The organism is Kribbella sp. NPDC020701 (assembly GCF_055562215.1).
On the sequence record NZ_JBVHFT010000016.1, the window covers coordinates 112103 to 168343 of the forward strand.

General features: G+C 68.4%; 58 protein-coding genes (1 of these 58 running past the window's edge). 34 read left to right on the forward strand and 24 right to left on the reverse strand.

Annotation, left to right across the window (positions count from 1 at the left end; all coding sequences use genetic code 11):
- Positions 1–14: 14 nt before the first annotated feature.
- Positions 15–281, reverse strand: coding sequence for a hypothetical protein (locus ACZ3HV_RS32790; protein ID WP_465690008.1), 267 nt, complete (start codon positions 279–281; stop codon positions 15–17).
- 77 nt (positions 282–358) lie between these two features.
- Positions 359–847 carry an FBP domain-containing protein gene (locus ACZ3HV_RS32795; RefSeq protein WP_360369831.1) on the reverse strand — a complete coding sequence of 163 codons (489 nt, stop codon included), beginning with the start codon at positions 845–847 and terminating at the stop codon, positions 359–361.
- A gap of 242 nt (positions 848–1089) precedes the next feature.
- On the opposite strand from ACZ3HV_RS32795, the gene ACZ3HV_RS32800 reads away from it, so the two are divergent.
- Both ACZ3HV_RS32800 and ACZ3HV_RS32805 read left to right on the forward strand, forming a co-directional pair.
- Complete coding sequence (locus tag ACZ3HV_RS32800; RefSeq protein WP_465690010.1) at positions 1090–1641, forward strand: YceI family protein; 552 nt, start codon at positions 1090–1092, stop codon at positions 1639–1641.
- 370 nt (positions 1642–2011) lie between these two features.
- Positions 2012–2515: a hypothetical protein gene (locus ACZ3HV_RS32805; protein WP_465690012.1), complete on the forward strand. Its 504-nt coding sequence runs from the start codon at positions 2012–2014 to the stop codon at positions 2513–2515.
- A gap of 378 nt (positions 2516–2893) precedes the next feature.
- Here ACZ3HV_RS32805 and ACZ3HV_RS32810 read toward each other — a convergent pair whose 3' ends face one another.
- Positions 2894–3451: a hypothetical protein gene (locus ACZ3HV_RS32810; protein WP_465690013.1), complete on the reverse strand. Its 558-nt coding sequence runs from the start codon at positions 3449–3451 to the stop codon at positions 2894–2896.
- Between the two features lie 253 nt (positions 3452–3704).
- On the opposite strand from ACZ3HV_RS32810, the gene ACZ3HV_RS32815 reads away from it, so the two are divergent.
- From ACZ3HV_RS32815 to ACZ3HV_RS32830, 4 genes are read left to right on the forward strand one after another with little or no spacing between them, the layout of a single operon-like run.
- Positions 3705–4400 (forward strand): hypothetical protein, encoded by a 696-nt coding sequence (locus ACZ3HV_RS32815; RefSeq protein ID WP_465690014.1) that lies wholly within the window; start codon positions 3705–3707, stop codon positions 4398–4400.
- A gap of 14 nt (positions 4401–4414) precedes the next feature.
- Positions 4415–5614, forward strand: a complete 1200-nt coding sequence (locus ACZ3HV_RS32820) for a sensor histidine kinase (protein ID WP_465690016.1) — start codon at positions 4415–4417, stop codon at positions 5612–5614.
- On the forward strand, positions 5589–6254 hold the full coding sequence (locus tag ACZ3HV_RS32825; protein ID WP_465690018.1) for a response regulator: 666 nt from the start codon (positions 5589–5591) through the stop codon (positions 6252–6254). Before ACZ3HV_RS32820 ends, ACZ3HV_RS32825 begins: the two co-directional genes overlap by 26 nt.
- 34 nt (positions 6255–6288) lie before the next feature.
- Positions 6289–6663 (forward strand): MmcQ/YjbR family DNA-binding protein, encoded by a 375-nt coding sequence (locus ACZ3HV_RS32830; protein WP_465690020.1) that lies wholly within the window; start codon positions 6289–6291, stop codon positions 6661–6663.
- On the opposite strand, the gene ACZ3HV_RS32835 is transcribed toward ACZ3HV_RS32830, so the two are convergent.
- Positions 6636–7304, reverse strand: coding sequence for a maleylpyruvate isomerase N-terminal domain-containing protein (locus tag ACZ3HV_RS32835; protein ID WP_465690022.1), 669 nt, complete (start codon positions 7302–7304; stop codon positions 6636–6638). The two genes, ACZ3HV_RS32830 and ACZ3HV_RS32835, sit on opposite strands and share 28 nt — an antisense overlap.
- A gap of 28 nt (positions 7305–7332) precedes the next feature.
- On the opposite strand from ACZ3HV_RS32835, the gene ACZ3HV_RS32840 reads away from it, so the two are divergent.
- Together ACZ3HV_RS32840 and pgm are read left to right on the forward strand one after the other, a co-directional pair.
- Positions 7333–8808: a fused MFS/spermidine synthase gene (locus ACZ3HV_RS32840; protein ID WP_465690024.1), complete on the forward strand. Its 1476-nt coding sequence runs from the start codon at positions 7333–7335 to the stop codon at positions 8806–8808.
- 52 nt (positions 8809–8860) lie between these two features.
- The gene (gene pgm, locus ACZ3HV_RS32845) at positions 8861–10483 is read left to right on the forward strand and encodes a phosphoglucomutase (alpha-D-glucose-1,6-bisphosphate-dependent) (RefSeq protein ID WP_465690025.1); all 1623 of its coding nucleotides are present in this window, start codon (positions 8861–8863) and stop codon (positions 10481–10483) included.
- Here the strand turns inward: pgm and ACZ3HV_RS32850 are convergent.
- Entirely contained in the window at positions 10480–10866 is a 387-nt protein-coding gene (locus ACZ3HV_RS32850) for a DUF3037 domain-containing protein (protein WP_360369862.1), read from the reverse strand. The two genes, pgm and ACZ3HV_RS32850, sit on opposite strands and share 4 nt — an antisense overlap.
- Positions 10863–11600, reverse strand: coding sequence for a HipA family kinase (locus ACZ3HV_RS32855; RefSeq protein WP_465690028.1), 738 nt, complete (start codon positions 11598–11600; stop codon positions 10863–10865). The genes ACZ3HV_RS32850 and ACZ3HV_RS32855 overlap by 4 nt, the downstream gene beginning before the upstream one ends.
- Positions 11601–11648: 48 nt before the next feature.
- Between ACZ3HV_RS32855 and ACZ3HV_RS32860 the strand changes: the two genes are divergently transcribed.
- Positions 11649–12698 (forward strand): carboxylate-amine ligase, encoded by a 1050-nt coding sequence (locus tag ACZ3HV_RS32860; RefSeq protein ID WP_465690029.1) that lies wholly within the window; start codon positions 11649–11651, stop codon positions 12696–12698.
- On the opposite strand, the gene ACZ3HV_RS32865 is transcribed toward ACZ3HV_RS32860, so the two are convergent.
- The 5 genes from ACZ3HV_RS32865 to ACZ3HV_RS32885 form a co-directional block, all read right to left on the reverse strand.
- Complete coding sequence (locus ACZ3HV_RS32865; RefSeq protein WP_465690031.1) at positions 12695–14473, reverse strand: glycerophosphodiester phosphodiesterase family protein; 1779 nt, start codon at positions 14471–14473, stop codon at positions 12695–12697. The two genes, ACZ3HV_RS32860 and ACZ3HV_RS32865, sit on opposite strands and share 4 nt — an antisense overlap.
- A gap of 123 nt (positions 14474–14596) precedes the next feature.
- On the reverse strand, positions 14597–15316 hold the full coding sequence (locus tag ACZ3HV_RS32870) for a hypothetical protein (RefSeq protein WP_465690033.1): 720 nt from the start codon (positions 15314–15316) through the stop codon (positions 14597–14599).
- Positions 15317–15362: 46 nt separating this feature from the next.
- The gene (locus ACZ3HV_RS32875) at positions 15363–18020 is read right to left on the reverse strand and encodes an ABC transporter permease (protein ID WP_465690035.1); all 2658 of its coding nucleotides are present in this window, start codon (positions 18018–18020) and stop codon (positions 15363–15365) included.
- Positions 18017–18766 (reverse strand): ABC transporter ATP-binding protein, encoded by a 750-nt coding sequence (locus ACZ3HV_RS32880; RefSeq protein ID WP_465690037.1) that lies wholly within the window; start codon positions 18764–18766, stop codon positions 18017–18019. Before ACZ3HV_RS32880 ends, ACZ3HV_RS32875 begins: the two co-directional genes overlap by 4 nt.
- Before the next feature lie 126 nt (positions 18767–18892).
- Positions 18893–19870: a helix-turn-helix domain-containing protein gene (locus tag ACZ3HV_RS32885; RefSeq protein WP_465690039.1), complete on the reverse strand. Its 978-nt coding sequence runs from the start codon at positions 19868–19870 to the stop codon at positions 18893–18895.
- Positions 19871–20008: 138 nt separating this feature from the next.
- On the opposite strand from ACZ3HV_RS32885, the gene ACZ3HV_RS32890 reads away from it, so the two are divergent.
- Entirely contained in the window at positions 20009–23344 is a 3336-nt protein-coding gene (locus tag ACZ3HV_RS32890; protein ID WP_465690041.1) for a S8 family serine peptidase, read from the forward strand.
- Positions 23345–23574: 230 nt separating this feature from the next.
- Here ACZ3HV_RS32890 and ACZ3HV_RS32895 read toward each other — a convergent pair whose 3' ends face one another.
- The 5 genes from ACZ3HV_RS32895 to ACZ3HV_RS32915 all read right to left on the reverse strand — a co-directional run bounded on the left by ACZ3HV_RS32895 (position 23575) and on the right by ACZ3HV_RS32915 (position 27203).
- Positions 23575–24180, reverse strand: coding sequence for a hypothetical protein (locus ACZ3HV_RS32895; protein ID WP_360369889.1), 606 nt, complete (start codon positions 24178–24180; stop codon positions 23575–23577).
- 51 nt (positions 24181–24231) lie between these two features.
- Positions 24232–24384: a hypothetical protein gene (locus tag ACZ3HV_RS32900; RefSeq protein WP_465690043.1), complete on the reverse strand. Its 153-nt coding sequence runs from the start codon at positions 24382–24384 to the stop codon at positions 24232–24234.
- Between the two features lie 195 nt (positions 24385–24579).
- Positions 24580–25263, reverse strand: coding sequence for a response regulator (locus ACZ3HV_RS32905; protein WP_465690045.1), 684 nt, complete (start codon positions 25261–25263; stop codon positions 24580–24582).
- Positions 25264–25278: 15 nt separating this feature from the next.
- The gene (locus tag ACZ3HV_RS32910; RefSeq protein WP_360369897.1) at positions 25279–25644 is read right to left on the reverse strand and encodes a response regulator; all 366 of its coding nucleotides are present in this window, start codon (positions 25642–25644) and stop codon (positions 25279–25281) included.
- Between the two features lie 77 nt (positions 25645–25721).
- Complete coding sequence (locus ACZ3HV_RS32915) at positions 25722–27203, reverse strand: DUF4118 domain-containing protein (RefSeq protein WP_465690047.1); 1482 nt, start codon at positions 27201–27203, stop codon at positions 25722–25724.
- A gap of 89 nt (positions 27204–27292) precedes the next feature.
- Here ACZ3HV_RS32915 and ACZ3HV_RS32920 point away from each other — a divergent pair, with 89 nt between their 5' ends.
- Positions 27293–27874 (forward strand): sigma-70 family RNA polymerase sigma factor, encoded by a 582-nt coding sequence (locus tag ACZ3HV_RS32920; RefSeq protein ID WP_465690049.1) that lies wholly within the window; start codon positions 27293–27295, stop codon positions 27872–27874.
- Positions 27875–27893: 19 nt separating this feature from the next.
- Here the strand turns inward: ACZ3HV_RS32920 and ACZ3HV_RS32925 are convergent, their stop codons facing one another.
- The 3 genes from ACZ3HV_RS32925 to ACZ3HV_RS32935 all read right to left on the reverse strand — a co-directional run bounded on the left by ACZ3HV_RS32925 (position 27894) and on the right by ACZ3HV_RS32935 (position 31342).
- Positions 27894–28640, reverse strand: a complete 747-nt coding sequence (locus ACZ3HV_RS32925) for a ParA family protein (RefSeq protein WP_465690051.1) — start codon at positions 28638–28640, stop codon at positions 27894–27896.
- Entirely contained in the window at positions 28637–30142 is a 1506-nt protein-coding gene (locus ACZ3HV_RS32930; protein ID WP_465690053.1) for a CHAD domain-containing protein, read from the reverse strand. Before ACZ3HV_RS32930 ends, ACZ3HV_RS32925 begins: the two co-directional genes overlap by 4 nt.
- Positions 30143–30448: 306 nt before the next feature.
- Positions 30449–31342, reverse strand: coding sequence for a LysR family transcriptional regulator (locus ACZ3HV_RS32935; RefSeq protein ID WP_465690055.1), 894 nt, complete (start codon positions 31340–31342; stop codon positions 30449–30451).
- Between the two features lie 261 nt (positions 31343–31603).
- Between ACZ3HV_RS32935 and ACZ3HV_RS32940 the strand changes: the two genes are divergently transcribed.
- The 7 genes from ACZ3HV_RS32940 (at position 31604) to ACZ3HV_RS32970 (ending at position 35626) form a co-directional block, all read left to right on the forward strand.
- On the forward strand, positions 31604–32338 hold the full coding sequence (locus tag ACZ3HV_RS32940; protein ID WP_465690056.1) for an SDR family NAD(P)-dependent oxidoreductase: 735 nt from the start codon (positions 31604–31606) through the stop codon (positions 32336–32338).
- A 53-nt stretch (positions 32339–32391) separates the two neighbouring features.
- Entirely contained in the window at positions 32392–33015 is a 624-nt protein-coding gene (locus ACZ3HV_RS32945) for an NADPH-dependent F420 reductase (protein WP_465690058.1), read from the forward strand.
- A gap of 140 nt (positions 33016–33155) precedes the next feature.
- A complete protein-coding gene (locus ACZ3HV_RS32950; RefSeq protein WP_465690060.1) occupies positions 33156–33779 on the forward strand; it encodes an NADPH-dependent F420 reductase in 624 nt (207 codons plus the stop codon).
- 52 nt (positions 33780–33831) lie between these two features.
- A complete protein-coding gene (locus ACZ3HV_RS32955; protein ID WP_465690062.1) occupies positions 33832–34059 on the forward strand; it encodes an NAD(P)H-binding protein in 228 nt (75 codons plus the stop codon).
- Between the two features lie 161 nt (positions 34060–34220).
- Positions 34221–34973, forward strand: coding sequence for a polyphosphate--glucose phosphotransferase (gene ppgK, locus ACZ3HV_RS32960; RefSeq protein ID WP_465690064.1), 753 nt, complete (start codon positions 34221–34223; stop codon positions 34971–34973).
- 98 nt (positions 34974–35071) lie between these two features.
- Positions 35072–35242: a DUF2231 domain-containing protein gene (locus ACZ3HV_RS32965; protein ID WP_465690066.1), complete on the forward strand. Its 171-nt coding sequence runs from the start codon at positions 35072–35074 to the stop codon at positions 35240–35242.
- Between the two features lie 39 nt (positions 35243–35281).
- Positions 35282–35626, forward strand: a complete 345-nt coding sequence (locus ACZ3HV_RS32970) for a hypothetical protein (RefSeq protein ID WP_465690068.1) — start codon at positions 35282–35284, stop codon at positions 35624–35626.
- A gap of 112 nt (positions 35627–35738) precedes the next feature.
- On the opposite strand, the gene ACZ3HV_RS32975 is transcribed toward ACZ3HV_RS32970, so the two are convergent.
- The 3 genes from ACZ3HV_RS32975 to ACZ3HV_RS32985 all read right to left on the reverse strand — a co-directional run bounded on the left by ACZ3HV_RS32975 (position 35739) and on the right by ACZ3HV_RS32985 (position 37551).
- Positions 35739–36725, reverse strand: a complete 987-nt coding sequence (locus ACZ3HV_RS32975; RefSeq protein ID WP_465690069.1) for a hypothetical protein — start codon at positions 36723–36725, stop codon at positions 35739–35741.
- A gap of 62 nt (positions 36726–36787) precedes the next feature.
- Complete coding sequence (locus ACZ3HV_RS32980) at positions 36788–37207, reverse strand: hypothetical protein (RefSeq protein WP_465690071.1); 420 nt, start codon at positions 37205–37207, stop codon at positions 36788–36790.
- A gap of 155 nt (positions 37208–37362) precedes the next feature.
- Positions 37363–37551, reverse strand: a complete 189-nt coding sequence (locus tag ACZ3HV_RS32985; RefSeq protein ID WP_465690073.1) for a hypothetical protein — start codon at positions 37549–37551, stop codon at positions 37363–37365.
- A 168-nt stretch (positions 37552–37719) separates the two neighbouring features.
- On the opposite strand from ACZ3HV_RS32985, the gene ACZ3HV_RS32990 reads away from it, so the two are divergent.
- The 11 genes from ACZ3HV_RS32990 to ACZ3HV_RS33040 all read left to right on the forward strand — a co-directional run bounded on the left by ACZ3HV_RS32990 (position 37720) and on the right by ACZ3HV_RS33040 (position 48365).
- Positions 37720–38547, forward strand: coding sequence for an SCO6745 family protein (locus ACZ3HV_RS32990; RefSeq protein WP_465690075.1), 828 nt, complete (start codon positions 37720–37722; stop codon positions 38545–38547).
- A gap of 298 nt (positions 38548–38845) precedes the next feature.
- Complete coding sequence (locus ACZ3HV_RS32995; RefSeq protein WP_465690077.1) at positions 38846–39223, forward strand: MarR family winged helix-turn-helix transcriptional regulator; 378 nt, start codon at positions 38846–38848, stop codon at positions 39221–39223.
- A 185-nt stretch (positions 39224–39408) separates the two neighbouring features.
- Positions 39409–39807: a hypothetical protein gene (locus ACZ3HV_RS33000; RefSeq protein WP_360369954.1), complete on the forward strand. Its 399-nt coding sequence runs from the start codon at positions 39409–39411 to the stop codon at positions 39805–39807.
- 89 nt (positions 39808–39896) lie between these two features.
- Positions 39897–41012: a GNAT family N-acetyltransferase gene (locus tag ACZ3HV_RS33005; RefSeq protein WP_465690079.1), complete on the forward strand. Its 1116-nt coding sequence runs from the start codon at positions 39897–39899 to the stop codon at positions 41010–41012.
- A complete protein-coding gene (locus ACZ3HV_RS33010) occupies positions 40984–41934 on the forward strand; it encodes a potassium channel family protein (protein ID WP_465690276.1) in 951 nt (316 codons plus the stop codon). The genes ACZ3HV_RS33005 and ACZ3HV_RS33010 overlap by 29 nt, the downstream gene beginning before the upstream one ends.
- A 78-nt stretch (positions 41935–42012) precedes the next feature.
- Positions 42013–42918 carry a zinc metalloprotease gene (locus ACZ3HV_RS33015; protein ID WP_465690081.1) on the forward strand — a complete coding sequence of 302 codons (906 nt, stop codon included), beginning with the start codon at positions 42013–42015 and terminating at the stop codon, positions 42916–42918.
- A gap of 145 nt (positions 42919–43063) precedes the next feature.
- Positions 43064–44053 carry a LacI family DNA-binding transcriptional regulator gene (locus ACZ3HV_RS33020; RefSeq protein WP_465690083.1) on the forward strand — a complete coding sequence of 330 codons (990 nt, stop codon included), beginning with the start codon at positions 43064–43066 and terminating at the stop codon, positions 44051–44053.
- A gap of 118 nt (positions 44054–44171) precedes the next feature.
- On the forward strand, positions 44172–45095 hold the full coding sequence (locus tag ACZ3HV_RS33025; protein ID WP_465690085.1) for a carbohydrate ABC transporter permease: 924 nt from the start codon (positions 44172–44174) through the stop codon (positions 45093–45095).
- Entirely contained in the window at positions 45092–45925 is an 834-nt protein-coding gene (locus ACZ3HV_RS33030; protein ID WP_465690087.1) for a carbohydrate ABC transporter permease, read from the forward strand. The genes ACZ3HV_RS33025 and ACZ3HV_RS33030 overlap by 4 nt, the downstream gene beginning before the upstream one ends.
- Positions 45926–45948: 23 nt before the next feature.
- The gene (locus tag ACZ3HV_RS33035; RefSeq protein ID WP_465690089.1) at positions 45949–47232 is read left to right on the forward strand and encodes an ABC transporter substrate-binding protein; all 1284 of its coding nucleotides are present in this window, start codon (positions 45949–45951) and stop codon (positions 47230–47232) included.
- Positions 47229–48365 carry an ADP-ribosylglycohydrolase family protein gene (locus ACZ3HV_RS33040; protein WP_465690090.1) on the forward strand — a complete coding sequence of 379 codons (1137 nt, stop codon included), beginning with the start codon at positions 47229–47231 and terminating at the stop codon, positions 48363–48365. Before ACZ3HV_RS33035 ends, ACZ3HV_RS33040 begins: the two co-directional genes overlap by 4 nt.
- A 35-nt stretch (positions 48366–48400) precedes the next feature.
- On the opposite strand, the gene ACZ3HV_RS33045 is transcribed toward ACZ3HV_RS33040, so the two are convergent.
- On the reverse strand, positions 48401–49207 hold the full coding sequence (locus ACZ3HV_RS33045) for a discoidin domain-containing protein (RefSeq protein ID WP_465690092.1): 807 nt from the start codon (positions 49205–49207) through the stop codon (positions 48401–48403).
- A gap of 12 nt (positions 49208–49219) precedes the next feature.
- The gene (locus ACZ3HV_RS33050; protein ID WP_465690094.1) at positions 49220–50443 is read right to left on the reverse strand and encodes an alkaline phosphatase D family protein; all 1224 of its coding nucleotides are present in this window, start codon (positions 50441–50443) and stop codon (positions 49220–49222) included.
- An 80-nt stretch (positions 50444–50523) separates the two neighbouring features.
- Here ACZ3HV_RS33050 and ACZ3HV_RS33055 point away from each other — a divergent pair, with 80 nt between their 5' ends.
- The 5 genes in view from ACZ3HV_RS33055 to ACZ3HV_RS33075 are tightly spaced (at most 24 nt apart) and all read left to right on the forward strand, a layout consistent with a single transcriptional unit that may run on beyond the window.
- A complete protein-coding gene (locus ACZ3HV_RS33055; RefSeq protein WP_465690096.1) occupies positions 50524–51822 on the forward strand; it encodes an ADP-ribosylglycohydrolase family protein in 1299 nt (432 codons plus the stop codon).
- On the forward strand, positions 51812–52702 hold the full coding sequence (locus ACZ3HV_RS33060) for a ribokinase (RefSeq protein ID WP_465690098.1): 891 nt from the start codon (positions 51812–51814) through the stop codon (positions 52700–52702). The genes ACZ3HV_RS33055 and ACZ3HV_RS33060 overlap by 11 nt, the downstream gene beginning before the upstream one ends.
- Positions 52699–54687 carry an SUMF1/EgtB/PvdO family nonheme iron enzyme gene (locus ACZ3HV_RS33065; RefSeq protein WP_465690100.1) on the forward strand — a complete coding sequence of 663 codons (1989 nt, stop codon included), beginning with the start codon at positions 52699–52701 and terminating at the stop codon, positions 54685–54687. Before ACZ3HV_RS33060 ends, ACZ3HV_RS33065 begins: the two co-directional genes overlap by 4 nt.
- The gene (locus ACZ3HV_RS33070) at positions 54684–55871 is read left to right on the forward strand and encodes a CaiB/BaiF CoA transferase family protein (RefSeq protein ID WP_465690102.1); all 1188 of its coding nucleotides are present in this window, start codon (positions 54684–54686) and stop codon (positions 55869–55871) included. Before ACZ3HV_RS33065 ends, ACZ3HV_RS33070 begins: the two co-directional genes overlap by 4 nt.
- Before the next feature lie 24 nt (positions 55872–55895).
- Positions 55896–56241, forward strand: partial view of an HpcH/HpaI aldolase/citrate lyase family protein gene (locus tag ACZ3HV_RS33075; protein WP_465690104.1) — the beginning only. 479 nt of this gene lie beyond the right edge of the window; 346 of the gene's 825 nt are visible here — the first part of the coding sequence; it begins with the start codon at positions 55896–55898; the stop codon falls past the right edge of the window.

A 56241-nucleotide genomic window follows, 5' to 3' on the forward strand; every position in this document is an offset into this window, starting at 1 on the left:
GCTCCGGGTGCGGACTAGACCTGTTCTTGTTCGTCGTCGTCTTCGCGTTCGATCTCGAAGCGGAGTTGCTTGCCGGAGCGGATCCGTTCGATCGCCGCCAGGCAGGCCGGCTCGCTCATGTGGACGCCGATCTCGGCAAGCTTGTGGCGCAGCACGAGCGAGGCGTCCTCGGCGGAGCGGGAGCTGGTCTCATTGATCGCCTCGATGGTGGTGGCGGTGAGCTGCTCGCGGATGTCGGGGTGAACCTTGTGGATCTCGTGGGTGATTCTGAACTCCGTCATCGCGACTCGCTCTCCCTTTCACCACGGGCCGGTGTGTTACTGATCCCAGCGTAGTGTCCCGGAGCCAGGTCGGCCCGCTACGCGAGGACGCGATTTACGAAACCTTCAAGACGTGCCGCGAGCCGGACGGCGCGGACCTCCGGCGTGACGGTTTCACCTTGCGGTACGTCGAGTTCGCGCAGACCGCGGACGTACAGCGAACACGCCAGGTCCGCGCAGATGTACATCCCGACCGTGTTACCGTCCCGGCCGGCCGAACCGGCTCGGCGAGCGGCGAACAGAGCGACGTCGGTGAGGTGGTGTGCGGTGTTGCACAGGTCGCACAATCCGGCGCCCCGGCGTGGTGCGCCCGAGGTCTGGGTCTTCACCGCGATCCCGGTGACCTCGGCATCCCGGCGTACCACGAGGTAGCCGCGGTTGGGCGCCTTCGGGTCACGCCAGCCGAGGTAGTCCAGCGACTCCCAGGGGAGCTCGGTGAAACCCGGCGGCAGCGTCATCGCCTTGACCTGGCTCTTGGACGAGTTGACGAACGAGCGTCTGATCTCGTCAGCGCTGAGCGGTTCCACGACGGTTCTCCGATCTTTCGACCACCCATGACACCTGGTGCCGTCGTAGGCCCGCAACCGATTAACCGCCGTCGCTTGTTGCTGGGGGCAACAGTCAGCTGTCGGCGTGGCCGGTGGTCCGGGGTCCACAGGCTGGACACGGCGGAGGCGGGGGTGGACTTCCGGACCAGATGGGTGAAAGCTGGACAGTGAAAACTTCAACTAACCCCCAAGTTTCACTCTAGCCCCTGGAGGATTCCGGTATGTCCAACGAGTACGCCGCACTGTCCGGTGACTACACGATCGACACCGCGCACAGCCGGGTCGGGTTCGTGGCCCGGCACGCGATGGTGACGAAGGTGCGGGGATCGTTCGACGAGTTCGAGGGGTCGATCCACATCGACGGCGACAACCCGGCGAACTCGTCCGGGCGGGTGACGATCCAGGCCAAGAGCATCAACACCCGCAACAGCCAGCGCGACGAGCACCTGCGCAGCAACGACTTCCTCGACATGGACAACAACTCCGAGATCACGTTCGCCTCGAGCGGGATCAAACAGACCGGGGACGCGGAGTTCGTGGTGTCCGGCGACCTGTCGATCCGCGGGGTGTCGAAGCCGGTCGAGGTCGCGTTCGAGTACACCGGGTCCGCGACCGACCCGTTCGGCAACCAGCGGCTCGGGCTCGAGGGCTCCGTGGTGATCAACCGCAAGGACTACGGCGTCAGCTGGAACGCGGCCCTCGAAGGCGGCGGCGTCCTGGTCAGCGAAAAGGTAACCCTGGAGATCGAGGTCTCCGCCATCAGGAACAGCTGAGCTCTTCGACCAGCGCCCTACCCGAGATCCCGCGGCTGCCCGATTGGCAACCGCGGGATCTTCACGTAGACGAACAGACGCGCGCGGTGCGCTGAATGAGTGATCGCTGAGCTGGCGAGGTGCTGGCGAGAGTTGATTGAGCGGGTGGTGGATGCCTACGGGTGGTGGTCGAGCGGGTGGTGGATGCCGACCAGTGTTGGTCGAGCGGGTGGGATGCCGGCTAGCCGCGGCCAGCCGTTGGGGAGTGCCGGCGGGTGGGTGGAGTGCTTCGGGTTTGTGGCGGTGGGGTCACGATTGGGTGTGTTCGGGGTACGGGCGTGGTGGCCTGGGCAGACTCGGGGTGAGTGCCGGCTAGGTCAGGGGTCCGCCGATGATCGACACGAGACTGGGGCGTTGGTTGTTGCCGTTGTTCGGGCGCCGGCGCGGTGGGCGACGTACGCCCGAGATGTTCCGGCCGCGCGGGACGAGTTCGCGGGTGAGCCGGCTGGCAGCGCAGTACGACGCCGACGTGGACGCTGCACTGCAACGGTTGTGGCCGAAGGCGCGGATCTATCACGATCGTGAGTTCACCCGGGATCGGGCCGACTTCCTGCTCGTGGTGCGCGGGCGCGGCGTGATGGTCGAGACGAAGGTGAAGAGCGATCCCGGTGTGTTCCGTGGGTCGACGCTCCCGCCGTTGCTGGACCGGTTGCAGCGCGATGGTCGGCGGCTGGTCGTCGTACTCAACCAGGGCGATCCGACCCCGGCCCGCGAACTCATCGCCACCAAACTCGGCGACAAAGGCTGCGTCGTCGTCTGGTCCGGCCCCGAACACGACGCCGACCTCCGAGGAGCAGTAGAAAGCCTCCTCCACCAAATGGTCCGCCACCACTAAATCGCCCGCACCCGCAAACCCCGCTGACGCACCAGCCGAGAGCACTGACGCAGCAGCGCGGAGAGAGGTGGTCTCTCTCCGCGCTGCGGGGCTCCGGTCGCGAGGTGTGCCGGGTGGCGGCGAGCCGGAGACGTGTGCGGCCGAGCTAGTGGGCGTTCAGCTGGTGGCGCTGGCCGGCGGCTGGGCGTGGGTTGGTGCGGCGACGTGCCCGAGGTGGATGGCGCCCTCCCGGCTGGGTGGCGTCCGGGGTGGTGCGGCCCGGGTCAGCGGTGTTCGGTCTGGTGATGCTGCACGGGCTGTCGGGTGTTGGAGTGGTGCGGCTGGACTGGCGGGCGTTCGGGGTGGTGCTGGGGTGTTTGGGGTGAGGTGGGCGGGTGGTTAGCAGGTGGTGGGGGTGGTGGTGCCGCCGTCTACTACCCAGTGGCCTTGGAGTTGTTGGACTCGCATTTGGTCCAGCCAGCGGGTGGGGGTGGAGGTGGGGAGGACCGAGTGGCCTCTGGCGTTGACGGTGCGGGCTGCGGTGGTGTCGTAGCAGGCGTTCACGATGACGCCGTTCGATGCGAGGGTGCGTTTGGCCCACAGGACCGTGGTGGTGCCGGTGTTGTGGAGCTTCTTGGTGCGGAAGTACTTCGCCTGGGCGCTGATCGCCTGGAGCATCTTCGGCGTCATCGCCGGCGCGAGTTGGCTGATCTTGCTGCCGCCGCTGCGCATCATCTGGTCGAGCGCGACGCGGTAGTCGTAGTAGGCCTTCACGACCGGATCGTCCGTGCCTTCCGGGTCGGATTGGCCGGTGACCTCGTCGGTGAGGCCGTGCTTGGATGCTTTGCCGGCGCCGGGCGCTGCGGCCGACGCACCGGACGCGGTGTCGGTGCCGCAGCCGGCGAGCATCAAAACCGGGAGCACCATGGCGGTCACTGCCAGGTTCCGAATGCGCATGGTGTCCCAACCTCCTGGTGGACGCGGCATCGCCGCTAGCGCCGTCGGGCACCCCAGGTGTGCACTTGCGAGCCGTGCACGCCCAATCCGGCACTGACCGTGTAACGTCACAACACGGACCGTGGTCACTGTGACCTGGATCACAGTCGACCCCCTACCCGGGTACCGGTCATGATCTCGCTCGTCGGCGGGATGTGCCGGAGGCCCCTGATTCCTAGCCTCGATCTCAGGACTTGAGTCCCGAGGAGAGACGATGACGGACACGCTCACCAACCGCCCGGCCACGACGAACCAACCGCAGCCGGCCCGAGACCCGCAGCCGGCCCGAGACCCGCAGCCGGCCCGAGACCCGCAGCCGGGTCGGCGCGGCGGTGGCTGGTTGCGGCGGTTGGGCCGGGCGATCGCGTACGACGTACTGCTGGTGCCGGCCGGCGTACTGACGATGGCCGACGCGGTGCTCGACGAGAAGGACACGGCGATCCGGCGCTGGCGACGGCAGGCTCGACTGCTGCACCCAGAGCAGCCGACAGGCGGCGCGGCTCCGAGCGGGGCTGAGGCGCGGGGTCGGGTCGAGCCGGCGGTTGGGGTGGGGTGGGTGTTTGGGGTTGGGTTGGTTAGTTCGGTGGTGGGGCTGGTTAGTTGGTTCTTGGGGTTGCTTGTCGTGATGGCGGTGGTTCGGGGGCCCTTCTACGGGTTTGTGGAGGATGGGCCGTTCGGGCCCGGGACTTGGGGTGGGCCGACCAAGGCGGGGGCTTGGGTGGTGCATGCGGCTGTTGCGGTGCCGGCGATCGGGGTGTTCCTGCTGGCATTGCGGGGGATCGCGGGGCTGCAGGCGCGGCTGGTTCGAAGGCTTGACGGGACGGCGGGTGCGCGGTGGGTGCTTCCGGCAACTATCGCGGTGGCGACCGGGGGCTTGATGTTCTTCTGGTCCTGGCTGCAGCAGCTGTGATCTAGGGTCCAACCGTGAGGGAGGAGCAGATCGGGTGGCCGCGCGGGCGGTGGGCGTGGGTTGCCGGGCTCGGGGTCGCGGCGTTGCTGGTGCTGACGGTCATGGATCTGAGTCAGCACTACCGCGTCTCGCTCGGCGCCGTACTCGCGCTGGCGATGGCCCGAGCACTCGGGCTGTGCCTGGCCTGGCTGCGGCCGCGGATCGCGGTGATCGTCTCGCTCGCGACCACGGCGATCACGGCCGCGGTGACGACGCCGATCAGCACGAGCGAACCATGGCCGTGGGGGACTACCGCGGCTTTCGGCCACGCGTTCGTACTCGCGGTCGCCGCCGTGCGGGGCCTCGGACGCCGAGAGCTCATGGCCTGGTGGGTCGGCACGCAGATCGTCGGCGTTGTTGCCACGGCGCTCGCGCCGGACCGCGGCAGCTGGCCAGGGCTGGTCACCTCGGCGGTGATGTCCGCGATCGCCATCGTGGTCGGCGACCTGCTGCGGACGCGGGGCGAGACGCGCCGCCGGCTGGTCGAGCAGGAGAACATCAGCAAGAGCGAACGCGCCGAACGGGCGAGGTTGCAGGAGCGAGCCAGGATCGCCCGCGAACTGCACGATGTCGTCGCGCACCACCTGTCGGTCGTGGTGGTCCGGGCGGACAGTGCGCCGCACCGGTTGGCTGACGTGCAGGACGACGTACGCGCGGAGTTCGCCGAGATCGCCGAGGCGGCGCGGGCTTCGCTGACGGAGATGCGCCAGGTGTTGCGGTTGTTGCGGGAGCCCGTGGAGAAACCGACGCTGGGACCGCAGCCAGGGCTGGAGCAGCTGGCGGAGTTGGTGAAAAGCACGCGTCGAGCTGGAGCCGATGTGCGGCTGACCTCCAACGAACCGACCGGACTCGATCCCGCCGTCGAGCTGACGGCGTACCGGGTCGTGCAGGAGGCGTTGAGCAACGCCGTCCGGCATGCGCCGGGATCTGTGGTGAGGGTGGACGTTCGGCAGGTCGGCGACGCGCTTGAGGTGAGCGTAACCAATGGGAGGGCGCGGGAAGCAGTACCGGACCGCGAAGGCAGCGGACATGGGTTGGTGGGGATGCGGGAGCGGGTGGCGCTCGTGGAGGGCACCGTGGACGCGGGTCCGACCCCGGAAGGCGGTTATCTGGTGGCGGTGTCGATACCGGTCGGGGAGGAGGTGGCGAGTGACGATCAGCGTGTTGGTGGTTGACGACCAGGAGATGGTCCGCGCCGGGTTCAGTGCACTGCTGGACGCGCAGGCCGATCTCGAGGTGGTCGGCCAGGCCGGCGACGGCGCCGAAGCGGTCGTACTGGCGGCCGCGCTGCACCCGGACGTGATCCTGATGGACGTGCGCATGCCGGTGCTGGACGGCCTGGCCGCGACCCGCCGCATCCTGGAAGCCGCGGCGGCCGGCGACTCGCCGCGCGTCATCATGCTCACTACCTTCGACCTCGACGACTACGTGTACGCCGCACTCCGCGCGGGCGCGAGCGGCTTCCTCCTCAAGCACTCAACCCCCGACGAGCTCGCCGCGGCGGTGCGGATCGTCGCGGCCGGCGACGCACTGCTCGCGCCCTCGGTGACGCGCCGCCTGGTCGAGGACTTCGCCCGGGCGCAACCCGTCGTACCGATCGCGCCGGTGCACCTCACGCCGCGCGAGACCGACGTACTGCGGTTGGTCGCACGGGGACTGTCCAACCGGCAGATCGCGGCGGAGCTCGTCCTCGCGGAGCAGACGGTGAAGACGCATGTCAGCAACATCCTGACCAAGCTGGACCTCCGCGACCGCGCCCAGGCCGTGGTCTACGCCTATGAAGCAGGCGTTGTCATCCCAAGGCCGCGACGCTGAACAAAGGGACACTGAACAAAGGGACACTAGGCAAATGGATGTCCTGGAGCGTGTGCGCAGCCTGTGCCTGGCAATGCCCGAGGCGACCGAACGACCGAGTCACGGCGAGCCGACCTGGTTCGTGCGGGACAAGAAGACGTTCGTCATGTACGCCGACCAGCACCACGACGACCGGGTCGCGGTGTGGATGGCGGCGCCACCCGGCGTGCAGGAGTCACTGGTCGAGGAGGACCCCGAGCACTTCTTCCGGCCGCCGTACGTCGGTCATCGCGGCTGGCTCGGCGTCTACCTGGATGTCGAGGTCGACTGGGAGCACTTCGAGGACCTGGTCGAGAGCGCGTTCCGCCAGATCGCACCCAAGACGCTGATCGCCCGCCTGGATCAGTCGGCCAACGGCACCGAGGTCTGAGGCAGCCGAGCGAGATCCAGACTCCAGTTGACGGCATGCTCAGGCGTCTCCCACTCCCACTCCTGGATCTGCCGAGCACTGCGCCGTCCGAAGATCGCCCGGAAGAGCTTGTACGACGATGTCCGCACGACAGCGTCCGGACCGTCGGAACCGGCCGAGTACGTGCCGTCCGGAGTGACTACCGTCAACGGCCCCGGCTCGTCGAGCATCCAGTCGAGGACGGCGAGCCATACCTCCGTCGGAGGCCTGCCACTGCCGATCGCACCATGCAGATCGGCCTCATGCGTCCCGGTGTCCACCCACGGGCTGCAAACGAGCGGATGCGACGTCGTGCCGCTCACGACCAACTCCTCCAGCTTCGGTCCGACAACGGCCCACTCATCCAGGACGGTTGCGATCGGCAGATTGCGCCGGGTCTCCACCTGAACCGCGGTCCACGGCGGTCGTGGGGCGCCGGCGAGGTTGCCCGCCACGAAGTCCGCCGCGACGCCGGTCAGATGCGACACGAGGTTGTGCACGCTCCACTGCGGGCAAGCGGGCACTTGCTGGTCGAGCTCGGCCGGGGTGAGATCACGCACCGCAGTGGTCACTCGCTCCCGGCTTGCGCGGTACAGGTCGGCGCTGGTCTTCGCATCGGTCACCGTCTCATTGCACCGGTAGGGTGACGCGGTGAGCAAGGGTGAGGATGGGCCAGTGGGCCAGAAGCTGGCGATCGCGCTGGCGTTCGGCAGTTCGGCCGCTGTGATGGTGCTGGAACTCGTGTCGTTGCGGCTGGTCGCGCCGTACATCGGACTGACGCTGGAGACGAACACCGCCGTCATCGGGGTCGCACTGGCCGCGATCGCGACCGGGGCCGCACTAGGCGGGCGGTTCGCGGACATGATCCCGCCGACTCGCACACTGGGCCCGCTGATCCTGTCCGCCGGCGCACTGGTGCTGCTGATCCTCCCCGTCGTCCGCTGGACCGGTGATGCGGTCAGAGGAAGTGCCAACGACCTGGTGTTCGCCGTACTCGCGCTGACCCTGTTCGCACCCGCGTCACTGCTGGCCGCCGTCACACCGATGGTGACCAAGCTGCGCCTGTCCACGCTGGCCGAGACCGGCACCGTGGTCGGCCGGCTGTCCGCCTATGCCACGGTCGGCGGGATCGTCGGCACCGTACTGACCGGGTTCCTCTTCGTCGCGACCGCCCCGATCAGCACGATCGTGCTCACGCTCGGCGCTGTACTCGCGGTGACCGGAGCCGCGCTCACCGTCGTACTGCGAGGTATACAGGCCGCCGTGAAGCCGGTGGCCCTCGCACTGGTCGGCGCGACGCTCACTCTGGTCGCACCACGGCCCTGTGAGGTGGAGACGGCGTACCACTGTGCTCGTGTCGGCGTGGACCCGAATCGGGAGAGCGGACGGACGCTGTACCTGGACGAGCTCCGGCATTCGTACGTCGACCTGAAGGACCCGACCTATCTGGAGTTCGAGTACATCAAGAGCTTCGCGGCCGCGATCAACAGCAGCTGGGCCGACGAACGGCGGCTGGACGCGCTGCACGTCGGCGGTGGCGGTCTCACCATGCCGCGCTACCTGACCGCGACCCGGCCGGGGACCAAGAACCAGGTGTACGAGATCGACCCGGCGGTGGTCGAGCTGGACAAGCGGGAGCTCGGGGTGCAGACCGGTCCGGACCTCGCGGTGACGGTCCGGGACGGGCGGCTCGGAGTGCGGGCGGAAGCGACGGACAGCCGGGATCTGATCATCATGGACGCCTTCAGCGGGCTGTCGGTGCCCTGGCACCTCACCACTCGGGAGCTGATCGCCGACATCAGCCGGGTACTGCGGCCGGACGGTGTCTACCTGGTCAACGTGATCGACCATGGCAATGCTCTGTTCGCCAAGGCCGAGATCAAGACCGTTCAGGCGGAATTCGAGTACGTCGCGGTGATCGCGCGCAAGGACGAGTTCTCCGGGCAGACCGGCGGCAACTTCGTGCTGGTCGGGTCGGACCGGCCGATCGACGTCGCGGCGATCGGCTCACGGCTGGAGCCGAAGATGGAGGTCCGGGACCAGCCGACCGACTTCGTCGGCGACGCGCCGATCCTGACCGACGACTACGCACCGGTCGAACAGCTGCTCACGCCGTACGAGAGCTGAGACACCCGTCCCGGGAGTTGTGATCTGGGGCGCGGGCTTGTTGCATGAGGTCATGCACCCACGCGCAGGCCAGCCCGCACAGCCCGAGGACCTCGTCGACGTCGACGCGCTGCTCAAGGCGTACGACGACATCACCCCGGATGTGCAGAACCCAGCCCAGAAGGTGGTCTTCGGTACGTCGGGCCACCGCGGCTCGAGCCTGGACGGTGCCTTCAACGAGGCGCATATCCTGGCCATCACCCAGGCCATCTGCGAGTACCGGGCCGGTGAAGGGACCACCGGCCCACTTCTGGTCGGCCGGGACAGCCATGGTCTCTCCGAGCCGGCCTGGCGCACGGTGCTCGAGGTGCTGGCGGGCAACGACGTACAGACGCTGGTGGACAGCGCTGACCGGCTCACGCCGACCCCTGCGGTGTCCCACGCCATCCTGCGGCTCAACCGCGGTGCCGGCGCCGGTGCGGACGGCATCGTCATCACACCGTCGCACAACCCGCCGCGCGACGGCGGTATCAAGTACAACCCGCCGCATGGCGGCCCGGCCGACTCCGACGCGACCGGCTGGATCGCGGCCCGGGCGAACGAGCTGATCGCCGGCGGCAACCGCGAGGTACGGCGGAAGCCGTTCGAGCAGGCCCGTCAGCACGCGGGGGAGTACGACTTCGTCGGCCACTACGTCGACGACCTCCCCGCCGTACTGAACCTGGACGCGATCCGGACGGCCGGCGTGCACATCGGCGCGGACCCGCTGGGCGGTGCGAGCGTGGACTACTGGGCCGCCATCGCCGAGCGGCACCGCCTTGACCTGACCGTGGTGAACCCGAGGATCGACCCGGCCTGGTCGTTCATGACGCTGGATCACGACGGCAAGATCCGGATGGACTGCTCCTCGCCGTACGCGATGGCTTCGCTGGTCGCGCAGCGGGACCGGTACGACGTGGCCACCGGCAACGACGCGGACGCGGACCGCCATGGCATCGTCACCCCGGACGCCGGCCTGATGAACCCGAACCACTACCTCGCCGTCGCCATCTCCTACCTGTTCGCCAACCGCCAGTGGGGGCCGGACGTCGCCGTCGGCAAGACGCTGGTGTCGTCGTCCCTGATCGACCGCGTGGTGGCCGACCTGGGCCGGCGGCTGTGGGAGGTCCCGGTCGGCTTCAAGTGGTTCGTGCCGGGGCTGATCGACGGCTCGGTCGGCTTCGGTGGCGAAGAGTCGGCCGGGGCGAGCTTCCTGCGCTTCGACGGCTCGGTGTGGACGACGGACAAGGACGGCATCCTGCTGGCGTTGCTGGCCAGTGAAATCACCGCGGTGACCGGTGAGACGCCGTCACAGGCGCACGCCAAGCTCGTCGAGCGGTTCGGCGCATCGGCGTACTCACGGGTGGACGCGCCGGCCACGCGTGAGCAGAAGGCCAAACTGTCGGCCCTGTCCGCGGATGCGGTCACCGCGACCGAGTTGGCCGGTGAGCCGATCGTGGACCGGCTGACGAGTGCGCCGGGCAACGGCGCGGCGATCGGCGGGCTGAAGGTCACCACGGAGTCGGCGTGGTTCGCGGCGCGCCCTTCCGGCACGGAGGACCTCTACAAGATCTATGGCGAGTCCTTCAAGGGCGCCGACCACCTCAAGCAGGTCTTCGAGCAGGCTCGCGACGTCGTGTCGGCCGCGCTGGCCTAGCGGACGAAGGCGTCGAGCAACCGGTCCAGATCCGCGGCGGGGTCGTTGGTGAGCCCGCTGTGGATCGGTCCGGGGTGTACGACGGTGCTGCGAGGCGCAGCGAGCCAACGGAAGCGCTCACCGATCCGGGTGGCCGCAGCCGGTCCACCGTTCGGGTCACCGGCGCAGATGGCCCGGATCTGCTCCAGCGACGCGCAGACGACGTCCACGTCCACCGCGGGGTCGAGTGCCTTCAGCCGTGACGGCTCCACGTCCCAGGCCGCGCCGAGGAAGTCCATGGCCCGGCAGTACAGCACCGCACCCACGTTGACGAACTCACCACGCTGGATCCGCGGCGCCGCGCGCAGGATCACGTAGTCGAAGGGCACCAGGTCCGAACTCATCGCCGTCCTCCCGGCAGCCAGGCCGACCGGTCTGCCAGTCGTGCGGTCAGATGGCCGAGATAGCGCTCTCTGTCCCCGTCCTCGATCCACTCCTCCGGCACGAGCCCGATCACCTCGGTCAGCAGCGCCGGTGTGATCGCCGCGGCCAGCTCCTCGTCCACCGCGCGTACGCCGGGTGTGGCGACGGAGAACACGTGGTCCGAGGCGTCGTACGGGAGGCCGGCGAACTTCTCCGCGGACATCCAGGAATGGTGGAAGTACAACGCGGCTCCGTGGTCGATCAGCCAGAGGTTCTTGTGCCAGACCAGCAGGTTCGTGTTCCGCCAGGACCGGTCGACGTTGGCGACGAGCGCGTCCAGCCAGAGGATCCGGGCCATGGCGTCGTCGCCGGGGTTGCCGGCCGAGCCGTCGTACCCGAAGGAGCCGGGCAGGAAGTCGACTGCCAGGTTCAGGCCGGCGCTGCGGATCAGCAGTTCCTGGATCTCGAAGTCCGGCTCGGACTTGCCGATCGCCGGATCGAGCTGGATCAGCTTGAGCTCGGGCACCCGCAGGCCGAGGCGGCGGAACAGTTCGCCCACGATCACCTCGGCGACCAGCGCTTTCGGGCCCTGTCCGGCGCCGTGGAACTTGATCACGTAGGTGCCGAGATCGTTGCCTTCGACAACACCAGGTAACGAGCCGCCCTCCCGCAACGGCAGCACGTAGCGGGTCGCGGTGACGATCGGCAGACTCACGCCGCAGAGCCTAGCCGCCGCCGGTTTGTCAGCGGGTACCGGCCGAGGGTGAGGCATCCTTCGTTCGGAGTCGAGGAAGAGCTGTTGCTGGTGTCCGCCACCGGCCAACCGCTCCCGCGCAGCAAGGCGGTCGTGGCGGACCTGCAGGACGTGGAGCTCGAGCTGACGCGAGCCATGGTCGAGATCAACACTCCGGTCTGTGACACGTCGACCGAGTTGCGTGTGCACTTGGCGGAGATGCGGTCCAAGCTCGCCAAGGCCGCCGCGGAGCAGGGCGCCCGGCTGCTCGCGATCGGCGTCCTTCCGCACGGTGAGGCGGCGCAGCCGATCACGAAGAAGCCCCGCTACCAGGAGCTGGCCGAGCAGTGGGGGTTGCTGGCGCGCGAGCAGTGTGTCTGCGGTTGTCATGTGCATGTGGACGTGCCGGACAAAGAGGCAGGTACCAAGGTCAGCAACCACCTGCGGCCGTGGCTGCCGGCACTCCTCGCACTGACCGCGAACTCACCGATCTATCGGCAACAGGACACCGGCTTCGCGAGCTGGCGCTGGTTGATGACGACGCGCTGGCCGTGTGCCGGCCCGCCGCCGTACCTGGAGTCGTTCGAGCACTTCGACGCGCTGGTGGCGATGCACATGGCGGCAGGCACGTTGATCGACGAACGGATGGTCTATTGGGACGTCCGGCCGTCCACACATCTGCCGACGGTCGAGGTCCGAGTCAGCGACGTGCCGCGCACCATTGACGAGACCGTGCTGCTGGCCACGCTGATCCGTGCGCTCGTGATGACTGCGCTGGACGACGGCGGCCGAGGCCCGAAGCTCGAGCCGGAGGTACTACGGGCCGCCCACTGGCTGGCGGCGCGTGATGGCGTCACCGGTGGTGGGTTGGATGCGCGGAGCGGCGAACCACTGCCCATGGCCCAGGTCATCGAGCGACTGCGCCGGCATGTCGAGCCGGCGCTTCAGGAGCTCGACGCGGTGGAACTGGTGAACGATGGCATCCAACGCGCACTGGTGGACGGGAACGGCGCGGTCAAACAACGCAAGGCCTTCCGTGAGGGCAGGGATGTCCTCGCCCTCACGGAAGTGACGCCTTAGCTGCGGAGGAAGTCCTCCAGACCGTGCAGGTCGTCAGTATTCAGGTAGTCGACACCCGCTGCGGCTAGCTCACTCCACAACGCCTCCCGGGCCGCGCCCGGAGTGTCCGGCGTCGCCCAGAAGCGGACTCGGTAGCCGGAGTGGTGGGCGGAAGCCACGATGTCGTGCAGCTTGGTCCGCTCGGCCTCCGGCATCGGGCCGAGACCGTTCCAGGTGAAGACATTCGTCCAGTTGTCGCTCACCAGTGGCATCAGCGACGCCGGCATCCCGGACTGCAGGTCGCTGAGCCGGCCGTCGTACCCGGCGTACCGGATCTCCTGCGCCTTCAGTACGTCGAGCGGCCGGTTGCCGCTGATCACCGACGTCACCGCGCCCTTGAGCACACGTCCGTTGACGAACACCGTGCTGATGCCGCGGTACTCCTCCAGTGCCTTGTCGATAGCGGCGTACGTCGATGGTCCGTCGCTCTTGATGTCGATGAGCAGCTGGAAGTCCCGACCGTGCTTGTAGACCTGCCCGTGGTTCTCACGGACCCGGTCCGCCAGCGGTTTCAGGTAGAGGCTCTCCAGTGTGCGCCCTGGCTGGACCGCGTCCAGATCGTGCGCGACCCGCAGCTCACCGTCCACCAGCCAGACGTCCGCCTCGACGCTGTTGAAGCCACGGTCCAGTGCGTCCTGCAGCGGTCGCCGGTGGTCGTAGTCGTTGTGCGCGTGCGCCGAGGGCAGCGCTCGTACGGCGGGAGCGTCGTACGCCTTCGGGAGCTTGAACCCGTTGTCCCGTACGACGGAACGCAGCCGGTCCGGATAGTCGGTGATGAGCCCGTCGACACCCTTGTCGATCAGCGACTGCATCGTCGCCGGGTCGTCGACCGTCCACGGGACCACCTTCATTCCGGCCTTGTGCGCCGACTTCACCATGTCCTCGGTGACATAGGGCTTGTACGCCGGATCCGTCACCTTCCCGTCCTGCGGGAAGCCGTGCACCGGTGAGATCGCGGAGGCACCGAACGACTTGGTCGCCTTGACCAGATCGCCGCCGAAGTCGTCGATGTCGATCCCGCCCAGCCACGGCGACTTGCCGGGCTGGCCGACCTGCAGGAAGTCGTAGTTCGTCAAAGCGACCAGCGGCAGTTCCGGCGCGACCTGGTGCATCCGCATCAGCGAACCCCAGTCGAAGCTCTGGATGGTCACCTGGCGGGCGATCCGCGCCTTGCGGATCTCCTGGGCGACCACCTGGACGAACTGCTCGCGTGGCGCGGTCTCCGACGGCGCACCGGCTTCGACCTTGGTCTCGATGTTCAGCTTCACGCCGTACGCCTGGTAGCGATGCACCAGCGAGAAGATGTCGCGCAACTCCGGCATCCGGGCGCCCGGGTCGGGCTGCTGGCCGGGGAATCCGGCCTGCGGCAGCGAACCGCAGTCCAGCTGCTTGACCTGCTTGAGGGTCAGCGTGTTGATGAACTTGCCGACGTACGGGTACTCGGGGTCGTTCGGGGTGTACGGCGCGGTGTCGCGGCACTTGCTGCCGGTGACCTTGCGGTCGTGCGTCACGACGGCGTACCCGTCCTGGGTGATCTGGACGTCGAGCTCCAGTGTGCTGACGCCGAGCTCGAGGCCGTGCGAGAACGACGCGATCGTGCTCTCCACGGTGAGTCCGAGACCACCGCGGTGGGCCTGGACGTCGAAGTCGCCACGGCTGGCGGCAGCGGGGCCTGCTGGGAGCAGCAGACCCGCGATGAAGGCAAACGGAAGTAGCGCGCGCGGAAGGCGTCGCATGAGGGGTTCCTTCCGGAGGGTATGGGCGGACGCCCCTGAGGCTGGCTGGCCCAGGGATACCTATGTCCTCGTGAAGGTAGCCGACTCAAGGCCAACGGGTGACCGCCGCGTGTCGCCGCCCGGCTACGGAACGGAGCTGATCTCCCGGGCCGACTCCGATTCCGCGGTCACCGAGCCGTCCTTGAAGGCGGAATCGAGCTTGCCCTCGGTACGGCGGGTCAGCGTGAGCCGGACCTGACACCGGGAGATGTCCTGGCCCGGTGTCGGAGTCGTGGTCACCTGCTTGATCGAGCCGGCCGCGATGGTGGCCCACGTACGGCCGGGTTCGAGGTCGAGGCTGCCTTCCTGCACACACTCGCCGGCCCACGTGAGCACCGACGGCAGCTGCGACGGCTGACTTTCGAACCGTACGGCGATGTCCCGTCGGCGCGAGTACGACGTACCGGCTGCGGGCGCGACCAGCCGGACCCGCTCGGGCAGGCGCACCGTCGACGTGGGGGCCGAGTCGTCGTCACCGCCGCGCTTGAGGCTGAACGTGATCTCAGTTCCCGCCGCGACCACACCGTCGAGCCGGTTGCTGTAACTGGTGACCCCGGCAGCCCGGTGATGCCGCAGTACGGCGTCCTTCCCGCCACCCGACGCGCTGATCTCCTCACCGTCGCCGAGCTCCACGAAGGTGAGCGTGCCGACCCGCAGCGACGCACTCACGTCCGCGGCGTCGGTCCCTTCGGGCAGCGTGACGACGAGGTTGGCGGTGATCCCACTGGTCCGGATGTCCTTCGACTCGACGGTCGAACAACCAGTGAGCACAAGTACGACAGCGAGGGCGGCGATTCGCTTCACAGCCAGCGAAGCTAGCACCGCCCGGGATTATCGAGCCTGCGTACAACTACTCGTACTGCAGGGCTTCGAGTGGGTTCAGCTTGGCGGCGCGGCGGGCTGGCCAGATTGCGGCGAAGATGCCGACGACCACCGAGACGACGGCGAAGATGATCAGCTGGGAGACAGGGATGGTGAAGGAGATCTCGTCGAGCCGTGCGGCCAGGAGGGAGGCGAGCAGGAGGCCGAGGACGATTCCGATCACCGCGCCGATCAGAGCGGTGATCACGCTCTCCTGCCGGATCATCTTCCGCACTTGTCCTCTGGTCAGACCGATCGCGCGCAGCATTCCGAGCTCACGGGTCCGCTCGAAGACGGTCAGCACCAGGGTGTTCACGATGCCGAACAGGCTGACCAGCACCGACAGCGCCAGCAGGACATACAGCACGTTCAGCAAGCTCTTGATGCTGTCGGTCTGGGCGTCCTTGAACTGTTCGATGGTCACCGCCTTGGCGTTCGGGAACGAACTCAGGGCAGCGTTCAGCGTGGCGGTGTTCTCGGGGGTCACCCCGCCCTGCATGTTCAGGAAGGTGTAGATGTTCTGCGGTTGGGGCGTCGCGGAGTCGAACGTGCTCGTCGCGATCGTCACGTTCCCGAACGGCGATCCGCCCGCGGGCGGCTTGAAGATCCCGCGCACCTGGAACGGGAGCATCTTGCCGGTCACCATCGTCAGGGTGATGGGCGATCCCAGGCTGAGCGAGTGCTCCTTGGCGTAGTCGGCGTCCACGATCGCGCCGTCCGGATCCAGCTCGGACAATGACGCCTGCGAGCCGGCTTGCCAGTCGAAGTTGAGCAGCTGGGACGCGGTCTGGTCGATGGCGGTGATCGAGATGGTCTTGTCGAACGCGCTGGCCTGTCCACCGCGGACACTGGTCACTTCCCCGACCGCCGGCACCTGGGCTACCGCGGCGGCCGCCGTCGGCGGCAACGGGCTGAAGTTGTTCTGCGCGGTGATCGCGTAGTCGGAGCTGGAGATCCGGTCGACCGCGTCCTCGAACGGCTTGATCAGGCCGGCCCCCAGCGTGGCGACCAGGGTGACCAGGGCCAGCCCGATCATCAGTGCCGCCGCGGTGGACGCCGTCCGATGGGGATCGCGCCGGCTGTTCTGGCCACCGATCGTGACGGCCGGCCCGTCGGGGAGTACGCGGGGGAACTCGGGATGCCGTCCGAACAGACGCCGGATCGCCCAGAAGGGAACCAGAATGATCGGCCAGATCAGTGCCGTCAGTACGACGACCGCCCACCGCGCGATCGGATCCGACACGGCCGCGAGCGGACGGACGAGTCGCGCGGAGAACGCGGCGATCCCGAGGAACAGCAGCAGCACCCCGGCGCCGAGCATCGCCAGCAGCGTGCTCGTCTTCAACCCGTTGACGAACAGGCCGACCAGCACCAACGCGACTCCGGCGGCGGCCAGCAGCGCGGCCCCCAGCGGACGGTAGCGATGCAACCGTCCGGGCGCGAGCGTCGCGCCTTCGCGGACCGCCGCGATCGGCGGCACCCGCGTCGCCCGCCACGCCGGTCGCAGGCTGGCCAGGACCGTCACCACCACGCCGACCACCAGCGCGACGATGATGGTCCGGGTCTCGAACACCAGCCCGTTGTTGGGCAGCGTGAAGCCGATCGCGTCGAACAGCTTGAACAGGCCTGTCGCGATGGCGAGCCCAAGGAACAGACCGATCACGGCGGAGACAAGACCGGTGACCAGTGCCTCCAGCACGACCGAGCCGAGGATCTGCCGGCGGGACGCGCCGAGAGTCCGCAGGGTGGCGAACTCGCGGGTGCGCTGGGCGATCGTGATCGACAACGAGTTCGCGATCACGAACGAGCCGACGAACAAGGCGATCGCGCCGAACACGAGCAGGAACGTCTGCAGGAAGTTCAGGAACTCCGTCGTGCCGGCGGCGTCCTCGGCGGCCTGCGCCTCGGCGGTCCGGACCTGGGTTCCTTCGGGGAGGATGCGCTGTACCGCGTCCACGAGTTGCTGGTCGCTGGTGCCGCCCTTGGCGGCGATCAGGATCTGGTCGAGCTTGCCGGGTTTGTCGAGCAGCTTCTGCGCGGTGTCCAGATCGAACCCTGCCAGCGTCGCTCCGCCGATCGACGACACCGCACCGAACTCGACCAGCCCGGAGATCCGCATCCGCTCCTCCGCACCGCGCGCCTGGACGCCGATCTCGTCGCCGGCCTTGAATCCCTTCTTCTCGGCTGTTTGGGTGTCGATGACCACCTCGCCGGGGGTCGGCCAGGATCCCGAGACCAGCGCGAGCGAGTTGAACTGCGGGACCTCGGGATCGACGCTGAACCCGAGGTTCGGCGCGCCGCCGAAGACGATCGCCTTGCCGTCGTTGCCGATGAGTTGCGCCTCGCCGCCGACCGCCCCGCCCGCCGCGCCGACCTCGGGCAGGTCACGAACCTTCTGCAAGAGGTCCGCCGAGAACGGTGGCGCCGTGACGGTCCCGTCCTCGGCCGCATCGAACGCGGTCTTCCCGGTGATCGCGGCGTCGGTGTTCTTGTAGTTCTCGGTGAAGATCGAGTCGAACGCGGACGTGATCGAGTCCGTCAGGACGTACGTCCCCGAGATCAGCGCGACCCCGAGGACGACGCCGATCGCGGTCAGCGCCGTACGGAGCTTGCGGGCCAGCAGGCCCTGTAACGCGAACCGGATCACTGGAGGTCCAGCGTGTCGATGATCTGCAGGATCTCGTGCTGGTTGGACCGGCCGGTCTCCTTCACGATCTCGCCGTCGGCCAGGTACAGCACCCGGTCGGCCATCGCGGCAGCCTTGGCGTCGTGCGTCACCATCACCGTGGTCTGGCCGTACTCCTCGACCGACGACCGCATCAGTGTGAGGATCTCGCCGCTGGTCCGGGAGTCGAGGTTGCCGGTCGGCTCGTCGGCGAACACCACGGTCGGTCGCGACACCAGGGCGCGCGCGATCGCCACACGCTGTTGCTGGCCGCCGGACAGCTCGGCCGGCCGGTGCTCGAGGCGGTCGGCCAGACCGACCCGTTCGACCAGGCCGTCGACGAACCCCTGGTCCGGCTTCACCCCGGCGATCGTGAGCGGCAGCAGGATGTTGTCGCGGGCGGTGAGCATCGGCAGCAGGTTGAAGAATTGGAAGATGAAGCCGATGTGCCGGCGGCGCAGCTTGGTCAGCGCGTCGTCACCGAGCGTCGTGATCTCGATACCGTCGATCTTCACCGAGCCCGACGTCGGACGGTCCAGACCGGCCAGGATGTGCATCAGCGTCGACTTGCCCGACCCGGACGGTCCCATCACCGCGGTGAGCTGGCCGGGCTCGATCTGCACGCTCACACCGCGCAGCGCCCGGACCGCGGTGTCCCCCTCGCCGTAGACGCGAACGACGTCCGTCGCGTCCACGACCTCGATGACACCAGCAACTGTCCCCTCCATGGCCGATCGCCCTCCCTGGCTGATCAGCGGCCCACCCCCCGGCAGACCGGTCAACGACTTCCATCGAGTCTGCCCGCGTTCGCAACGGATCGATAGGGGGTTTCCCCCGGATCAACCCTGACAGCGTCAGATCCAGCCGCGGCGGGCGGCGTGAAAGCCCAGCTGCAGGCGGGTGTCGGCGGACACCACGTCCATCAGGGCGCGGACCCGGCGCTGGACGGTGCGCATGGAGAGATTGAGCTGGTTGGCGACAGCCTGGTCCGTGAGCCCGGCCAGCAGCAGGCCGAGGATGCGGGCGTCGAGTTCCGGCAATCCGTCAGTCGGGCCCTCGGCCATGCCGTTGGCGCCCAGGACGAGGGGGAGTCCGTCACGCCAGACCCGGTCGAACAGGGCGAGCAGGGCGTCGAGCATGCCGCTGCTGTGCACGATCAGTGCACCGATGCTGCCGCCGGATCCGGACAGCAGCGGTACCAGGGCGATCCGGCGGTCCACGATGAGTAACCGCATCGGAAGTTCCTGCACCACCCGGACCTCTTCACCGGCCTGCAGCGAGTCGGATGCGGCGGCGAAGAACCCGGGCCGGTCGAAGGCACTGCGCTCGATCACCACGCGGTAGCGCACTCCCCGCGTGACCGCGGCGTCCTCCTCCTTGTTCTCCTCCGGCGGCACCACCGCGATCTCGGCCCGGACGAACCCGAGCACCTCCTCGCGCGCCGACATCTGCAGCTGCGCGAACCGCTGCCCAACTGCCTTCGCGCCGCGGACCACATCCACGACATCACTGACCGAACGCTCGGTGTCGGTACCCCGGTAAACCTCGGCCAGAGACTCGATCTCGCGTTGCGCCCGCCGCAGCTCCTCCTCGCGTTGCACGGCCAGTGCCTCAAGCGCGACCGATGGCGGCGAGGCGACGTACCGATCGGTGCCGCCGCTGGACCGAGCGGCCAGGCCGAGCGTCTCCAGGGCGATCAGGGAGCGCGCGGCCTCGACCGGGTGGCAGCCGATCCGGGTCGCGAGCTCGGTGGCGTCGTACGACGGCACCTCGACGAGGGCGCGGTACGCGAGTTCTTCGGAGTCATCCAGTCCGAGCACGTCGAGCACCATGCCTCCCAGCAGTCGGCGATGTGGCGGCCCGGCCCTGGCGGGTAGGCGAATTGTCGCAATCTTGCCAGGACCGACGGCTCCTTCGCTGGCGGTTTTGCGATGGACTACCCGTCAACCGTCCCGAAGGTGGTTCTCCCCATGCATCTGGCCCGTCAAGCTTTGATCGGCGTGGCTCTGACTGCTCTTGTCGCAGGCAGCGCCGTTCCCGCCACCGCAGCGCCGCCGGTGTCCACCGCTCAGCCCACTCTGCCGGTGCAGGTGGACAGTGCGAAGGTCGTCACGCTCCTCACGGGTGACAAGGTCCAGGTCACCCCAGCCGGCTCTGGACGCAGCAGTGTGCGGTTCGTCCCCGCCGACGCCGCCCATGGCGGCTATGAGACTCGTACGGTCGGCAAAGACCTGTACGTCGTCCCCGACAGCGTCGCCCGCCTGGTCAACAGCGGCAAGGTGGACCAGGCGCTGTTCAACGTGAGCGGTCTGATCCGGCAGGGGTACGACGACGCGTCCACCGACCAGATCCCCGTCATCGCGACGTACAAACCGACTGCCCGCGCCGCACAGCAAGCGGTTCCCACCGGATCCACCCGCACCCGAACGCTGTCCTCCGTCGGAGCTACCGCGCTGCGGACGGACAAAGAACGCGCCCGGGAAACCTGGCTATCGCTCTCTGGCGGTCCTGACGTCCAGAAGCTCTGGCTCGACGCGAAGGTGCACAAGACCCTCGACCAGAGCGTCCCGTACGTCGGCGCGCCGCAGGCCTGGCAGGCCGGGTACGACGGCACCGGTACGACGGTCGCCGTCCTCGACTCGGGTGTCGATGCGGAGCACCCGGACCTGGTTGGCGCGGTCAGGGCCCAGCAGAACTTCACCGACAGCCCCGACGTCGCCGACCACGACGGTCACGGCACGCACACGTCCTCGACCGTGGCCGGGCGCGGTGTCGCGTCGAACGGTCGCAACAAGGGCGTCGCCCCGGGTGCGCAACTGCTGTCCGGCAAGGTCCTGAACGACTACGGCAGCGGTGACCTCTCCTGGATCATCGCCGGGATGGAATGGGCCGTTGCCGAGGGCGCCGACGTGATCAGCATGAGCATCGGTACGTCGGAACCCGTCGACTGCACCGACCCGATGGCCGCGGCGGTCGACCGGATCAGCAAGGAGTCCGGTGTCCTGGTCGTCGTTGCCGCTGGCAACCTCGGCGGACCGGCCGAGGCGATCACCAGCCCGGGGTGTGCGGCGTCGGCACTGACCGTGGCGGCGACCGACCTGACCCAGACGACCGCCGACTTCTCGAGTCGCGGTCCGGTGATGGCCAACCACGCGGTCAAGCCCGACATCGCAGCGCCCGGTGTGGACATCACCGCGGCACGGGCGGGCGGGCGCGGCGACTCGGCGTACATCGACATGAGCGGTACCTCGATGGCGACGCCGCATGTGGCCGGCGCGGCCGCGATCCTGAAGCAGCAGCACCCGGACTGGAACGGTCAGCAGCTGAAGGCGACCCTGCAGAACTCGGTGCGCTCGGCGAGCACGGTCGGGATCTACGAGCAGGGCGCCGGCGAGCTCGACGTCGCGCAGGCGATCACGCAGCAGGTGACCGGGCCGGGCACGATCGACCTCGGAACGTTCGCCTGGCCGCACACGTCGTCGGACAAGATCACCAGGCAGCTGACCTATCACAACAGCGGGACGCAACCGGTCACGCTGACCTTCGCCACCGATGCCCGCGGCAACAACGGGAAGCCGTTGCCGACGTCACTCCTCAGCCTCGGTGCTACCTCACTGACCATCCCGGCCGGTGGCACCGCGGACCTACCGGTGACCGTCGACCCGTCCGCCGCCCTGGACTACGGCCTGTACGGCGCGGTGAGCGCGCGCGTGGTTGCTACTGGCAACGGGCGCACAACTGTGACCCCGCTCGGCTTCTACCTCGAGCCGCAGTACGTCGACGTGACCTTCAAGCTGATCGACCGCGACGGCAAGGCCGCCTCGTCGATCTCCAGCCTGGACGTGTTCGACCTCGACAGCATCGCGGCGCAGCGTGTCGGCTTCGAGGGTGCGGACCGCACGCTGCACCTGCGCGCGGGCACGTACTCGCTGGCGGCGTCGATCGCGCACGACGGCGCCGACGGATTCGTCGACTCGTACGCGTTCCTCGGCGATCCGGAGATCACGCTGACGAAGAACACCACGATCACGTACGACGCCCGCACGGCGGCCCAGGCGAGGGTGATCACCCAGCGTCCGAGCGCACCGAAGGGCGGCAGCCTGACCTATGGTCGGATTGTCGACAACTGGATCCTCTCGTCGAGCCGCAGCTACGGCACGGGGGTGAAATCGATCTACCTCGGCACGACGCCGAAGGCTCGCCGCGGGATCTTCGAAGTGGTCGAGGGGTGGCAGTTCGGATCGCCGGCCGGTGCGAAGTCGCCGTACCTGTACAGCCTGGCCTTCACGCACGAGCAGCAGGTGAGGGGCAAACCGACCCATCGGGTCCGCGATCGCGACCTGGCGACGATCGATGCGACGTACTACACGCCGGGGAAGGCCTACAACTACTCCGAGTACGTCGACGTGTGGCGGCCGTGGAGCCTCAACCTGATCCCGACCGGGGACCGGGGGACAGTGGCGGGGCCGACGCGAGTGCAGCACCTGGTCACGGCCGACCAGGACACGAAGGTGTCGCAGATGGTCGGGCATGCGGACGCGATGGCCTGGCCGTTCGCGACGCTGATGACGTCGACGGCGACGGCGTACGAACCGGGGAGTAGGCACAGCGAGAGCTGGTTCAAGGCGGGGCTGCGGCCGGGGTTGGTGACCGACCAGACGACCGGGCTGAAGTTCGTGCCGGCCGCGCGGGCGGGGAACACGGTCTGGAGCAACTTCGCCAGTTGGGCGGACGCCGAGCCGGGACACTTCTCGCGGCAAGGATTCCTCGACCTGGGCGGGACAGAACTGCTCGCGGACGGGGTGTCGCTGGGGGAGTACGGGTACTACGGCCAGGGGGTGTGGGACGTGCCGGCCGCGGTAACCAATCTCGAGCTGGTCTACAAGCTGAACCGGTGGCAGCGCGGCGACTACAAGTGGGAGTCGCCGTCGAACGTCGAGACTCGCTGGACGTGGAACAGCTCGGCCGCCGACGCGGGCAAGCCGTTGCCGCTGCTCTTCCCCGACTATGACCTCGCCGTCGACCTGAACGACCGCGCACCGCGAGTACCGCTCTACCCGATCACCATCACAGCTGAGTCAGGCCAGTGGTACAAACCCGGCCGGTTCACGTCGGCCAACGTCTGGACGTCGTACGACGACGGCACCAGCTGGACCCAGGTCCCGGTGGTCAACCTCGGCACCAAAGCTGTGGCCCTGGTCAACAATACCAAGGCAACCGACTTCGTCACCCTGAAGGTCGAACTGACCGACACCAACGGCAAGTCCGTCACGCAGACCCTGACCCGTTTCTACGGAATCAGCTAGAAACCGAAGAACACCCCCGGCCTGGGCGACCGGGGGTGTTCTTCACTTGGTTCAAGTGGTGCCGGACCGGGAAGCGCCTCACGGCGCGTGGCCGCTCGTAGCGGCTAATTTTGGGACCCGGGGCTTGCACCGGCCCGACACCTCGAACAGTGTAACCGGTGCCCAAACCCCTTGTCCTGTAGGGATCTCGGGCAGTAAGACGCCATAGCATCCGAATTGGAAGCGCGCAACTACCAGAGTTGCCCGGCGCGTTCGGAGCGGGCCGCCGCCTGCAACTGATCGGCCGTTTCGACGAGCTTCGAGGCCGACAGCACCCGGTCGTGACCGTCGTCGGCGAGGTGTGCCCGGCCGGTCGCCACGATCCGCGCGAACGCGGCCGCCCGGTCCAGAGTCGTGGCGAAGTCCCCGGTCGCGACACCCCGCAGTACGGCGTCGACCATGTCCCGCACCTCGGCCGGCCCCGGCGGCTCGGCGACCCCCGCGACCACCGCGTGCACCTCCGCGTACTTGCGACCGGCCGCGAACTCGCGGGAGACCTCTTCGGCGTTGGTGTGCACCCAGGAGCGCAGCAGGTACAGCCGCCACAACGAGCCCGGCAACGAGTCGGCCGGCGCGTCGGACCACAGCTCGGCGAGCTCGTCCAGGCCGTAGTCGTCGGCCAGCTTGACCACCCGCGCATGCACCTCGGCGTCCTCGGAGTTACGGACACCACGCACGAGCAGTTCGGCGGTCCGGTGCGCGACCTCGGTGACGGTGGCGGGGTCGGCAGCACCGGGCAGCGACTCGAACAGCTTGTTGCCCGGCATGATCGGCCGGCGCGGGTTGGGCGTACTCACGCGCTCCATGGTGCCTGACGCCATGAACCACCGCACGCCGACCCGGCGCAGTCAGTCCTGGTCGCCCGAACTCCGCACCCGCTGCTGTGCGGCGGCTTGCTTGGCTCTGACGATGTCCGGGTCCCTGGCATCGAGCGGGAGCACAGCGTCGTCGTACCGTCGGTCTTTTCTGCGATTGACTTTCGCGATCCGAATCTGTCGCATCAGAACTCCTGTGGAGGGCAGGCCTGGCGCCGAGGTGTTGGAGGGGGTTCTCAAGACGCCAAGCCCGCCTGCCTGTGGGGTCCCCAGGCCGGTGATCTCGTCAAACGATCCGCTATCGGACGGCCGGCGTCAGCACGGCCAGCGTCCAGATGTAGTACCCGCTAACCGGAATCTGCACGGCTGGCTGACCGGTACTCAGTTGGCGTCGAGGTAGGTGATCACGGCCAGCACCCGGCGATGGTCGCCGCTGGTCTCCTGGAGCCGCAGTTTGGCGAAGATGTGCCGGACATGCTTCTCCACGGTCGCTTCGGTCACCCACAGTTGGCGTGCGATGCCGCCGTTGGAGCGACCCTCGGCCATCAGGGCGAGCACTTCGTGCTCACGCGGACTCAGCTCGGCGAGCGGATGGTTGGCCCGGCGGGCACTGACCAGTTCCTGGACCAGGGCGGGGTCCATGGCCGAGCCGCCCCGGAGTATCCGCTCCAGCGTCTCGATGAAGTCGCCGACATCCGTCACCCGGCTCTTCAGCAGGTAGCCGATCCGCTGGCCGGACGCGAGCAGTTCCATCGCGTGCTCGACCTCGGCATGGGCCGACAGCACGAGGATTCCGGTGGCCGGGAACTCGCGCCGGATCTCACGGGCGGCGTCCAGTCCTTCGGTGGTGTTCGTCGGTGGCATCCGGATGTCCACCACGACCAGGTCGGGCGTCAGCTCCCGCACCAGCGGGAGGATCCACACGCTGTCGCCGGTCTGCCCGACGACCTCGAACCCCGACTGCTCCAGGAGGCTGGCCAGCCCTTGGCGCAGGAGTACGTCGTCCTCGGCCAGGAGAACGCGGGTTCGCTCCCTACCGCCCTCGCCGGCCGACTCGATCGTCATGTGTTCACGGTAAACCTACGTGACGTCGAGGATCCGGCGAATAGCGCTGCCCGACAACCTGGTCTTGGACAGGAGCGCCGCGGCCGGCACGGTGGCGACCAGATCGATCAGGTCGTCCGCCGCATGGGTGGAGATCAGAATGACGTGCGCGGGGTCCACGTTCGTCTCGGTCTGGATCCGCCGGGCCAGGTCGAGGCCGCTCTCGCTGCCAAGACTCACATCGACGAGTACGACGTCAGGCTCAGCGGCGTCCAATTGCCGCAGAGCCTGCTCGATCGTCGAGGCGACCCCGACCACGGTGAGCCCGTCACTTTCGAGGCGCGAGCGGGCAGCATCGAGGAAATGAGTGCTGTCGTCGACGATGAAGCAGCGCAACGCCATGTCACCAGGATCACGCTCCGGGTGCTCCGGCGCATTCCAGCTAACGCGACCTCTCCGGCCATTCGGCCACTCAACGGTCAGCTGCCGGCCAGCGGGAATTCCGCTGTCAAGGTGGTTCCGGCGCCGCGGGGACTGTCGAGGTTCAGCCGGCCACCGAGCGCTTCCACCCGGTCACGGAGGCCGAGGAGCCCGGTGCCCCGGCTGAAGTCCGCGCCGCCTTGCCCGTTGTCGTGGATCTCGACGCGGAGTGCGTCGCCGGTGATGTCGGTGGTGACCGCGACCAGCGAGGCACGCGAGTGTTTCGCCGCGTTGGTCAGGGCTTCGGAGACGAAGTAGTAGGCGCTCGCCTCGAGCCGCTCCGACAGGCGCGGCTCCGCGCGCAGCGTCAGGCGGATCGGGATCGCCGACCGGCGGCCCAGCGACTTCAGTGCCGGGGTGAGGCCGCCCTCGGCGAGGATCGCCGGGTGGATTCCGCGCGCTGTCTCGCGGAGCTCGTCCAGCGCGTCGGTCAGGCCGCCGTGGAGCTGGTCCAGCTCCGCGGTCAGCTCGACGAGCTCAGGCGGCACCTTGCGCTGAGCTGTCTGCAGCCGGAGTGCGAGTGAGACGAGCCGTTGTTGTGCGCCGTCGTGCAGGTTGCGCTCGATCTGGCGGCGCGTCCGGTCGGCGGTGACCACCACCCGGGCGCGGGATGCCATCAGTTCGGCCCGGGCCTCCGCGTTCTCGATCGCGGTCGCGACGAGCTCGGTGAAGCCCGCGATCTGCGCCTCGGTCTTGGCCGGGAACGGGGTCTCCCTGGTCGTGGAGGCGGCGACGACGCCCCAGAGCCGGCCGCCCACAATGATCGGGCAGCCGATCGAGGAACGGATTCCGAGGGCCTGCGCCTCCTGCGCGATCATGCCGGACGCACCGGCGAGGCTGTCCAGCCGGATGGGTTCGCCGCGGCGGCGTATCTCACGGGCGATGCTCACCCCGTCGAGGTCGAACCGTTCCCCGACGGCCAAGTGGACGGGCACCCGGCTCCAGGCCGCGACGCCGGAGACCGTTCCGTCGGGTTCGTAGCGCTCCATTCGCGCGAGATCGGCGTCGCAGAGTCGCCCCACTTCTTCGGTCACGGCGGTGAACAGGACACTGGGCGGCACCCCTTGAGCCACCTGAGTGGCGACCCGCCGGAGCGCGGACTGTTCGGCGGACAGCCGTTGGGCTTCCAGCGCCGCCCGCCGTAGCCGAGCCGCGAGCTCGCCCACGACCACCGCGGTCACGAGGAACACGCCCAAGCCGACCGCGTTCTCGGGATCGGCGAGCAACAGCGAGTGCAGTGGGGTGACGAAGAAGTACGCGTAGGCCCACACGCTGAGCACGGCCGTGATGACGGCGAGTGGAGTACCCCAGAAGATCGCGATGGGCAGTACCGCGAGCAGGTAGAGCACCAGCAGGCTGAGGGTCGGCACGTGCGGCTCGCCGAACTTGATGAGCGCGGTCACGGCAGCGACCAGCAGGCCGGCTGCGAGCAATCCAGTCAGCCGGTGGACGACCACTGAACTCGCCCGGCGACGGTCCATGTCACCACACTTTCCCTGGACGAACGCTAACCGAGGTGACGGGATGCCTGCCAGCAGGTAGCCCCACGTCCGGTCAATGGGAGGGTCGGATGGAGGCTCGCCGCGACGACAAAGAGGCCGGCCAGGAGGAGTCTCGGAGTGTGATGTCCTCCACCCCGGAAGACCTGAAGGCCCGGTTCGAAGCCGAGGCGATACCGCTGCTGCCGCGCTTTCACATCGCCGCGCTGCGACTCACGGGGAACCCGGCCGATGCGGACGACCTGCTGCAGGAAACCTACCTGCGGGCCTACCGCGGGTTCTCCCGGTTCCGCTCCGGGACGAACCTGACCGCCTGGCTCTATCGGATCCTCCGGAACACGTTCATCAACGGCTACCGCAAGCGTCTGCACGAGCCGAGGACGATTCCGGAGGCCTGGCCGCACCACGCCGTTGATCGACGGCACGCCGAGGCGTCGGCCGAAGCGACGGTTGTCGGCTCGATGCTCGACGACCAGCTTCGGCAGGCACTCTCGTCCCTGCCGGAGCAGTATCGGAAGGCGCTCCTGCTGTTCGAGATCGAAGGCTTCAGCGTCCGTGAGATCGCTGCGATAGTCGGCGTCCCGCCCGGCACAGTGATGTCCCGCCTGCACCGCGGCCGCAGAACCCTCCGCCAAACGCTCCAGCCGGGCTAACGTCACCCGTGTTGTGGGCTCATACCTTCGCATGCACCCGGGCTTCGTCCCACAGGCTGCGGTAGGCGACCGACGCCGGGGAGGTGCGGGCCCAGGCCACCACCGGGGCGCGGCGTACGCCCATCTGCTCGACGACCGAGGCCATCGGGATCACGGTGCCCGCGACGTCTTCGTGTTCCTTCGGGAGTTGCTCGGACAGGTCGCGGTGCAGCCGGCGACGGCGGTCGACCATGGACAGGAACGCGAGCAGGTCTGGCGCAGGCCCCTTGGCCTCGGCGATGAACGACCGCAGCTGGTCGAGCGTGCGCACCGACAGGGGAGCGGGGATCAGCGGAGCGAGGACCAGGTCGGCGGCGCGCACGATGCCCTCGGACACGAGCGACACGCTCGGCGCACAGTCGAGTACGACGACGTCGTACTCGTCGGCCATGCTGTCGAGGAGCCGGCCGAGGCGGCGGGTCGGCTTCTTCTGCGCGTCCAGCAGCAGGTCGAGGTTGCGGTAGGAGAAGTCGGACGGCAGCAGGTCGAGGTTGTCGAAGTCACTCGCTTTGACGGCGTCGTGGAGGTCACGCTTGCCGGAGACGAGCGCCTCGCCGCCGCCCTTGACCTTGGGCCGGATCCGGAACAGGTACGTCGCACCGCCCTGCGGATCCAGGTCCCACAACAGGACCCGGTGTCCGCTCTCGGCGGCCAGCCAGGCCACGTTCGCCGCCGCGGTCGTCTTCCCGACTCCGCCCTTGATGCTGTACGACGCGATGATCCTCATCGGCTGGTCACCATCCTGGCGTAGAGACGCTGGTTGTGTTTCCGGTTGAACCGATGCCAGCGGTCCGCCACCTCGGCACGAGCGGCGTCCTGACGAAGCTGCAGGTGGTGTTCGAGGCGACCCATCGCCATCAACGTCGCCGGGGGCGTCCCGGCCTTGGCGAGTTCGACGGCGTACTGGTGGACGCTGGTGCGTTGGGCCTCGGCGTCCTGGAACTCGCCGAGGATGTCCTGCAAGAGCTTGAGCTCACTCACGGCCTCGCTTCGGGCGTCGGCGCCGTACAAGCTGGCGAAGAACTCGAGCAGGTAGCGCAGCTCCTTGCAGCGCTTACGGAGGTCGTGCACGGCTGCTGCCGGAGAGGTGTCGGTGATGGCGTCGCCGCGCTTGGCGACTCGCTTCCAGGCGCGGCTCAGCAGCTCGTCGGCGACCTCGATCACCGGGCGCTCGGCAGGCCCCGGGACCATCAGCTCACGGTGCCATCCGTCGAGCAGCGCGGCGAATCGTTCGGACCGCAGTGCGCGGTTCAGTACGTCGTGCGCCCTTGTGCAGTGCCGCGTGAGCTGCTCGCGGAACGGCTCGAGCTCGCTGGATGCGTTGACGTGGCTGACCAGGTCGTCGAAGCCGAGCAGGTACACGTCGAGATCACGACTCAACGAGGTCTGATCGGCGAGCCACTTGAGCTCGACGGCGTACCTCGCCCGGATGTCCTCGTCGATCGTTCCGTGCGCGAACTTCAGCACGGCTCGGGTACGGCGCACCGTGACCCGCAGATCGTGGAGGAACTCGGTGTCCAGTTGGCGAAGCGTGCCCTCGACGTTGTCGAGGACGATCTCTCGTAGTTGCGTGAGCGTGCCGGCGAACGCCTGGGTGGCCGGGATCCGCCGGGTGAACTCCAGGTCGGGCTTCGACCGGAAGCTGCGCGGATGGAGACCGGCGGCCCGGAAGACCGACTCGAAGAGCGGCTCCTTGGCCGGCCCGAACCCAGGGATGGCGTCCAGTGTCCGGCACACCCTGGCGGCGTCCTTGTCGTAGCCGCGGAGAGACTCGATCCTGGCTCGCAGGCCGACGGGCGCGCCGTCCCGGACTGCTGTGGGACCTTCGACGACGATCCGGGCGACGGTCTTCTCCTCGGGGCCGAGCACCGAGAGCACCTGAACAGGACCGCTCGCGACTACGCGCGGCAGCAGCGCCCGCATACCGATCAGTTCGAGGACCCGGTCTCGCGTCACACCGTCCGGAAGGGAGTGCGCGGTGACCGCTGTACGGCCGGTCGGCTGTCGGGAAATCCGCTGCCCTTCGACGTCGCTCAGCACGAGCCACGACTCGCGCTTCCGCACGTGGTGCTCGAGCAGCAGCCCTGCCCGGAACAGCCGCCAGTCATGCGTGTCGAACCAGACTCTGCGCTCGGTGTGGTGGACGTCGACGCGCACCTGCAGCGCGTCGGTCAGCACGTCGACGCACGAAGGCCCGACCGCCTCGTCGACCACGAACTCAGCCGCCACCTCGGCTCCCGGAAACGCGACGTGAACGATGAAATGAACGCAGGTATATCTCACTCCAGTGAACTACGGCATGCCCCTGTCGCGATGCGGGCGCGCGGACTACCGGTCTGCCGATATTGGAATCGCTGGTCTTCCGTCGAGCGCGTTGACTCGCGGCAACAGCTGGACCACAGGTCCGACCCATCCGCTGCCCGCACCGACTGGACCACCTACATCGCCGACAGGACAGCGAATGCCCAACACGAACGCGAGAAGTGGTATCCGGGCAACTCAGCTTGCAGCCCATTTCGGCAGTCCACAGCAGCTTTAGACTCGACCGCCTGGATAAGCCTCATAGTTCCCACATTCTGCCGTGATCTCGGCCGTCGCTTGCGCCGCGGTGAAGAAGTCGTCGGCCATCGGCGAGGTGCGCGACGCCGCCATCGCGACGAATACCTGGTCCGGCGCCAGATCTGGGACGGGAACGTAGCTGATGTCCGGACGTGAGTAGAACACGGTCTCCGAACGCCCCACGAATGAGATACCACGGCCGGCCGCGACGTGCTCGAGCTTCTCCTCCACCCCGCGCACCCGGAGCCCGGAGTCGGGGTGCGGGCGCCTGGTGGGCTGCGTGCTCGCGTCGGCATGCCAGACCAGCGGCTCACCGGCCAGGTCGGCCTCGGTGACCTCCTCCTTGCCGGCCAACCGGTGACCGGCGGGCAGCACCACCATGAGCGGCTCGGTGTAGAGCGGAGTCAGGCGTAGGCCGGTCTCGTCGATGGGCAGCCGCACATAGCCGACGTCGACGCGGCCGTCGAGCAGCATCAGGGCTTGGTCGTCCCATTCCATTCGCTGCACGTCGACGACCACGTCCGGATGCTGGGCCTCGAACTCCCGCGTCGCCGGGATGACCGGGATGCCGGCCCGAAAGCCGACCACCAGCCGCTGGCTGCCGCGGGCGGCTACGGACACCCGGCGCCGGACCGCGTGCGCGGAGGCAAGCAGCGGACCGGCGTCGTCCAGCAGTTGCCGGCCCGCGTCGGTCAGCGCGACGCCGTGGCTGTCCCTGGTGAACAGCGAGGCGCCGAGATCCTGTTCCAGCGCGCGGATCTGCCGACTGAGCACCGGCTGCGCGATGTGCAGCTCATCGGCGGCGCGGCCGAAGTGCAGCCTGTCGGCGACGGCGACGAAGTAGCGCAACTTGCGCAGGTCCAGATCCATGGAACCTCCCGGTACGGCGATGCCTCCAGGGTATCGCCACGGCTGAAAAGGGTCTTGGACACCCACTCGAACCAATGGCATCGTTCATGGGGCCCGAGCGAATTCGGTATGGGAATTCGGCATCGGGATTCGATAGCAGGACCCAAACCAGAGTGAGCAATCGAGCCCCGTCCATCACGTCATTCGACGGCGTTGACGACGGGTCTGGCGCATATCAGAACCGAACTCTTTTCGGATACCCATCAATTCAACGGAGTAATCGTGGGAAAGCTCGATGGCAAGGTAGCGGTGATCACCGGTGGATCCACCGGTATGGCACTGGCCGGCGCCAGACTGTTCGTCGAAGAAGGAGCGCACGTCTTCATCCAGGCCCGGAAGCAGGAAGCACTGGACGACGCGGTCAAGCTGATCGGCCGCAACGTCACCGCCGTCCAGGGGGACGCGGCCGAACTGGACGACCTGGATCGCTTGTACGACACCGTCAAGCGGGAGAAGGGCTCGATCGACGTGCTGTGGGCCAGCGCCGGGATGGGCGAACCCGCCGTCCTCGGCGAGATCACCGAGGAACAGTTCCACCGCGCCTTCTGGCTCAACGCGCGCGGCACCCTGTTCACCGTGCAGAAGGCACTGCCGCTGATCAACGACAACGGCTCGATCTTCATGACCGGATCCAACGCCTCCCTCGGCGCCTTCCCCGGCTGGAGCCTCTACGCGGGAAGCAAAGCCGTCCAGCAGGCCTGGGCCCGCGTCTGGCTCAACGAACTGCGCGACCGCAAGATCCGGGTCAACGTCCTGACCCCCGGCCAGGTCGCCACCGCCAAACAGGAAGAACTGTTCGACGAGGCAACCAAGGCCGCATTCGAGTCCCTCATCCCCCGCGGAACGATGGGCCGCCCCGAAGAAATCGCCACCGTCGCCCTGTTCCTCGCCTCCGACGACTCCAGCTACGTCAACGGCCTGGAACTGGTCACCGACGGCGGCACCACCGCCATCTGAACCACACACCAGGAACGCCGCGGGCACACCACCACAACAAGAGAGCACACCTCATGGGCAGCATCACCATCATCGGTACGGGGAACATGGCCCGTACCATCGGCACGCTCGCGGTGGCGGGCGGCACCACCGTCGAGGTCATGGGACGCGATCAGTCCAAGGCCGATGACCTGGCCAAGGCTCTGGGCGGCGGCGCGACGACGGGCAAGTGGGGCGCCGTCCCGGCCGGGGACATCGTCATCACAGCCCTGTTGTACGACGGTGTCGTTCCGGTCGTCGCCGAGTACGGAGACGCCCTCGCGGGCAAGGTCATCGTCGACATCAGCAACCCCTTCAACGCCACGTTCGACGGACTTGCCCACAGCGAGGAGACCTCGATCGCGCAGGAAGTCGCCAAGGTCGCCCCGGCCGGCGCCAGCGTGGTGAAGGCATTCAACACCATCTTCCGGAATGTCCTGGAGAAGGGACGGCCCAACGTCTTCATCGCTGGCGACAATGCGCGGGCCAAGGCGGGCGTGGCGGCATTCATCGAGAGCCTCGGACTCCGCCCGCTGGACGTCGGCGGCCTGAAAATGGCGCACTGGCTGGAGGGAATGGGCGTGGTCACGGTGGGCCTGGCCGGCAACGGGGTTGGCCACTGGGACTTCGCCCTCGGCGTGAACGAATTTACCGGCTGAGCCCCCGGGCGCCGAGCAGTCGGCGAACAAGGCGCCGTGCGCCCTGACAATGGCTGACGGATCACTGACTCGCTCAACCGTCAACAACGACGGGGTGGGCATGCCGTTCGATTCAGACTAGAGAAAAAGAGTACTCACCCATGAGCAGCATCAGTTTCATCGGCGTCGGGGCCATGGCCCGCGCCATTGCCACTCGCGTGGTTGCGGGCGGCAACTCCGTCGAGATCATCGGCCGCGACGCCGCCAAGGCCAAGGGCCTGGCTGCCGCGCTCGGCAGCGGGGCCACGGCTGGGACATTCGGCACCGTCCCTGCTGGCGACGTCGTCGTCCTCGCCGTGCCGTACACCAGCGCCGTGCCGGTCGTCGCCCAGTACGGGGATGCACTGGCCGGCAAGGTCATCATCGACATCTCCAACTCCTTCAACGCCGACGCCACCGAGCTTGTCATCCCTGACGGCACTTCCGGTGCGCAGGAGATCGCCAAGGCCGCCCCAGCGAGCGCGCACGTCGTGAAGGCGTTCAACACCGTCTTCGGCCACGTCCTGGCCCAGGGGCGTCGGTCGGACGTGTTCTTCGCCGGAGACGACGCGCAGGCCAAGGCCAGCGTGTCGGCGTTCATCGAGAGCCTCGGACTGCGTCCCCTCGATGTCGGTGGCCTGGAGATGGCCCGCTGGCTCGAAGGGGTCGGTCCGCTGCTGATGGGCCTGGCCCGCCACGGCGCGGGGAGCTTCGACGTCGCCCTCAGCGTCGACCTCCCCGACTGAGGGCACTCGCACCGCCACTTCTTCCGCCGCATCACTCATAAGGAGCAGTAGCTTGCGCGTTTTCGTCACTGGTGGGACCGGCCATTCCGGTTCGTACATCATCTCCGACCTCATCGCCGCCGGGCACGAGGTCACCGGCCTGGCCCGGTCGGACACGGCCGCAGCGGCGCTGTCCGCCCTCGGCGCGAAGACGCGCCGCGGCGACCTCCAGGACCTCGACGGGCTCAAGGAGGCAGCCGCCGACTCCGACGGCGTCATCCGAGGCGCTGGTCGAGAGTGATTCCGCCGGCATCGCTGACGGCGTCCGAGGCGCGTGGCATGCTGGCGAGCATGTGCGGTCGATACGCGTCGGCGGCCAGCCGTGCCGATCTGCTCGACGCCTGGCGAGGACGCTGACCCGGTGCGGCAAGTGCGGGCGAGGGGAGAGATCAGGTGCCCAGGATGAGGACGTCGACCGCTTTCGGGGTCGACATCGGCGGCAGCGGGATCAAGGGCGCCATCGTCGACCTGGAGAAGGGCGACCTGGCCACGGAGCGGGTGAAGTACCTGACGCCCGATCCGTCCACCCCGGAGCCCGTCGCCGCGGTCGTGGCCCGGCTGGTCAAGGAGGCCGGGTGGACCGGTGAGCTGGGCGCGACGTTCCCGGCCGTCATCAAGAACGGGGTGGCCAAGACCGCCGCGAACGTCGACACGAGCTGGATCGGGACCGACGTCGACGAGGTCCTCACCGACATCACCCGCTGCGAGGTGACCGTGCTCAACGATGCCGACGCGGCCGGCATCGCCGAGGCCCGGTTCGGCGCGGCCAAAGGCGTCGACGGCGTGGTCATCCTGCTCACCTTCGGCACCGGTATCGGCAGCGCGCTGCTGCTCGACGGCCAGCTCGTGCCCAATACCGAGCTCGGTCACCTCGAGCTGGACGGGTACGACGCGGAGACGAAGGCCTCCTCGGCGGCGAAGGACAACGAGGGCCTGTCGTTCAAGCAGTGGGCCAAGCGGGTGCAGCGATACCTTCGGCACGTGGAGAACCTGTTCACCCCCGACCTGTTCGTGGTCGGCGGCGGGGTCAGCAAGCACGCCGACAAGTGGGTGCCGCTACTCGAGCTCTCCACTCCGGTGAAGCCGGCTCAGCTGCTCAACAACGCCGGCATCGTCGGCGCGGCGATGGCCGCGCACGAGAAGTTCACCGCGTAGGCCGACTACAACGCGGCGCCGGCATCGGCGGTCATCCTGGACCAGATCCCGGTCACTGTGCTCGTCGTACTAGGCGAGCTCGGCTTGGTCGTATCCGGGTGCGGCTCCTCATCACCGGCGGCCGGCCCGGAGTCGCGCTCGGCGTGCTGGGCGCTCTTGCGGCGGCAATGCTCGGCTTTCTGGACTTCTTCGCCATCCCGCCTCGGACACGGGCCTTTCGTACCGCGGCGGTGCACATGTCGCTGAACCTCGCCGTGACGACGTCGTAGACCGTCAGCTACCTGCTCCGGCACCGCGCCACGGCTCGGGTGGGCTCCAACGGCGGCGTTCAGGCTGCCCGAGGCGGCACCGAGCGCTCCAGCCGATTCGCGCCCGGGCTGGTCTTCGGCCACTTCGCGCTCGCGGCGACAGGCTTGATCCTCTGGATCGTCTACGTGATCGCCGACACCGAGGCACTGACTTGGGTGGCGTTCGTGTTCCTGATCGCCGTCGCCGTCCTGGGGGATTTACTGTTCCTGCGCTGGCGCAGCGGGCGATCGTCGAGCACGGTCGAGTCCAGTCTGCCCAAGCCTGTCGTGTACACCCACGGCTTGTTCGCTGTGACGACCATCGTGCTGGTCCTACTCACCGCCCTCGGCGTCGGGGAGAGCTGAACCCAGTCGACCAGGTCAGCGCGCGCCGATGAGGTCGCTGATCCCGATCGGTCAACGCAGCGCCACCCCGTACGCCGGTCACCGTACGCACGCCCGCACCGAGGCCTCGGGTTCAGTCGCCGAGAGCGCGACGGCTGGATGGGTGGCCGGAGCCGGCGTCTGGGCGGCGGCCGTCGCGGTCGGGGGACTCGGACCATCCTGGCGCTGCCCCGTGACCAGGTGTCTGGGGACCGCGTAGCGGCGTACTCGCGCTGAGTCCGGCGTCGATGCTCCGGCGTAGATCCTGATTGGCCTGCCAGTACCTGGTCAGTTCGTCGGCCATCTTCCCGCTGGCGCGGGCGGCCATCAGACCGGCGAGTTCGGACATTTGGATGTCTTGGGGATCGGCGGGGTCGAATCCGTGAATCGCGGCGAACGCGGGCTGCATCGCTTCCGCGATCGCCTGGACCGAGCCCTCGCGGGCCTGTGCCGGCGCCAGGCTCGCCAGTTTCTGGTCGTAGAGCAGGCCGGCGGCCACGGAGAACTTGTTCTCGGCGTTCACGACCGCCATCTGGCGGATGACCTCCCGGCCCGAGTGCCCACTCGCGTCCCCTATCTCCTCGGCGAAGGTTTCGACCGCCGGCACGTACTCGCCGTACGCCGGCTCGGTCCGCTCGCGGCTGATGCCGGGGGCGACCGCTTCCAGATCGAGTGCCTTGATGTATTCGTTCAGGTTCTGCTGGGTGGCGATTTCGGTGGTGGCTTCCTCGAGGATCACGTTCGCCGGCTCCTGATAGGCATCGGCTCCCATACCGTGGGAGGTTCCGGCCGCGGCCAGCAGGTGGATGTTCTCGTGCAGGACGACCCGCAGCGCCTCCCGGTACCGGCGGAGCGTGGCTTCGTCGTGGCGTTGACCGGCGGTGTCGAACATCTCCCGGAGGTCGTTGATCACCCGGTCGGGGTGGAGCTTGATCGTGTGGTCCCAGGTGACCAGCCCACTGCGCGGATCGTCGAGCGGGAGCATCTCGACGCTGCGGTTCCACGACGTGTGGTGCGCGTCGAGGACCTGCACCGCAGCCGTCGCCTGCTCCTTGAGCAGCTCGTCATACGTCCTGGCCACAACGATCACCTCCGCGCTTCAGCGGTCGCTCGGTCACCTCGCCGGGTGGGGGAGCGGTGCGGTCAGTCGCGTGGCTCGGAGGCGGTGATCTGCAAGGACTCGGCGAGCATCCCCAGGGACTCGGTCAGGCGGCGGATCTGGCTCTGTTCTTCGCGATCGGCGCCGTCGGCGATACGTCCGATCTCGTCCATGCCGGCGCGGAGCTGGTCGATGCGCTGCTGGAGGGTGCCCTTCGCATTGCGTGCGCGGCGGTGAATCTGGATCGCGGTGGTCATGCTCTCGGACGCGGTGGGCCGGTGTTGCGCCAGGATCGTGTCCAGTTTCGAGACGAGCCGGTGGGCGTTGTCCTGGTCCGAGGCGGGCTCGATCTCGTCGGCCAAGGCACGCAGTCGCTCGACCTCGACCGCGAACTCCGCAGGCGGCATCGACAACCCACGGTTCAGCACCCCGTCGTACTCGACATCAAAGGTCGTGAAGTCCACGGTCGCAGTATCCCAAGCCCAGGCGTTCATCGCGCTCCACAGCACCGGCACCCCCCGGTGTGGATCGATCGTTCGGCACCCTTCCCCGGGGGCCTACGGTCGGCGTGATCGAGCCGTTGCGGGGGTCGAGGTCGGGCGTTCGGGCTCGGTGTCGGCTAGGTCGCCTGGGGGGCGAATGCGTGCTCGCCGGCGGGCCAGATGGTCCAGCCGCGTGCGTTCAGCACCGGCCATAGCCGATGGCCGCAGTGTCGGCACAGGTAAAGCTCGCCGGCGCGCTCGGTGCGGTACGCCGCGCGAACCGCCGCGCGGACTGGCGGTCCGCACCGGTCACAGGTCTCGTTCATGCCTTTACTGTCGCGCATAGCGGTGCGTGTCGTCCCCCGGGGGTCGGCCGGTCGCGGACCGTGAGCGTCGTACTGAATCGACCGGAAGTGTCGAATCCGGGCGAGCTTGTTCGTAGCTAGGGTCAGAGGCCGTCCACGAGGGCGGTGTCACGACCAGAGGAGACGCCGATGGTGTCGCACCCACGGGCCAAGGTCCACCGCATGTTCGAGCTCGTCGAGCCGATCGCCACCGTCACCTTCTCCGAGGTGCCGAACGACGCGTTCCTGGCCGTCGGCATGCGCAACTACTGGGACGGATATTTCGCGGGCCGGGCCGCGCCGCTGGGGCCGGCACCGGCCGGGGTGGTGCACGCGATCTTCTACAACTTCGCCGACGGCGAGGTGGCGCGCCACATCCCGTGGGTCTGGGGGAAGATCACCCCGGAGGAGGCGATCGCCGTGCGCGAGCGAGGCAGCGCCGCCGCGCTGCGGCAGATGATCGGGGAGCTCGCCGACTCACCCGGTCTGGTGCGGGTGGCCGACCTCGCCACCCGAGCAGCGGTCAGCGCGCCGACCGAGGGCCGAGCACTGTACGCCGGGCTCCGGGCGCTCGACGTCCCCAAGCAGCCGGTAGCCAGGCTCTGGCACGCGGCGACACTGCTGCGGGAGCACCGCGGGGACGGCCACAACGTCGCCCTCGTCGCCCACGGCATCGGCGGCTCGGAGGCCCACGTCCTGATGGCGCTCTCCCTCGGAATGAGGGCAGAGGAGTTCGGCCGTATCCACCACCTACCCAAGGCACAGCTGGCCGCTGTCGTCGACGGCCTGCGCGACCGCGGCCTCGTGGACGCCGCCGGCGGGTTCACCGACACCGGCCGGGGGACCAAAGAGCGGATCGAGGCTCTCACCGACGAGCTGGCGGCGCCGGCGTACGACGTGCTCAGCGCGGACGAGCTCGACGAGCTGGTCGCGGGGCTCGAGCCGATCGCCGCCGCGGTATCGGCCGCTGACGACTGAGGGTCTGAGTCGACCTTAGAGCCATCCTCGGCAACCGGCGCTCGCAGCCTCGTCGACGCCGTGTGGCGGGGGCGCCGGGTGCGTGGGCCTTCTCACGCTGGCGCCTCGTCGAATGCGATCGCGGCGATCGTCGCCGGATCGTTCTCGGCGACCTGTTGCAGAAGGGCGCGGGCCGTCTCGACCTGGGTCGCGTCGAAGAGGCTGAACACCCGACGGGTCGCCGTGCCGATCCGGTCGCTGACCGACGCGTAGCGCTCGGCCCCTGCTGCGTCTGGCGAACCAGCGCTGGTCCACGGAGATGGACGCTGAGCTCGAGAAGCTCGGTGTCCGCGACCTCACTGCAGCACACGCACGAGTGATCCCGTTCGTACCGCCTCAGGGCATCAGCGTCCAGTCGCTCGCGACCAAGGCCAACGTGCGCAAGCAGACGATGGCCCGCAGCGTCGAACAACTGATCACGGTCGGCCTGGTCGAGCGCCGTCCAGACCCCAACGACGGGCGCGCCTGGCTCGTCGTACTCACCGGGGCCGGGCTTGCGATCCGACCGATGTCTCACAAGGCGGGCGGCCGAGTCGAGCGCACCTGGGCCGACCAGCTCGGCGAGGACCGACTGGAGGTTCTCCGGGCGGCGCTGATCGAATTGGTCGGGTACGACGCAGGGGATCCAATTGGGTAGGCGCCGTCGACTCGATGCCCAGGCTGACCGGAACCGGAGCACTCGCACGGCGCGATGCTGCGCGGCTCGCTCGGGGTCATCCTGCTCTGTCGCTGTTCCGTGGAAGGCTGACAAACGTCGCGCATTGAAGGGTGGCCGGGTGCAAGAGACGCCCGCTTGGTCGGTGGGCTCAGTACGCTCGGCTTATGGCAGGTGGCAAGGGGCAGAGCCAGTTGGCGAAGAACCTGATCAAGTACGGCGTGCGGTACGGGCCGTTGGCGGTCGAGGCGATCAGGCATGGGCGCGAACCGGCTCAGCAGGCGATGCAGGCCGCGCTGGCGAAGCGGTCGGCGCGGAAGAAGGCGCTCGAACACGCGCTCACTGTCCGCGAGGGCTCCTTGCTCAAGGTCATCAAGGACGGCCAGGCCATCTTCTTCGTCTTCTCCGGCGACGCCATCGTCACCACCTACCCGCCGGTGCCGCAGAACACCTACCCGGAGCTCCTCCGCCACGCCGACCTGGACAAACGCGAACCCGCCGTCGTCCTCGCGGCCCGCAAGCCGAAGATCGCCCCGCACCTGCCCAAGATCCGGCGCCCGCGCTGAAGGTTGACGCGGGCGTAACATTCCGGACCCGACGGGGCAACAGGCGGAACGCACAGTGGAAGGACGTTTCCACGAGGGAGGGCGTCCGCATGCTCTGGAAGATCAGGACCGAACTCGCCGACCGGCCCGGTGCCCTGGCCGAACTCGCTGCACGGTGTGGTGCGGACGACATCAACATCCTCAGCCTCGAGGTGTTCACCGCCGAGTCCGGCGCCGTCGACGAACTGGTGGTCTCCACCGGGGTCGGCTGGACCGCGGACGACCTGACCGCCCTCGCGGCCGAAGCCGGGTGCATGCGTACGACGGTCCGCGCGTGCCAGGCCGACGTACTGAGTGATGCGCCGACCCGCTACCTGCGCGCCGTACTGCGGCTGATCGACGACCCGCTGTCGGTGGACGAGGAACTCGGCAACCTGCAGGGGTTCGAGGAGTACACGCCCGCCGAGTGGGCCCGGGCCGACGTGCTCGTGGAGATCGCGGGCCGGCTCGCTGAGCGGTTCGAGGGGTCCGTGGTCGAGGGCCCGCGGCCGGGCAGCGGCGTACCCGAGTTGCGGAAGGCGAGCGTCGAGGACGCCGAGGCTGTCGTCGATATGCACGAGCGGTGCTCGTACGAGAGCCGCACCCGGCGCTACCACGTGCCGATGCCGAAGCTGACCACCCGGACCGCGCGGCACCTGTCCGCGCCGGCCGGTGGCGTTTCGGTCGTCGCCGCCGTCGGTGACGCCGTGATCGGGATGGCGACGGCCGCGCCGTGGGAGGAGCTCGGCAGTACGACGATGGAGGTCGCCGTACTCGTCGAGGACGGCTGGCAGGGGCAGGGCCTGGGGCTGCGGCTGCTGCGCCAGGTGGTCGTCGACGCGCGGGCGCTCGGTGCCGACCGGGTCGTGTGCATGGTGCAGCCGGAGAACCACGCGATGCTGCGGACGCTCGAGCGGCTGCGGATGCGATCCAGGGTGATCCGGGACGGTGACAGCCTGATGGTGACCGTCGCCCTGTCCGACCAGAGCCTGTCGCATGCGGTGGATCGGCCGCCGGTGCAATATCGTCAGGGACGTGCCACCCCTCCCCACCGGTCGCAACCCACACGGTCTGCTGGTCAACCTGCCCGCGAGCACGCGCTCGCCGCTCTTTCAGCTCTTCAGCCGCTTCCTGGTGGCCTTGGGGCTGCTGACCGTGATGGTGCTGATCGTGGTGGTCGACCGTGACGGCTACAAGGACAGCTACGACGGTCATGTCGACCTGATCGACAGCATCTACTACGCCACTGTCACGCTCACCACGACCGGGTACGGCGACATCACTCCGGTGACGCCCACTGCCCGGCTGGTGAACGCCTTCATCGTCACACCGCTGCGCATCGCGTTCCTGGTGGTATTGGTCGGTACGACACTGGAAGTCCTGGCCAACGAGGGTCGCCGGATCATGCGGGACACACGATGGAGGAAGCGCATGAAGGACCACACCGTCGTCGTCGGCTACGGCACCAAGGGCCGGTCAGCCGTACAGACGCTGATCAGCAACGGGGTCGCACGCGACAGCATCGTGGTGATCGACCCGCGGGCACAGGCGATCGGTGACGCGGGCAACGATCAGATGGCCGCCTTCCACGGCGACGCAACGAACCGCACGGTGCTACGCCGGGCCGAGGTGATGACGGCCCGCGAGGTGATCGTGACGACCGACCGTGACGACTCGGCGGTCCTCGTCACGCTGGCGGTGCGGCAACTGAACCCCAACGCGCACGTCGTGGTCGCGGTCCGCGAGGAGGACAACGTTCCGCTGCTGCGGCAGAGCGGCGCCGACGCGGTCGTCACGTCGTCCGAGGCGGTCGGCCGGCTGCTCGGCCTGACCTCGGTCAGCCCGAACCTCGGCGAGGTGATGGAGGACCTGCTCACGTACGGCGAGGGCCTCGAGGTGGCCGAACGCCCGGTGCTGGGCCGCGAGGTCGGCAAGCCGCCGTCCGCCGTACCCGACCGCGTCGTCTCCGTCGTCCGCGACGGCAAGGTGCACCGCTACTACGACTCCAACGTCTCGGTTCTGGCCGCCGGCGACAAGCTCATCGTCGTCCGCCCCGCCAAGGAAACCCCCTGGGCCGAACGCCCCGGCGCCGACGACGGCGACGAATGACCTCTTCCACTCCGGGCGTCCGAGTGCTTATCTCGGACCAGGCGGCGCGTTCGAGACCGCCCCTAGGGGTGAGGCGTGATGTGGTGGAACAGGCAGGTTGGCGGCGTCGCGATCGCGGCGATGGCGTGTGCGGGGCTGACCGGGGCACAGAGCCAGGCGGCTGCGCCGGGCAACGAGTGGATCGGCCCGTGCGTTTCCGCGGACAGCGTTGTGCAGGCGCGGGGCGGGCCCCGCGAGCCTGATCTCGGGCAGGTCGCACAGGACCTGCCGGCCGCGGCGAAGGGCAAGGCGAAGCCGGGGTTCAAGGCCACTGTGCCGGTCTATTTCCATGTGGTCACGGACGGTTCGCTCGGCTCCCTGACGATGGCGCAGATCAACGCGCAGATCGCCGTACTGAACAACACCTACGCCGGTGGTGAAGGCGGAGCCAAGACCGGGTTCAGCTTCCGGCTGGCCGGCGTCACGCGGACCAACAACGCCGCGTGGTTCGCCGCAGGCCCGGGTGGCACCGATGAGCACAGCATGAAGCAGGCGCTGCACACCGGCGGGCCGGGTGACCTGAACCTGTACTCGACGACCGCGGGCGACTTCCTCGGTTGGGCCTACCTGCCAGACATCGTGACCAAGCCGGGCCAGGCATACCTCGACGGCGTGGTCATCGACTGGGAGTCGTTCCTCGGTACGTCGACGACGTACGCAGGCCGCTACGACCAGGGTGAGACATCGACTCACGAGGTCGGGCACTGGCTGAACCTCGAGCACACCTTCTTCGGCGGCTGCAACGCGAAGGGCGACTTCGTCGACGACACCCCGAAGGAGAAGACACCGACGTCCGGATGCCCGGCAGGCAAGGACACCTGCCAGGCGCCCGGTCTGGACCCGATCCACAACTACATGGACTACTCGTTCGACTCCTGCTACACGGAGTTCACTCCCGGTCAGTCCCAGCGGATGGCAGACGCCTGGCTCCTGTACCGCGCCTGATCGCTACTCCCGGACCGTGACCCCGCTGACGGGTCACGGTCCGGTTGCGTGTGGTGGTCGTTGCCCGCCCGAGGTTGACCGAGAGGCGACGGCGTTCTAATGTCTGGCGTGTAAACGATTACAAGAACGATTACAGGAGGCGGGCGTGAGTCGTCCGACGATCGCGGGGGTGGCTCGGGCAGCCGGGGTCTCGGTGGCGTCGGTGTCACGGGTGCTGAACGGGCTGCCGGCGACCGAGGAGATGGTCGAGCGGGTGCAGCGGGCGGTCGAGGAGCTCGCCTACGTGCCGGATTCGCGGGCGCGGTCGCTGAAGGTCGGGCGGACGTTCCAGCTGACGCTCGCGGTCGCCGATGTCGGTAACCCCGTCTACGTGACGATGATGCGAGCGGTCGAGGAGGTCGTGTCCGCGGCTGGTTATCGGCTGGTCGTCACGACGACCGGGCCGGATGTGGTGGACGAGGTCGCGCTGGTCCGGGGGATGGCGCGCGGGTACGCCGATGGCCTGGTGATCAGCCCGCTCCGCGTCGACGAGGACCTGATCAAGTCGATCCGCGAGTGTGAGGTGCCGGTGGTTGTCGCCGGTAACGTCCCCGCCAAAGCCGGCGTCGACACGGTCCGCGCGAACTCCCCGAAGGGCATCCTGCTGGCGGTCGAGCACCTCACCGCTCGAGGACGCGAGCGGATCGCCTTCGTCAACGGACCCGCCGACACCGTGCCTGGTACGGCGCGGGCGAAAGGCTTCGCCGACGCGATGAAAGAGTTCGGGCTCGAGTCGGCGGGGGAGATCGAGGCCGCCGACTTCACCTTCGCCGCTGGACGGGACGCGGGGAAGAAGCTGTTCAAGAAGAACCGTCCCACCGCGGTCATCTGCGCCAACGACCTGCTCGCCGTCGGCGTCATGCACGAACTCGCCGCCTACGGACTCGAGGTCCCGAAGGACGTTGCGGTGATCGGGATGGACGACAGCGAACTCGCCGAGCAGAGCTTCCCGCCACTCACGAGTGTGAACCTCGGGTCGGCTGAGCGGGGGAGGCGGGCGGCTGAGTTGCTCCTGGCAAGGATCGAGGACAACACGAGGACCCCGCGCCGGATCGTCGTACAGCCGAGATTGAGTGTCCGGAGGTCCACCCCATGACTGTGCTTTTGGCCGGGCCTTCGGCGCCGGCATGGTCATGGGGCTTGGTCTCCCGGCCTTCCCTCGTCGCTCCAGTCGCTTCGCTCCCTACACTCCTCAGTCCAGGCCGGGAGGCCCCATGACCGCGACCGTGACGGCGCCTGCGCCGACGCCGGTACGCAGCACCGGGAAGCCGAAGCAGAATCGGGAAGCGATCTTTCTGTTCCTGCCTGCGTTGCTGCCGGTCCTGCTGCTTAGCGTCTACCCGCTGATCCGCGGGATCGCGCTCGGCTTCACCGACGCGCGTGCCGGGCTCAACGTCGACACCAACTTCATCGGTTTCGGCAACTTCTCCAAGCTCCTGCACAACGGCCTGTTCTGGGACTCGTTCCGGATCGGCGTGATCTGGACCCTGTCGGTCACGATCCTGCAGTTCGTCGCGGCGCTCGGACTCGCCCTGCTGCTCAACACGAACATCCGCTTCCGCGGTGTCGCCCGTACGCTCGCACTGATCCCGTGGGCGATGCCCCCGGTGGTCGTCGCCATCATGTGGCGCCTGCTGCTGCACCCGACCAACGGCCCGGTCAACGAGATCCTGCAGAAGCTGCACCTGACCGACCACCCGGTCAACTTCCTCGGCGACTTCAGTACGGCGCTGCCGGCCGTGATCGTGGTCGGGATCTGGGTCGGCATGCCGATGACCACGGTGACCCTGCTGGCCGGACTGCAAGGCATCGACCGCTCGCTGTACGAGGCGGCCGCGGTGGACGGCGCGAGCGCGTGGAGCCAGTTCTGGAACATCACGCTGCCGCAGCTGAAGACCGTGATCGTCGCGATCACCAGCCTGGACCTGATCTGGAACTTCAACTCGTTCGGCCTGGTCTACGTGCTGACCGCGGGTGGCCCGGGCGGCAAGACGATGCTGCCGATGCTGTTCGCCTACAACGAGGCGTTCCGGTACGGGAACTTCGGAATGGCCGCCGCGATGGGTGACGTGATGGTCGTGATCATCATCCTGTTCCTGTTCTTCTACCTGCGGAACCGGCTGAGGAGCGAAGCATGAGAACGCGACCGGCCGCCCGCTTCCTGCAGTACGTCGCCGTCGTCTGCTACCTGGTCTTCCTCGGCTTCCCGCTGCTCTGGCTGATCTCCAGCTCGCTGAAGTCGCCGCAGGAGTTCGCCAGCATCACGCCGTCGATCCTGCCCAAGAACGTCGACTTCTCGAACTACAGCGACGCTCTGAACGAGCAGGGCCTGGTCCGCGGGCTGATGAACAGCCTGCAGATCTCGATCGCCAGCACGATCCTGGTGCTGATCGTGGCGCTGCCGGTGTCGTACGCGCTGGCCCGGTTTCGCAGCCGGCTGCGGCCGGCCACGAACGGGTGGATCCTGGTCAGCCAGGTGTTCCCGGTGATCCTGATCGTGATCCCGCTGTTCATGATCCTGCGGCCGCTGCACCTGACCAACACGATCCCCGGCGTGGTGATCGTGTACATGGTCTGGTCGCTGCCGTTCGCGCTGTGGATGCTGCAGGGGTACGTCGCGGCCGTGCCGCGCGAACTGGAAGAGGCCGCGTCGGTGGATGGCGCGAGCCGGGTCCGCACGATCGTGTCGATCGTGATGCCGTTGCTGCGGCCCGGGCTGATCGCGACCGCGATGTTCACCTTCATCTCGGCGTGGAACGAGTTCTTCTTCGCTCTGGTCCTGCTCCAGGACCCCCAACTCAAGACGCTGCCGCTGGTCCTCGCCCGCTTCGTCGGGGCCGAGGGGCAGGTGCAGTTCGGTCCCCTGGCAGCGGCGTCGGTCCTCGCGACCGTCCCGAGCCTGATCTTCTTCGCCTTCCTCCAACGCCGGTTGACGTCCGGTCTGTTGAGCGGCGCAGTCAAGGGCTAGCCCCATCCCCTGAGGAGAGACACATGAAGAAAGCAGTAACCGCCCTGATGGCGGCGGGTGCACTGGTGGCGCTCGCGGCCTGTGGGAGCAACAGTGACGACAGCTCCGGTGACTCGGGGTCGTCGAACGAGAAGGTGACGCTGAAGTTCCAGAGCCTCGCCTTCCAGAAGACCACCGTCGACGCGACCAAGAAGATCGTCGCGGACTGGAACGCCGCCAACCCGAACATCCAGGTCGAGTACGTCCAGGGCAGCTGGGATTCGGTCCACGACCAGCTGGTCACCCAGTTCCAGGGCGGGACCGCGCCGGACATCATCCACGACGAGTCCGCCGACATCACCGGCTTCATCAACCAGGGCTACCTCGCCGACCTCTCGCCGTACCTGAGCCAGGAGACCAAGGACGCCGTCTCCCAGGGTGTCTGGGACAGCGTGTCGAACGACGGCAAGGTGTACGCCGCTCCGACGCTGCTGCAGTCGTACGTCGTGTTCGCCAACTCCGCGCTGCTCAAGCAGGCCGGGATCACGGCGACCGGTGACTCGCTCAGCTGGGACGACCTGGCCGCGGACGCGAAGAAACTGACCGCGAGTGGCAAGTACGGCCTCGGCTGGGGTCTGAAGAGCCCGACCGCGACCGTGCTGAACCTGGGCATGAACTTCGACGCGCAGTTCTTCGAGGGCACCGGCAAGGACGCGACGGCGAAGATCGGCGACCCCGAGCTCGAGGTGCCGAAGCGGATCCACGACATGGCCTACACCGACAAGTCGATCGACCCGACGTCGCTGACCCAGAGCAGCTCCGACGTGCTGCCCGGGTTCTACGCCGGCAAGTACGCGATGGTTGTCGGAGGCAACTTCGCCGCCCAGCAGATCCTCGAGGAGGCGCCGAAGGGCTTCCAGTGGGAGGTGCTGCCGCCGCTGAAGGGCACCGGCACCAAGCAGGCGGCGAACCCGCAGACCCTGTCGGTGCCGGCCGAGAGCAAGCACATCAAGCAGTCCGCGCAGTTCATCGACTACTACATGAAGGCCGAGAACCTGGCCGCGGTCGGTCAGGGTGACTGGCTGATCCCGACCAGCCAGGGCGCCCGGGACGCGATCCTGAAGGCGACCGGCGGCAAGAACGGCTGGGAGCAGACGCTGGCCAGTGGCAACGACCTGACCAAGGCGCCGTTCCAGAGCGTGGAGAACTACCCGAAGTGGAAGGACCAGATCGCGACGCCGGCGCTGCAGGAGTACCTGGCGAACAAGACCGATCTGGCCGCGCTGGGCAAGAAGCTGAGTGACGGATGGGGTCAGGTCAACCAGTGACGTCCTTGCTGGAACAGAAGTCAACGGGTGCCCTCGTCGGCTCCGCGGTCGGTGACGCGATCGGTGGGGCCGTCGAGGGCTGGACGCCGGAGGCGATCCGGGAGCGGCACGGCGGCTGGGTGACCGGCATCGTCGGTCCGTGGTACGACGACTGGCGCACGGCCCGGCCGATCGCGCCGTACCACAAGGGCGACGGGCACATCACCGACGACACCTTGATGACGCACGCGCTGGTCGAGGTGTACGACGAACGCCGGACGCACCTGGATGCCTACGCGATCGCCGACGTCCTGGTGCCGAAGATGGTGAACGGGCGCCGGTGGGTGCCCGAGTTGGAGACCGACGCGCTGTTGCTACAGCGGGTGTTCCTGGCCGAGAAGTGGCTGGTCGCCCGGTTGCACTACGGGCACGTCGATCCGCGCGAGGCCGGCGTCGGCAACATCGTCAACTGCGGTGCGGCGATGTACGTGGCGCCGGTCGGCGTCGCCAACGCGGGCGACCCGGAAGGGGCGTACGCCGAGGCGATCGACCTGGCCGGTGCGCATCAGTCGAGTTACGGGCGGGAGGCGGCCGGCGTGTTCGCGGCCGCCGTCGCCGCCGCGATGGCGCCGGGGGCAACGGCCGCCTCGGCGGTCGGCGCGGCGCTGGCCCTGGCCAAGGACGGCACTCGGAGGGCCGTCGAGGCGGTCGTTGCGGCGGCGGACGGTGTGACGGAGTGGGAGCAGGCGATTCCCCTGCTGCGCAAGGCGATCGAGCCCTACGACACGGTCGGGCCAGACTACCGCGACCAGTCCCTGGACGCCCGGCGGCCGAGCCGGACCAAGGCGATCGAGGAGCTGCCGGTCGCGCTCGGGTTCGTCCTGGTGTCGGAGGGCGACGTACGCCGGGCAGTCCTCGGCGGCACGAACTACGGCCGGGACGCGGACTCGATCGCGTCGATGGCCGGCGCGATCACGGGTGCTCTCAACGGACTGAGCGGCGTACCGGCGGACTGGGCGGCGGACATCGCCCAGGCGAGCAAGACCGATCTGCAGCGACCGGGCCGAGTGATGGCCTCGGTGGCTCTGGACATCCGAGCGGCCGACGCGAAGCGGTGGGCGACGCGCACGGCCGCGCTGGATGACCTGGTGTGATGTCAGTTGACCGGGGCGGTGGGGTGGGAGAAGTATCAAGCGCTGTATGCTTGGAGTTCGACGATGCGGGAGTAGCCGTGGTCGTTGGAGTCGCGGATGACGAGCTGGACGGCGTCGACCGCGCGGGGCTCGAAGCTGACGGTGACCTTGCCGAGTACGTTGCCACGGATCTCGCCGACGGTCGTCCAGGTGCTGTCGGCGCGGACCCGTACGTCGAAGTCACGGATCCCCATCATCGCCGCCGGGTAGGTGGTCGAGTCGAGGGTCTGCAGGACGACTCGGCCGACGGTGGTCGGCGTGATGAAGTCGACGCCGTAGGTGTCGGGGAAGACGCCCTTGGTGTTGTCGTGCCAGCCGCTCGCACCCCACTGCGCGGAGTCGGCGTTGCCGTCGACGCCGCCACACAGGCGCATGTTGCCGTTCGTGGAGGACGCGGCGGCCTGCTCACCGAGCAGCAGGTTGGCGCGCACCGGCACCGGCTGGATCGTGACCGGCACGCTCAAGTGCTCTCGTCCGACGGTCAGATCGACGGTGTGCGTCGCGGGTGCCGTCCCGCGCGGGACGGTGATCTCGAGCGGCGCCTTCACCAACTGATCGACGGGCAGGTAGCTGGAGAACTGGTGCCGGGACAGGGTCAACGCGGAGTCCGCATTCACCCGCAGGTCCGCGATCGTCGCCTTCCGGCCCGTGTTGGTCATGCCGAGGGTGAGCTTGCCGGACGGGAAGCAGGGCAGCGGCACGACCTCGACCGGCTGCGGAGTGGCGCTGATCTCGATCTTGTCGTTGCTGCTGGCAACAACCAGGCCGGGGACCAGCAGAAGGAGCAGGGCGGCGCGTTTCATGTGCGGATCCGTTCAGGCCAGGTGGGTACCGGGACGGCCGTCCTCGACGACCAGGGTGGCGCGGGTGGACGCCGTACCGCCGGGTGTGGTGACGCGGTCGACGATGCGGAAGTCCGACGTCCACTGAGTGCGGTCGAGACGGCAGCTGAGGTAGCCGCGCTGGACGTTCTGGTACTTCACGTGCGGGTTCTCGGCGAGCAGCGCGCGACCGGTGGCATCGGCGTCGACGCCGTCCTTGCCGGACGAGATCGACGTGGTGACGAACTCGGTTCCGACGGCCGGGGTCGAGGGATCGGCGAAGTTCACCCGCAGGTCCGACGCGACGCTGCGGTGCAGGTCCCCGGTCAGTACGACGAAGTTCCGCACGGCGCGATCGCGGACGCCAGTGAGGACCCGGTCGCGGGACGCGGTGTAGCCGTTCCACGTGTCCATCGGCAGCTCCAGGTCCGGACCGGTCTTGCGATCGAGTTGAGCCATCGCGACCTGCTGGGCGACGACGCTCCACCGGCTACTGGACCGGCCGACCGTGTCGAGCAGCCAGCGTTCCTGCTCGGCGCCGGTGATGGTCCGGGCCGGATCCGTCGATACGGCGTCCGGAGGCAGCCAGCCACCCGTGCTGGTCTGGTTGTCGCGGAACTGCCGGGTGTCCAGGACGCTCAGATCGGCAGTCCGCCCGTACCGCAGGTGACGATGCAGCCGGATCGACGGTCCGTCGGCGGACTGGTCGAGTCGCAGTGGCATGTGCTCCCAGTACGCGCGGAAGCCGTTGGCCCGGCGTACCAGGAACTCGTCGTGCGGGAGCCCGTCCTCGGAGATGTACCCGGCCCAGTTGCCCTCGACCTCGTGATCGTCGAGCGTGACGATCCACGGCGTGGCGGCGTGCGCGGCCTGCAGGTCGGGGTCGGTCTTGTGCAGCGCGTACCGGGCGCGATACTCGTCCAGCGTGACCCGCCGAACCACGCGGCGGAACGTCTCGTCCTCGGCGACCTCCCACTCGACCTTCACCGCGCGGTCGTCCATGCCGCCGAACGGTTCGAGCGGGCCGGGAGCGAGGCGGGTCCAGATCACCACGGCGCCGGGGAGTGGGTCGCCCGAGGCGACGCCGAGACTGAACAGCGGGCGCTTGTCGGTGCGGTGCGGTATTCCTATCGCATCGGCGAGGTCGGGGAGGTTGCCCGTGAGAGCGAGCGCGGCGGCGGCGCCCGTGGCGGTCAGGAAGCTGCGGCGAGTAGCCATGCGCTGGAGTATCGGACTGCAATGAGACAACGAACCAGATGTGCGTTTCGCCTGGCGCAACAAGGGAAGGAACAAGCCCGATGAGAATGACCTGGGTGCAGCCGGAGGACCTGCTGCCGCACCAACTGGTCCAATCACGGTCCGAAGGAGTCGACGTCACCGACGTCCAGGCGCGCTGGCTCACGGCCGGCGGTACGACGGACGCCCCGGCGTCGGGCGCCTCCGACCAGCCGGCGTCACCCAAGCTGCGAGCGCTGGCCCGCGAGCTGCTCGACGAACTGGATGCGCGGACGACGCCCTGGCAGGAGCCGGAGATCCCCGATCTGCCGCTGCTGGGTCAGCCGGCGGATCTCGAGCGGCGGACGCTGAACGCGTGGCTTGGGCGGGCGGCCGGGAATCTGCTCGGCAAGCCGGTGGAGAAGATCCCGCGCGAGGGCATCCGGGAGATCCTGGAGACGTCCGGACAGTGGCCGCTGCGGCAGTACATCACCGCGATCGGCGTACCGGACGAGGTGCAGCAGCGGTGGCCGTGGAACAAGCGGTCGAAGCCGACCAGCCTGCGCGAGGTCATCGACGGGATGCCCGAGGACGACGACCTGAACTTCGCCATCCTCGCCCTTCAACTGCTGGAACGGCACGGGTCGGAGCTGACCACCGACGACGTCGCGCAGGCCTGGCTGAACGATCTGCCGGCCGGCCGGGTGTTCACCGCCGAACGTGTTGCCTACCGCAATCTTCTGGACGGCGTCGAGCCCGCCCGGGCGGCCGTGGTCGGCAATCCGTTCCGGGAGTGGATCGGCGCGCAGATCCGCACCGACGCGTACGGCTGGGCGAATCCGGGTGACCGTACCGCGGCCGCACGACTCGCCCTGGTCGACGCCCGGCTGAGCCACACCGGCGCCGGCGTCGACGGTGCACTCTGGGTGGCCGCGATGTCGGCCGCTGCGATGGTGCTGGACTCGCCAGGCGAGGTCGCCCTCGCCGGACTGGACGTGATCGCGGCCGACGGTGCGATCGCGCGTGCGGTCAGGTTCGGGCTGGCGCTGTCAGACCTCGAGCTGGACGACGCGCTCGACGCTCTGCACGGGGAGTACGGCGACCTGCACTGGGTGCACGCGGTGAACAACACCGCGCTCACGGCGTACGCGCTGACCGCTCCGGATTTCGGCACCGCGGTTGGTCGTGCGGTGATGGGAGGGTGGGACACGGACTCCGTCGGCGCCACCGTCGGTGCGGTGTTTGGCGCAGTGCGCGGAGTTCCGGCAGAGTGGTCTACACCACTAGACGACCGGATGGCCACGAGCCTCCCGGGGATGGACCAGATCGCGATCACCGAGCTGGCGCGGAGGACTGTGGAGGTGGCCCGGCGTGAAGCCTGAAGTAGTCGTCGTGGGTAGCGCGAACGTGGACCTGGTCCTCCCGGTCCAGCGGATCCCGCGCCCCGGCGAAACCGTGCTCGCGGGAGTCATGACGCGCGGACCGGGCGGCAAGGGCGCCAACCAGGCGGTCGCCTCCGCGCGAGCCGGAGCACGCACCGCGATGGTCGCCGCACTCGGTGCCGACGACGGTGGCGCCCTGCTCCGTGACGCCCTCGGCAGCTCCGGTGTCGACCTCGCGCTCGTCACGTCGAGCGACGCCCCGACCGGTACGGCGATCATCACGGTCGAGGAGAGCGGTGAGAACTCGATCGTGGTCGCCCCCGGCGCGAACGGCGAACTGACCTTGTCGGACGCGGCGATCACGTCCGTCGGTGCAGCGAAAATCGTACTTTCCCAATTGGAGATCCCGATCGCGACCGTCCAGCGGGCGGCTGCGGCGAGCTCGTACTTCATCCTCAACGCGGCCCCGGCCGCCGAGTTGCCGGACGACCTGCTGGCCGAGGTCGACCTGCTCGTGGTGAACGAGTCCGAGGCCGAGACGATCGCGGGCGCGGACCGCTCGGCCCTGCTGAAGAAGGTGCCGGCCGCGGTGGTCACCCTGGGTGGAGCCGGCGCCGTGATCCTGACCCGCGGTGACGACGAGATCGCGGTGCCCGGCGTACCGGTCGAGGTGGTCGACACGACCGCCGCCGGGGACACGTTCTGCGGCGTTCTCGCGGCGACATTGGCTGCCGCGTCAGCGATTACGGCAAGCGACCTGACGAATGCGGTCCGACGCGCTAACGTTGCTGCTTCATTGAGTGTTCAGGCCGCGGGGGCCATTTCCTCCGTGCCTCACGGGGATGCGATCGACGCGCGTTACGCGGAGGTGTACCTGTGAATCCGCTCGAACCGCGGCCCATCGACCTACCCGCCCGGGTGGATCTGGGGCTCCGGGCCGACCTCTCCTTTCTCGACGACGCCAAGATCCTCGGCGCCCCGGAGGACCCGGCCGACCTGCCGCGCTGGCGCGCCAAGGTCGCCGAGTGGCGGTTCGGAGCCTTCGAGCGGACGCCGTACGACGGTTCGCACTACGACGAACCCGGTCGCGAATGGACCCAGACGGCGTACTCGGTGGCGCTCGTCTGGCTCTGGGACGACCAGCTGTACGACGTGGAGACCGGGAAGTTCACGCCGGAGAAGTTCGTCCAGCACGGGGTCGACGACTTCGGCGGGTACGACGCGATCGTGCTCTGGCACGCCTACCCGGTGATCGGGATCGACTCGCGCAACCAGTTCGACTTCTACCGCGGCGTGCCAGGCCTGCGTCCGTTGATCGATGACCTGCACCGGCTCGGCCTGAAGGTCTTCTTCGACTACAACCCGTGGGACGTCGGCACCCGCCGGTCCGCGCGTTCCGACGCCCATGAGTTCTCCGACCTGGTGACGGAGTACGACGTGGACGGCGTCTTCCTGGACACGTTGAAGGAAGGCGACCCGGCGTTCACCCGCGCGCTGCGCACGGCGAATCCGGCGATCGCCTTCGAGGGTGAGTCACGGTTGCCGATGGCAAGGATCGGCGACCACGCGCTGTCCTGGGCGCAGTGGTTCGCCGATACCCACGCGCCGGGTGTGCTGCGCGCGCACCTGTTCGAGCGCCGGCACATGATGCACCACACCCGCCGGTGGAACCGTGACCACAGCGACGAGTTGCAGTCGGCCTGGGTGAACGGCGTCGGCATGCTGGTCTGGGAGTCGGTGTTCTCAGCCTGGGTCGGCTGGAACGCGCGTGACCGCGCCACGTTGCGGCGGATGGTCGCGGCACAGCGGGCGTTCGCACCGGTGCTGATCAACGGCGACTGGATCCAGCTCACCCCGGAGATTCCGGACAAGGCGCGCGACCATGGCGTCTACGCTTCGCGGTTCGACCTGGCCGACATCACCCTCTGGACGCTGATCAACCGCGGCGAGGAGGACTTCGACGGCATCGTGCTGCGCTCGGAGGATCAGGTCGGCGACTGGTACGACGTGACGTCCGGGGTGCCGATCACCGCCGACGACGACGGCGTTCACCTGGTCGTGCCGGGTCGTGGTGTCGCCGGCATCATCCGGGTCGGCGCGACCGCCGGTTCGTCGTGCCGGGCGACCGCGCGCCGGCTCGGCACGATGCCACGACCGCACGTCAACGACTCCGCGTTCCCGATGGCACCGGCCGAGCTGGTCCCGGTCCCCGCCGTCTCGGGTGATGCGTCGATCGGCCCGGTGGTCGCCGTACCGGCGGGGGAGCGGACGCTGACCGTTCGGCACCGGCGGCGCGAGACCGGGTTGTACGACCAGGCGCCGTACGTGGAGGAGTGGAAGCCGCTGCCGCCACGCCTGCACGACATCCAGACGGTCAAGCGTGAGGTATCGCTGCCGGGGATCTCGGTCGCGATCACCGAGGTGACCAACGCGCAGTACGCCGAGTTCCTGGCCGCGACCGGGTACCGGCCTGTGGTGGCCAACCGGTTCCTCGCGCACTGGGTCGAGGGCGCACCGGTCGCCGGGACCGAGGACCACCCGGTGACGTACGTCGACCTCCCGGACGCGCGCGCGTACGCGACCTGGCGGGGTGGGCGGTTGCCGACCGAGGACGAGTGGCAGGTGGCCGCCGGGCTGGATGAGTTCGCCCGCTCGGAACCGCTGGTGTGGAACCTGACCGAGAGCGAGCATCGGGACGGACGCAGCCGGTTCTGCATTCTCAAGGGCGGTTCGCACTATGTTGCCGAGGGCTCCGACTGGTACGCCGACGGCGGACCGCAGGAGCCGGACGTGAGCTTCAAACTGGTGCTGACCGGTGGTGGTCTCGATCGCTCCGAGACCATCGGTTTCAGGTGTGCGGGATGAGATCTGCTCCGCTCGAAGGCGTGAAGGTGCTCGAGGCGGCGACGCTGTTCGCGGGCCCGCTGGCGGCGACGTTCCTGGGTGACTTCGGGGCCGACGTCACGAAGATCGAGCATCCGGCCCAGCCGGATGCCGCGCGGACGCACGGTGCTTCCAAGGACGGCGTCGGGCTGTGGTTCAAGACGCTCGGCCGGAACAAGCGGCTGGCGACGCTCGACCTGTCCCGCGGGCGTGAGGTGTTCCTCGAGCTGGTTCGTTCTCATGATGTGCTCGTCGAGAACTTCAGGCCAGGGACGTTGGAGCGCTGGGGTCTCGGGCCTGACATGTTGCTGGAAGCGAACCCGCGCTTGGTGATCGCCCGGGTGACCGCGTTCGGTCAGGTCGGGCCGTGGTCCGGCCGGCCCGGGTTCGGGTCGCTGGCGGAGGCGATGAGCGGGTTCGCGGCGGTGACCGGCGAGCCGGACGGGCCGCCGACGCTGCCGCCGTTCGGGCTCGCGGACGGGATCACCGCGCTCGCGACGGCGTACGCCGTGCTGGTCGCGCTGCGCGAACGCGATCGGTCCGGGGCCGGTCAGGTGATCGACCTGGCGATCATCGAGCCGATCCTGATGATGCTCGGCGGCGGGATCACGGCGTACCAGCAGACCGGGTACGTCCAGCCGCGACTGGGGAACCGCTCGTCGAACAACGCTCCGCGCAACGTGTACAAGACCGCCGACGGCCGGTGGGTCGCGGTGTCGACCAGCTCGCAGAGCATCGCCGAGCGTGTGGTGACGCTGGTCGGCCGGGCGGATCTGGTCGCCCAGCCGTGGTTCGCGACCGGGCGGGAGCGGGCGCAGCACGCCGACGAGCTGGACGAGGCGGTCGGATCCTGGATCGCAGAGCGCTCCCTGGACGAGGTGATGGCCGAGTTCGAGAAGGCCGAGGCCGCGGTCGGCCCGGTCCACGACATCCGCGGCATCATGACCGATCCGCAGTACGCCGCACTCGGCACGATCGTGGCCGTGGACGACGAGGAGCTGGGTGGACCGGTGCAGATGCAGAATGTGCTGTTCCGGCTGTCCGAGTCGCCGGGGTCGATTCGGTGGGCCGGCCGGCCGCACGGGGCGAACACCGACGAGGTGCTCGCGGAGATCGGTGTCACGCCGGAGCAGCTCGCAGCGTTGCGGGCCGCCGGAGTGGTCTGACACTTTCGTTCGAGGGGGCGTTGGTTGCTGACGGCACTGTATGTTCCGGCCAACCGGCCGGATCGGTTCGCGAAGGCGGTTGCCGCGGGCCCCGATGTGGTCGTGTTCGACCTGGAGGACGCGGTTGGCGTCGACGACAAGGCGGACGCGCGGGGCTGGGCGGTCGCGTGGATCGCGGCGAACGCGCACGGGCCGGTGGAGGTCCGGGTGAACGGGCTCGGAACGCCGTGGATCGAGGACGATCTGGCCGCGGTGTCCGTCATACCGTCGGTGCGGATCCGGATGCCGAAGGTGGAGAGCGCGGCCGATGTGCACACCGTTCTCGAACAGGTGCCGTCGGCAAGGATCACTGCGCTGATCGAGTCGCCGC

Coding starts and splice junctions, on each gene's coding strand:
- ACZ3HV_RS32790 (WP_465690008.1), bottom strand. CDS start 281: ATGACGGAGTTCAGAATCACCCACGAGATCCACAAGGTTCACCCCGAC.
- ACZ3HV_RS32800 (WP_465690010.1), top strand. CDS start 1,090: ATGTCCAACGAGTACGCCGCACTGTCCGGTGACTACACGATCGACACC.
- ACZ3HV_RS32805 (WP_465690012.1), top strand. CDS start 2,012: ATGATCGACACGAGACTGGGGCGTTGGTTGTTGCCGTTGTTCGGGCGC.
- ACZ3HV_RS32810 (WP_465690013.1), bottom strand. CDS start 3,451: ATGCGCATTCGGAACCTGGCAGTGACCGCCATGGTGCTCCCGGTTTTG.
- ACZ3HV_RS32815 (WP_465690014.1), top strand. CDS start 3,705: ATGACGGACACGCTCACCAACCGCCCGGCCACGACGAACCAACCGCAG.
- ACZ3HV_RS32830 (WP_465690020.1), top strand. CDS start 6,289: ATGGATGTCCTGGAGCGTGTGCGCAGCCTGTGCCTGGCAATGCCCGAG.
- pgm (WP_465690025.1), top strand. CDS start 8,861: ATGCACCCACGCGCAGGCCAGCCCGCACAGCCCGAGGACCTCGTCGAC.
- ACZ3HV_RS32850 (WP_360369862.1), bottom strand. CDS start 10,866: ATGAGTTCGGACCTGGTGCCCTTCGACTACGTGATCCTGCGCGCGGCG.
- ACZ3HV_RS32865 (WP_465690031.1), bottom strand. CDS start 14,473: ATGCGACGCCTTCCGCGCGCGCTACTTCCGTTTGCCTTCATCGCGGGT.
- ACZ3HV_RS32880 (WP_465690037.1), bottom strand. CDS start 18,766: ATGGAGGGGACAGTTGCTGGTGTCATCGAGGTCGTGGACGCGACGGAC.
- ACZ3HV_RS32885 (WP_465690039.1), bottom strand. CDS start 19,870: ATGGTGCTCGACGTGCTCGGACTGGATGACTCCGAAGAACTCGCGTAC.
- ACZ3HV_RS32890 (WP_465690041.1), top strand. CDS start 20,009: ATGCATCTGGCCCGTCAAGCTTTGATCGGCGTGGCTCTGACTGCTCTT.
- ACZ3HV_RS32900 (WP_465690043.1), bottom strand. CDS start 24,384: ATGCGACAGATTCGGATCGCGAAAGTCAATCGCAGAAAAGACCGACGG.
- ACZ3HV_RS32905 (WP_465690045.1), bottom strand. CDS start 25,263: ATGACGATCGAGTCGGCCGGCGAGGGCGGTAGGGAGCGAACCCGCGTT.
- ACZ3HV_RS32910 (WP_360369897.1), bottom strand. CDS start 25,644: ATGGCGTTGCGCTGCTTCATCGTCGACGACAGCACTCATTTCCTCGAT.
- ACZ3HV_RS32915 (WP_465690047.1), bottom strand. CDS start 27,203: ATGGACCGTCGCCGGGCGAGTTCAGTGGTCGTCCACCGGCTGACTGGA.
- ACZ3HV_RS32920 (WP_465690049.1), top strand. CDS start 27,293: ATGGAGGCTCGCCGCGACGACAAAGAGGCCGGCCAGGAGGAGTCTCGG.
- ACZ3HV_RS32925 (WP_465690051.1), bottom strand. CDS start 28,640: ATGAGGATCATCGCGTCGTACAGCATCAAGGGCGGAGTCGGGAAGACG.
- ACZ3HV_RS32935 (WP_465690055.1), bottom strand. CDS start 31,342: ATGGATCTGGACCTGCGCAAGTTGCGCTACTTCGTCGCCGTCGCCGAC.
- ACZ3HV_RS32945 (WP_465690058.1), top strand. CDS start 32,392: ATGGGCAGCATCACCATCATCGGTACGGGGAACATGGCCCGTACCATC.
- ACZ3HV_RS32950 (WP_465690060.1), top strand. CDS start 33,156: ATGAGCAGCATCAGTTTCATCGGCGTCGGGGCCATGGCCCGCGCCATT.
- ppgK (WP_465690064.1), top strand. CDS start 34,221: ATGAGGACGTCGACCGCTTTCGGGGTCGACATCGGCGGCAGCGGGATC.
- ACZ3HV_RS32985 (WP_465690073.1), bottom strand. CDS start 37,551: ATGAACGAGACCTGTGACCGGTGCGGACCGCCAGTCCGCGCGGCGGTT.
- ACZ3HV_RS32990 (WP_465690075.1), top strand. CDS start 37,720: ATGGTGTCGCACCCACGGGCCAAGGTCCACCGCATGTTCGAGCTCGTC.
- ACZ3HV_RS32995 (WP_465690077.1), top strand. CDS start 38,846: ATGGACGCTGAGCTCGAGAAGCTCGGTGTCCGCGACCTCACTGCAGCA.
- ACZ3HV_RS33000 (WP_360369954.1), top strand. CDS start 39,409: ATGGCAGGTGGCAAGGGGCAGAGCCAGTTGGCGAAGAACCTGATCAAG.
- ACZ3HV_RS33005 (WP_465690079.1), top strand. CDS start 39,897: ATGCTCTGGAAGATCAGGACCGAACTCGCCGACCGGCCCGGTGCCCTG.
- ACZ3HV_RS33010 (WP_465690276.1), top strand. CDS start 40,984: ATGGTGCTGATCGTGGTGGTCGACCGTGACGGCTACAAGGACAGCTAC.
- ACZ3HV_RS33015 (WP_465690081.1), top strand. CDS start 42,013: ATGTGGTGGAACAGGCAGGTTGGCGGCGTCGCGATCGCGGCGATGGCG.
- ACZ3HV_RS33025 (WP_465690085.1), top strand. CDS start 44,172: ATGACCGCGACCGTGACGGCGCCTGCGCCGACGCCGGTACGCAGCACC.
- ACZ3HV_RS33030 (WP_465690087.1), top strand. CDS start 45,092: ATGAGAACGCGACCGGCCGCCCGCTTCCTGCAGTACGTCGCCGTCGTC.
- ACZ3HV_RS33035 (WP_465690089.1), top strand. CDS start 45,949: ATGAAGAAAGCAGTAACCGCCCTGATGGCGGCGGGTGCACTGGTGGCG.
- ACZ3HV_RS33045 (WP_465690092.1), bottom strand. CDS start 49,207: ATGAAACGCGCCGCCCTGCTCCTTCTGCTGGTCCCCGGCCTGGTTGTT.
- ACZ3HV_RS33050 (WP_465690094.1), bottom strand. CDS start 50,443: ATGGCTACTCGCCGCAGCTTCCTGACCGCCACGGGCGCCGCCGCCGCG.
- ACZ3HV_RS33055 (WP_465690096.1), top strand. CDS start 50,524: ATGAGAATGACCTGGGTGCAGCCGGAGGACCTGCTGCCGCACCAACTG.
- ACZ3HV_RS33070 (WP_465690102.1), top strand. CDS start 54,684: ATGAGATCTGCTCCGCTCGAAGGCGTGAAGGTGCTCGAGGCGGCGACG.